Source organism: Hominilimicola fabiformis, assembly GCF_020687385.1.
Classification (GTDB): domain Bacteria; phylum Bacillota; class Clostridia; order UBA1381; family UBA1381; genus Hominilimicola; species Hominilimicola fabiformis.
In genome coordinates this window covers 57,672-104,074 of sequence record NZ_JAJEQM010000012.1, presented here as the reverse complement: position 1 = coordinate 104,074, position 46,403 = coordinate 57,672, and the positions used below count along the sequence as shown (strand labels likewise).

The 46,403-nt window shown below is 39.9% G+C and carries 49 protein-coding genes (1 of these 49 only partly in view); 40 read left to right on the top strand and 9 right to left on the bottom strand.

Features of this window, described 5'->3' with window-relative positions; all coding sequences use genetic code 11:
• From LKE05_RS09535 to LKE05_RS09515, 5 genes are all read right to left on the bottom strand, one after another.
• On the bottom strand, positions 1-389 hold a 389-nt coding region (locus LKE05_RS09535), incomplete at its 3' end, for a transposase (RefSeq protein WP_308456664.1).
• 102 nt (positions 390-491) lie between these two features.
• Complete coding sequence (locus LKE05_RS09530) at positions 492-830, bottom strand: hypothetical protein (RefSeq protein ID WP_308456663.1); 339 nt, start codon at positions 828-830, stop codon at positions 492-494.
• Positions 831-856: 26 nt separating this feature from the next.
• Complete coding sequence (locus LKE05_RS09525; protein WP_308456662.1) at positions 857-1,315, bottom strand: hypothetical protein; 459 nt, start codon at positions 1,313-1,315, stop codon at positions 857-859.
• Positions 1,316-1,351: 36 nt separating this feature from the next.
• Positions 1,352-1,837, bottom strand: coding sequence for a hypothetical protein (locus LKE05_RS09520; RefSeq protein ID WP_308456661.1), 486 nt, complete (start codon positions 1,835-1,837; stop codon positions 1,352-1,354).
• A 20-nt stretch (positions 1,838-1,857) separates the two neighbouring features.
• Positions 1,858-2,235 carry a zinc-ribbon domain-containing protein gene (locus LKE05_RS09515; RefSeq protein ID WP_308456660.1) on the bottom strand — a complete coding sequence of 126 codons (378 nt, stop codon included), beginning with the start codon at positions 2,233-2,235 and terminating at the stop codon, positions 1,858-1,860.
• A 143-nt stretch (positions 2,236-2,378) separates the two neighbouring features.
• Here LKE05_RS09515 and LKE05_RS09510 point away from each other — a divergent pair, with 143 nt between their 5' ends.
• The gene (locus LKE05_RS09510; protein ID WP_147514701.1) at positions 2,379-2,645 is read left to right on the top strand and encodes a hypothetical protein; all 267 of its coding nucleotides are present in this window, start codon (positions 2,379-2,381) and stop codon (positions 2,643-2,645) included.
• Between the two features lie 37 nt (positions 2,646-2,682).
• Here LKE05_RS09510 and LKE05_RS09505 read toward each other — a convergent pair whose 3' ends face one another.
• Positions 2,683-3,516 carry a deoxyribonuclease IV gene (locus tag LKE05_RS09505; protein WP_308456659.1) on the bottom strand — a complete coding sequence of 278 codons (834 nt, stop codon included), beginning with the start codon at positions 3,514-3,516 and terminating at the stop codon, positions 2,683-2,685.
• A 93-nt stretch (positions 3,517-3,609) separates the two neighbouring features.
• Between LKE05_RS09505 and LKE05_RS09500 the strand changes: the two genes are divergently transcribed.
• The 5 genes from LKE05_RS09500 (at position 3,610) to trmB (ending at position 10,064) form a co-directional block, all read left to right on the top strand.
• Positions 3,610-5,217 carry an ABC-F family ATP-binding cassette domain-containing protein gene (locus LKE05_RS09500; protein WP_117967742.1) on the top strand — a complete coding sequence of 536 codons (1,608 nt, stop codon included), beginning with the start codon at positions 3,610-3,612 and terminating at the stop codon, positions 5,215-5,217.
• Positions 5,218-5,868: a hypothetical protein gene (locus LKE05_RS09495; RefSeq protein WP_022229320.1), complete on the top strand. Its 651-nt coding sequence runs from the start codon at positions 5,218-5,220 to the stop codon at positions 5,866-5,868.
• Positions 5,865-6,377 (top strand): dihydrofolate reductase, encoded by a 513-nt coding sequence (locus LKE05_RS09490; protein WP_308456658.1) that lies wholly within the window; start codon positions 5,865-5,867, stop codon positions 6,375-6,377. The genes LKE05_RS09495 and LKE05_RS09490 overlap by 4 nt, the downstream gene beginning before the upstream one ends.
• A 121-nt stretch (positions 6,378-6,498) precedes the next feature.
• Positions 6,499-9,258 carry a rhamnogalacturonan lyase family protein gene (locus tag LKE05_RS09485; protein WP_308456657.1) on the top strand — a complete coding sequence of 920 codons (2,760 nt, stop codon included), beginning with the start codon at positions 6,499-6,501 and terminating at the stop codon, positions 9,256-9,258.
• A 137-nt stretch (positions 9,259-9,395) separates the two neighbouring features.
• On the top strand, positions 9,396-10,064 hold the full coding sequence (gene trmB / locus LKE05_RS09480; RefSeq protein ID WP_022230015.1) for a tRNA (guanosine(46)-N7)-methyltransferase TrmB: 669 nt from the start codon (positions 9,396-9,398) through the stop codon (positions 10,062-10,064).
• 41 nt (positions 10,065-10,105) lie between these two features.
• Here the strand turns inward: trmB and LKE05_RS09475 are convergent, their stop codons facing one another.
• Together LKE05_RS09475 and galE are read right to left on the bottom strand one after the other, a co-directional pair.
• A complete protein-coding gene (locus LKE05_RS09475; RefSeq protein WP_308456656.1) occupies positions 10,106-10,813 on the bottom strand; it encodes a DNA alkylation repair protein in 708 nt (235 codons plus the stop codon).
• Between the two features lie 71 nt (positions 10,814-10,884).
• Complete coding sequence (gene galE / locus LKE05_RS09470) at positions 10,885-11,910, bottom strand: UDP-glucose 4-epimerase GalE (RefSeq protein WP_022230013.1); 1,026 nt, start codon at positions 11,908-11,910, stop codon at positions 10,885-10,887.
• A 341-nt stretch (positions 11,911-12,251) separates the two neighbouring features.
• Between galE and LKE05_RS09465 the strand changes: the two genes are divergently transcribed.
• The 27 genes from LKE05_RS09465 (at position 12,252) to LKE05_RS09335 (ending at position 39,227) form a co-directional block, all read left to right on the top strand.
• Positions 12,252-12,746 (top strand): amidase domain-containing protein, encoded by a 495-nt coding sequence (locus tag LKE05_RS09465; protein WP_147514696.1) that lies wholly within the window; start codon positions 12,252-12,254, stop codon positions 12,744-12,746.
• A 96-nt stretch (positions 12,747-12,842) separates the two neighbouring features.
• Entirely contained in the window at positions 12,843-14,558 is a 1,716-nt protein-coding gene (locus tag LKE05_RS09460; protein WP_308456655.1) for an ABC transporter ATP-binding protein, read from the top strand.
• A 15-nt stretch (positions 14,559-14,573) separates the two neighbouring features.
• Positions 14,574-16,295 (top strand): ABC transporter ATP-binding protein, encoded by a 1,722-nt coding sequence (locus tag LKE05_RS09455; protein WP_308456654.1) that lies wholly within the window; start codon positions 14,574-14,576, stop codon positions 16,293-16,295.
• A 57-nt stretch (positions 16,296-16,352) separates the two neighbouring features.
• Complete coding sequence (locus LKE05_RS09450) at positions 16,353-17,480, top strand: patatin-like phospholipase family protein (protein ID WP_308456653.1); 1,128 nt, start codon at positions 16,353-16,355, stop codon at positions 17,478-17,480.
• 95 nt (positions 17,481-17,575) lie between these two features.
• Complete coding sequence (locus LKE05_RS09445) at positions 17,576-18,760, top strand: biotin/lipoyl attachment domain-containing protein (RefSeq protein ID WP_308456652.1); 1,185 nt, start codon at positions 17,576-17,578, stop codon at positions 18,758-18,760.
• 8 nt (positions 18,761-18,768) lie between these two features.
• Complete coding sequence (locus tag LKE05_RS09440; protein ID WP_308456651.1) at positions 18,769-19,476, top strand: YggS family pyridoxal phosphate-dependent enzyme; 708 nt, start codon at positions 18,769-18,771, stop codon at positions 19,474-19,476.
• A 21-nt stretch (positions 19,477-19,497) separates the two neighbouring features.
• The gene (locus LKE05_RS09435) at positions 19,498-19,962 is read left to right on the top strand and encodes a cell division protein SepF (protein WP_308456650.1); all 465 of its coding nucleotides are present in this window, start codon (positions 19,498-19,500) and stop codon (positions 19,960-19,962) included.
• 84 nt (positions 19,963-20,046) lie between these two features.
• A complete protein-coding gene (locus LKE05_RS09430; RefSeq protein WP_022230005.1) occupies positions 20,047-20,799 on the top strand; it encodes a YlmH family RNA-binding protein in 753 nt (250 codons plus the stop codon).
• Positions 20,800-20,813: 14 nt separating this feature from the next.
• Complete coding sequence (locus tag LKE05_RS09425; protein ID WP_022230004.1) at positions 20,814-21,254, top strand: DivIVA domain-containing protein; 441 nt, start codon at positions 20,814-20,816, stop codon at positions 21,252-21,254.
• A gap of 329 nt (positions 21,255-21,583) precedes the next feature.
• Complete coding sequence (gene ileS / locus LKE05_RS09420) at positions 21,584-24,700, top strand: isoleucine--tRNA ligase (RefSeq protein ID WP_308456649.1); 3,117 nt, start codon at positions 21,584-21,586, stop codon at positions 24,698-24,700.
• Between the two features lie 67 nt (positions 24,701-24,767).
• A complete protein-coding gene (cbiD, locus tag LKE05_RS09415) occupies positions 24,768-25,835 on the top strand; it encodes a cobalt-precorrin-5B (C(1))-methyltransferase CbiD (protein ID WP_308456648.1) in 1,068 nt (355 codons plus the stop codon).
• A gap of 1 nt (position 25,836) precedes the next feature.
• The gene (cobM, locus tag LKE05_RS09410) at positions 25,837-26,589 is read left to right on the top strand and encodes a precorrin-4 C(11)-methyltransferase (RefSeq protein WP_022230276.1); all 753 of its coding nucleotides are present in this window, start codon (positions 25,837-25,839) and stop codon (positions 26,587-26,589) included.
• Positions 26,586-27,587, top strand: coding sequence for a cobalt-precorrin 5A hydrolase (locus LKE05_RS09405; protein ID WP_308456647.1), 1,002 nt, complete (start codon positions 26,586-26,588; stop codon positions 27,585-27,587). The genes cobM and LKE05_RS09405 overlap by 4 nt, the downstream gene beginning before the upstream one ends.
• 6 nt (positions 27,588-27,593) lie before the next feature.
• Positions 27,594-28,322, top strand: coding sequence for a precorrin-3B C(17)-methyltransferase (gene cobJ / locus LKE05_RS09400; RefSeq protein ID WP_308456646.1), 729 nt, complete (start codon positions 27,594-27,596; stop codon positions 28,320-28,322).
• Positions 28,315-29,034, top strand: a complete 720-nt coding sequence (gene cobK / locus LKE05_RS09395) for a precorrin-6A reductase (protein ID WP_308456645.1) — start codon at positions 28,315-28,317, stop codon at positions 29,032-29,034. Before cobJ ends, cobK begins: the two co-directional genes overlap by 8 nt.
• A gap of 1 nt (position 29,035) precedes the next feature.
• Positions 29,036-30,190 carry a precorrin-6y C5,15-methyltransferase (decarboxylating) subunit CbiE gene (gene cbiE / locus LKE05_RS09390; protein WP_308456644.1) on the top strand — a complete coding sequence of 385 codons (1,155 nt, stop codon included), beginning with the start codon at positions 29,036-29,038 and terminating at the stop codon, positions 30,188-30,190.
• Positions 30,187-31,527 (top strand): cobyrinic acid a,c-diamide synthase CobB, encoded by a 1,341-nt coding sequence (locus LKE05_RS09385; RefSeq protein WP_308456643.1) that lies wholly within the window; start codon positions 30,187-30,189, stop codon positions 31,525-31,527. The genes cbiE and LKE05_RS09385 overlap by 4 nt, the downstream gene beginning before the upstream one ends.
• Positions 31,506-32,540 carry a nicotinate-nucleotide--dimethylbenzimidazole phosphoribosyltransferase gene (cobT, locus tag LKE05_RS09380; protein WP_308456642.1) on the top strand — a complete coding sequence of 345 codons (1,035 nt, stop codon included), beginning with the start codon at positions 31,506-31,508 and terminating at the stop codon, positions 32,538-32,540. The genes LKE05_RS09385 and cobT overlap by 22 nt, the downstream gene beginning before the upstream one ends.
• A complete protein-coding gene (locus LKE05_RS09375) occupies positions 32,540-33,043 on the top strand; it encodes a bifunctional adenosylcobinamide kinase/adenosylcobinamide-phosphate guanylyltransferase (protein WP_308456641.1) in 504 nt (167 codons plus the stop codon). The genes cobT and LKE05_RS09375 overlap by 1 nt, the downstream gene beginning before the upstream one ends.
• Before the next feature lies 1 nt (position 33,044).
• On the top strand, positions 33,045-33,806 hold the full coding sequence (locus LKE05_RS09370; protein ID WP_308456640.1) for an adenosylcobinamide-GDP ribazoletransferase: 762 nt from the start codon (positions 33,045-33,047) through the stop codon (positions 33,804-33,806).
• A complete protein-coding gene (locus LKE05_RS09365) occupies positions 33,791-34,156 on the top strand; it encodes a bifunctional adenosylcobinamide kinase/adenosylcobinamide-phosphate guanylyltransferase (RefSeq protein WP_308456639.1) in 366 nt (121 codons plus the stop codon). The genes LKE05_RS09370 and LKE05_RS09365 overlap by 16 nt, the downstream gene beginning before the upstream one ends.
• Positions 34,153-34,698 (top strand): histidine phosphatase family protein, encoded by a 546-nt coding sequence (locus LKE05_RS09360; protein WP_308456638.1) that lies wholly within the window; start codon positions 34,153-34,155, stop codon positions 34,696-34,698. Before LKE05_RS09365 ends, LKE05_RS09360 begins: the two co-directional genes overlap by 4 nt.
• Positions 34,670-35,638, top strand: a complete 969-nt coding sequence (cbiB, locus tag LKE05_RS09355; RefSeq protein WP_308456637.1) for an adenosylcobinamide-phosphate synthase CbiB — start codon at positions 34,670-34,672, stop codon at positions 35,636-35,638. Before LKE05_RS09360 ends, cbiB begins: the two co-directional genes overlap by 29 nt.
• A complete protein-coding gene (locus LKE05_RS09350) occupies positions 35,628-36,632 on the top strand; it encodes a pyridoxal phosphate-dependent aminotransferase (protein WP_308456636.1) in 1,005 nt (334 codons plus the stop codon). Before cbiB ends, LKE05_RS09350 begins: the two co-directional genes overlap by 11 nt.
• Complete coding sequence (locus tag LKE05_RS09345; protein WP_308456635.1) at positions 36,625-38,094, top strand: cobyric acid synthase; 1,470 nt, start codon at positions 36,625-36,627, stop codon at positions 38,092-38,094. The genes LKE05_RS09350 and LKE05_RS09345 overlap by 8 nt, the downstream gene beginning before the upstream one ends.
• A gap of 3 nt (positions 38,095-38,097) precedes the next feature.
• The gene (locus tag LKE05_RS09340; protein WP_118445982.1) at positions 38,098-38,601 is read left to right on the top strand and encodes a cob(I)yrinic acid a,c-diamide adenosyltransferase; all 504 of its coding nucleotides are present in this window, start codon (positions 38,098-38,100) and stop codon (positions 38,599-38,601) included.
• Positions 38,601-39,227, top strand: coding sequence for a precorrin-8X methylmutase (locus LKE05_RS09335; RefSeq protein WP_349164369.1), 627 nt, complete (start codon positions 38,601-38,603; stop codon positions 39,225-39,227). Before LKE05_RS09340 ends, LKE05_RS09335 begins: the two co-directional genes overlap by 1 nt.
• Here the strand turns inward: LKE05_RS09335 and LKE05_RS09330 are convergent.
• Positions 39,213-40,154: an L-lactate dehydrogenase gene (locus LKE05_RS09330; protein ID WP_308456634.1), complete on the bottom strand. Its 942-nt coding sequence runs from the start codon at positions 40,152-40,154 to the stop codon at positions 39,213-39,215. The genes LKE05_RS09335 and LKE05_RS09330 overlap by 15 nt on opposite strands.
• 370 nt (positions 40,155-40,524) lie before the next feature.
• Between LKE05_RS09330 and LKE05_RS09325 the strand changes: the two genes are divergently transcribed.
• The 7 genes in view from LKE05_RS09325 to cysD are tightly spaced (at most 25 nt apart) and all read left to right on the top strand, a layout consistent with a single transcriptional unit that may run on beyond the window.
• Positions 40,525-41,556, top strand: coding sequence for a sulfate ABC transporter substrate-binding protein (locus tag LKE05_RS09325; RefSeq protein ID WP_308456633.1), 1,032 nt, complete (start codon positions 40,525-40,527; stop codon positions 41,554-41,556).
• A 13-nt stretch (positions 41,557-41,569) separates the two neighbouring features.
• On the top strand, positions 41,570-42,403 hold the full coding sequence (cysT, locus tag LKE05_RS09320) for a sulfate ABC transporter permease subunit CysT (RefSeq protein ID WP_117967687.1): 834 nt from the start codon (positions 41,570-41,572) through the stop codon (positions 42,401-42,403).
• 1 nt (position 42,404) lies between these two features.
• Positions 42,405-43,220: a sulfate ABC transporter permease subunit CysW gene (cysW, locus tag LKE05_RS09315; protein ID WP_308456632.1), complete on the top strand. Its 816-nt coding sequence runs from the start codon at positions 42,405-42,407 to the stop codon at positions 43,218-43,220.
• A gap of 1 nt (position 43,221) precedes the next feature.
• A complete protein-coding gene (locus LKE05_RS09310) occupies positions 43,222-44,280 on the top strand; it encodes an ABC transporter ATP-binding protein (RefSeq protein ID WP_308456631.1) in 1,059 nt (352 codons plus the stop codon).
• Between the two features lie 16 nt (positions 44,281-44,296).
• Positions 44,297-45,985: an adenylyl-sulfate reductase subunit alpha gene (locus LKE05_RS09305; RefSeq protein WP_308456630.1), complete on the top strand. Its 1,689-nt coding sequence runs from the start codon at positions 44,297-44,299 to the stop codon at positions 45,983-45,985.
• Positions 45,969-46,283 carry a 4Fe-4S dicluster domain-containing protein gene (locus tag LKE05_RS09300; protein WP_022230254.1) on the top strand — a complete coding sequence of 105 codons (315 nt, stop codon included), beginning with the start codon at positions 45,969-45,971 and terminating at the stop codon, positions 46,281-46,283. Before LKE05_RS09305 ends, LKE05_RS09300 begins: the two co-directional genes overlap by 17 nt.
• A 25-nt stretch (positions 46,284-46,308) precedes the next feature.
• Positions 46,309-46,403, top strand: the 5' end (the start) of a protein-coding gene (gene cysD / locus LKE05_RS09295) for a sulfate adenylyltransferase subunit CysD (protein WP_022230253.1). 805 nt of this gene lie beyond the right edge of the window; the window shows 95 of its 900 coding nt (coding positions 1-95); its start codon is at positions 46,309-46,311; its stop codon lies off the right edge, out of view.

The window sequence follows — 46,403 nt, the reverse complement described above, 5'->3', positions numbered from 1 at the left end:
GAAATTTGTCTTGTTGTCATACCTTTTGCCGACATAGCAATGATTTTTTGTTCTATTTCTGATATGTCCTTCTTTCGCTTAGGGACTATCTGCGGTTCAAAATCACCGTCACGGTCTTGTGGAACATCAATAGGGATTTCCCCATAAGAACTACGAAGTTTTTTTTGTTTTACTCCATTTCGATAATCCGGATTGTCACTGCGTTCATATTCATCATAACCTAAATGCTCATCCAGTTCAGCTTCCATCATTTCCTGAATAGTACCGCCTAATAGATCCTTTAATGCCTCTTGAATATCTTCTGCTGTTTTGATGTCATATTCCTGAATCAATCCGGCAATGATATTCTTCTTTCCTTCACTCATTCTTTCTCGTCTACGTCTTGCCATAAAAAAATTCCTCCTATGATTTATTTATATTCTATCATAGAAGGATTCTTTTTTACAGACTTTTTCTCACACTCTCATCAAAATGGGATTTTTTTGTGTTTATTAATCTTTAGGAACTAGTTTTACTTTAAGAGTGCTACTAATTTCGATTGAAGAACCACTTTCTAATTTAGCATTGTGATATTCTTTAATACGACCTTCAATGCCCTCAATATCCATTCCTTCCATTATATCATATGAACCATCAGCGTCGAAAGTAGTAAACACACCTCGTCCATCGGTTACTACAATATCATATTTTCCGATAGGCACATCATCCGGCACGTCATAATGACCGGCGGTAAGTTCATATTTTGAAGAGTTAAATCCAAGATTTAACGAACACGCAGTTGTTGAGAGCAACAACAATAAAGATAAAGTGATTGTTAATATTTTTTTCATATGCAAAATCTCCATTCTGTATAATACTAATTTTTTGGAACTAATTGAACTTTAAGGTTATAATTTATGGTTATAGAATTGCCGTCTTTTAATGATGCGTTCTTACGTTCTTTGATAGCATTTGAATTTTCTTCGGCATTTGAACTCATACGTTCATCTATAAAATTGTCGTTTCCGTCCAGTATAAATTCGCCATCTCCGCTTATAGCTATAATGTCATATTTGCCAGCCGGAATATCGCCCGGAATTTCATAATCGCCGGCGGTAAGTTCATATGTAGAATTATTGTCAGCAGATTGATTTTCTGTTGGGCTTGGTGTTGAATTTTGCGTAGGTTTTGGAGTGTCCTTTTTTTCGGAACTTTCTAACTGTGCTTTGAGTTTTTCGTTTTCTTTTTTTAATGCCTCAAGCTCAGAATTGAATCCGCATGCGGTTGTGGACAATATCAAGGCTGCAGACAATATGATTGTCAGTAATTTTTTCATATTTAAAATCTCCATTCAAAATAAATTTAAAACATATTAATCTTTAGGATTTAATTGAACTCTAAGAGTTCCACTGATTTCGAGTGCTTTTCCGTCAAGTAATTTAGCGTTTTTATATTCTTTAATATAGAATTCATCATCGGCATCAACTCCAAGCCTTTCACATGTTTGGGTATGTCCATCTTCTCTTTTTATTGTGAAATTGCCGCTGCCGCTTATAGCTACAACGTCATATTTACCTGCCGGAATATCGGCAGGGCAATCGTAGTTGCCGGCGGTAAATTCGTAAGCATTGTCGGAGTTTGGCTGAGTATCTGAAGTTTTTTGTTCCTCTGATTTTTCAGTCGGTTTTTCGGTTGGTTTTTCAGTTGGCTTTTCAGTCGGTTTTTCCTCTGTGTCTGATAACTGTGATTTTAATTGTTCGTTTGCTTGCTTTAGTGCCTCAAGTTCGGAATTTGTTCCGCATGCGGTTGTTGACAACAATAAAGCTACTGACAATGCCACTGTTAATATTTTTTTCATAATATAAACACCTCTTTTGATTAAAAACTAAATGCTTTGAACATACTTGAAACAGATGCCAATACTACAAAGTACCACACTATACTTAAAACTATACCAGTACAAAAACCGATTAAAGCCCATTTGCCGTATTCTTTAGCTGATATAGGAGTGTCTTTGCTTTGAACAACAAATAAAATCAGCCCGACAAGTGGGATAAAGAACGACAATACTTTCAATCCTGCTGACGGTGTATCGTCTATTACTTTGGCTCTGTGTTGTGTTGCACCGCAGTTTGGACATATATCAGCCTTTTCACTAATCATAGTGCCGCACTCTCTGCAAAATGATTTGTGGAGCGGTTCAAATTGTTGCTGATTTTCAGATGTTACATTTGTGTTTTCTGTTTGATTTTCCATTGTAATTTCCTCCTACTACATATAGTATTATTTTTATGGTATTAAAAATATATGGTTAAATAGTATTCTTATATGTATTCAATATAAGAATATAGGATTATTTTAGCATAGAATATATAATTATGTCAAGAGGAGGAATTACATTGAGAAAATTTGAACCAATAAAACCCGAAAAAGAAGTTATTTCGCTTAGATTGGATACCAGAATGTTACAGGAAATTAACGATTGGGCTATGGAAATTGATATAAGCCGAAATGAATTTATAAATCAATGTATAGATTTTGCATTGAAAAATATAGATACAGAATTGATAGAACAAGTGGAAAGAAGACATAATGGCAGAGGTGGAATGAGTCGTAGACTCAGAACAGGGTTTGAAGATGATGAAAAAGAAAAAGACGAGGAATGATTGTTTCCTCGTCTTTTCTTGAATTATGTGTGCTTTTTTACATAGTATATGATTTTCTAAGCATTTGAATTTCTTTTTTATAACCGTCAAGTTCATTCGGAGTTTCAAGCAAAATCGGAATACCCTGTAATTTAGGGTGGTTGATAATCTTAACCATAGTATCAAAACCGATACTGCCTTCACCGATTTTTTCGTGTCTGTCTTTATGGCTTGCAAAAGGATTTTTGCTGTCGTTCATATGAATTGCTTTTAATCTGTCAAGACCGATAATTCTGTCGAACTCATCAAGAACACCGTCAAGGTCATTGACAATATCATATCCGCCGTCGTAAATATGGCAAGTATCCATACACACGCCCATTTTATTATCAAGTTTAACACCGTCAAGAATTTCTTTCAATTCTTCAAAACTGCGACCTATTTCAGTACCTTTACCCGCCATTGTTTCAAGCAAAACAGTTGTTGTCATATCGGGTGTAAGTACAGTATTAAGCTGTTTTACAATAAAATCAATTCCGATTTCGACGCCTTGTCCGACGTGACTGCCGGGGTGGAAGTTGTACAGCTGGTTTGGTGTATACTCCATACGTCTTAAATCGTCAGCCATTGTATTTAAGGCAAATTCGCGAGTTTCTTCTTTATTGGAACACGCATTAAGCGTATACGGTGCGTGAGCGAGAATTTGTGAAAAATTATTTTCTTTCATAAATTCGAGAAAACTTTTTACGTCCTGTTCGTCAATAGCTTTCGCTTTACCTCCGCGTGGATTACGCGTGAAAAATTGAAAAGTATTTGCGTCAATGCTCTTTGCCTCTTTACCCATATTCATATAGCCTTTTGCGGCTGACAAGTGACAACCTATATTTAACATTCTGATTTCCTCCTATAATATACTTGCATTAATAACATTATTATAGTATAATTGAAAAATAAAATCAACAATAAAAATTAGGAGAAATATTTAATGATTACAGTAACAAACGTAAGTCTGAATTTCAGCGGACAAAATCTGTTTTCGGACGTTAATTTAAAATTCACACCGGGCAACTGCTACGGCGTAATCGGTGCAAACGGTGCGGGAAAATCGACTTTTCTTAAAATTCTTTCGGGTGAACTTGATTCGACAACCGGTGAAGTGTCTATCGACCCAAATTGTCGTATGTCGGTTTTGAAACAGGACCACTTTGCATATGACGAGTACACTGTACTTGATACGATTATTATGGGTAACAAGCGTCTTTATGATATTATGAAAGAAAAAGACGCGTTGTATGAAAAAGAAGATTTCTCGGACGAGGACGGTATAAAAGCGGCTGAACTGGAGGCGGAATTTGCGGAAATGGACGGTTGGGAGGCTGATTCCAATGCATCAAAGTTAATGCAGGGTCTTGGACTTGACGAAAGTATTATGTATTCGCAGATGGCTGACCTTGGCGGTAACGAAAAGGTTAAAGTCCTTTTGGCACAGGCATTGTTCGGTGACCCTGACATTATCCTTCTTGACGAGCCTACAAACCACCTTGATTTGCAGGCTATTGAATGGCTTGAAGATTTCTTGCTTGATTACGAGGGTACAGTCATAGTTGTATCGCATGACAGATATTTCCTTAATGTTGTGTGTACGCATATCGTTGATATTGACTATTCAAAGGTTAAGATGTATGTCGGTAACTATGAGTTCTGGTACGAGTCAAGTCAGATGATGGAAAGACTTATCAAGCAACAAAATAAAAAAGCTGAAGAAAAAATTAAAGAATTGCAGACTTTTATTCAGCGATTCTCTGCGAACAAGTCGAAATCAAAACAGGCTACAAGCCGTAAGAAAATGCTTGATAAACTTACAGTTGAAGAATTGCCTGCGTCATCAAGACGTTATCCGTTTGTGGGCTTTGATATGGACAGAGAAGCGGGACGCGATTTGCTTACCGTTGACGGACTTTCAAAGACTGTAAACGGTGAAAAACTTCTTAATAATATATCATTCACACTAAATCATGACGATAAGATTGCCATAATAGGTGAAAACGAAATTGCAATCACTGCGCTTATGCAAATACTTGCCGGTGAAGATGAGCCGGACGAGGGTACTGTTAAGTGGGGCGTAAGTACGTCAAGAAGTTATTTTCCTAAAGATAACTCTAAGTATTTTGACGGCTGTGAACTAAATCTTGTGGATTGGCTAAGACAATACAGTGCGGCAGGCTTTGAAACTCAAAACGAATCGTATATAAGAGGATTTTTGGGAAGAATGTTGTTCTCGGGTGATGATGTATTCAAACAGGTAAACGTGCTTTCCGGTGGCGAGAAAGTCAGATGTATGCTTTCAAGAATGATGTTGTACGGATCAAACATACTTATACTTGACCAGCCTACAAACCACCTTGACCTTGAGTCAATCACTGCGGTAAACAACGGCTTGAAAGCGTTCAAGGGAAACGTTATATTTGCGTCACACGACCACGAATTTGTGAATACCGTTGCAAACAGAATTATTGATATTCGTGAGGACGGCACAATCGTGGACAGAATGTGTACATTTGACGAGTATATCGAAATGAAAAGAGGTAACTAAATGAAATTTGAAAATACAGAGGTTTACGGCTTTAAACGTGCGCTTAAAGGTATGAGAAACCCTCTTGAATCATGGCGTAAAAATGATACGGTTGAGGAGAACGGAAAAGTCGTAATCGGTGAAAACGATTTAGATTTGGCGCAAAGACTTATAAAATCAGGCAGTGAACACAGAAAATTTATGCGTCAGATTTTTGTGTCGGTTGATATAACAGGTCCGCTTTATTGGTGGAAAGAATTTGATACGTATAAGGTCGGTACAACCGCGAACAGTACATCGACAATGCACAAACTTGCGTCAACACCTATTACTGCCGAGTGTTTTGAAATTGACGATTACAATTCAGATCTTGATTATGACGGCACAAAACTTGGTGATGTGATAGACAAGCATATAGAATTTTTGGAAAGTATGCGTGTAAAGTATCTTGAAACAAAGGATAAGGCATATTGGAAAGAGCTTATCAGATGGTTGCCGTCAGCATGGCAGCAGACAAGAACCGTTACAATGACATACGAAAATCTTTTGGCGATGTGTTCAAAAGGTCAGAGAAGATTTCACAAATTGACAGAATGGTCAAAGTCATTCATCGATTGGGCGAGAACACTTCCGTATGCACAGGAATTGATATTTCCTGATGAAACAGAATGAAAATAATTGCGGCGGTTGATGAAAAGTGGGGCATTGGCAAAGGTATGAATTTGCTGTTCCGCATATCCGAGGATATGGAATTTTTTAAAGAGAAAACAATGGGTAAGACGGTTGTTATGGGCAGAAAGACGTTGGAGAGCTTCCCTAACGCAAAACCGCTTAAAAATCGAAAAAATGTTGTACTTACAACCGACAAAAATTTCAAGTGCGACGGTACGGAGATTGTTCACGGCATAAAAACGATTGTCGAAAAGTACGGCGGTGACGATACTTTCGTCATAGGCGGCGGTGAGGTTTACAAACAGCTTTTGCCGTATTGCGACAGCGCGTATATAACAAAGGTGTTTTCCGACGGCAATGCCGATGTCTTTATCGATAACCTTGATGAAAATGAAATGTGGGAACTGGGTAATGTGTCCGAAAAATACGTTGAAAACGGCATTTCTTTTGCATTTTACACTTATATAAACAAAAATCCTCAATCGCATTTTGAACAAAAAACACTGTAAATTACACATTGAATTTATGAAAAACACTTTAAAAAGTTTGTGAAATATGATATTATATAGATAATGATTATTATGCTTTAATAGATAGGTAAAGTATATATAAAAGAGGGAGGATAACTAAATGCTTAAAAATTCAAAGAAAAAACTAAGAAAGTTAGGTGCATTTTCTTTGGTTCTTGCTCAGGTTGCGGCAGTGGGAGTAGTTGCTCCTATGACAAGTGCAAGTGCATTTGCCGGCAGTGCAATCACAAGAAACATGGAAAACCTTGATAGAGGTGTCGTTGCAACAAAAACTAACGACGGTGTACTTATTTCATGGAGAAGATTGGCAACAGAGCCTGCTGACACTACATTTACTCTTTACAGAAACCAAGAAAAGATTAACGAAGGTGCGGTTACAAACTTTGTTGACGCATCAGGTACTGTAAACGATAAGTATACAGTAGTTGCAAACGGCCAAATGTCAGACAGCGTAGGCGTATGGGAGAACGGATACCTTGATATTCCTTTGGCTAAAGCTCCTGAAAGTGACGTTTTACAAATGGACAGAAACGGCATATACTACGGTTCATATACACCGGGTGACTCATCATACGGTGACCTTGACGGTGACGGACAATATGAAATCGTAATGCTATGGAGCCCTTCAGACGCTAAGGACGCCGCTACAGGCGGCAGAACCGGTAAGGTTTATATGGATGCTTACAAACTTGACGGTACTCAGCTTTGGAGAATTGACATGGGTTACAATATCCGTGCAGGACAACACGATACTCATCTTAACGTAGCCGATTTTGACGGTGACGGCAGAGCAGAAGTTATGGTAAGAACTGCTGACGGTACTGTTGACGGTCAAGGTAACGTAATCGGTGACGCATCAAAGGGTGAAACATACGAAAACAGCTGGGCTGCTCTAAACGACGGTAAAAACTTGCAAGGCCCGCTTTATGTAACGTGTTTCGACGGTGAAACAGGTAAGGCTCTTGACACAATAGATTATTTCCCGAACAATACTGTAGGCTCAAATGCTGCATCACTAACATTCGGTGATGACTTCGGTAACCGTTCGGAAAGATATAACAGTACAATAGCTTATATTGACGGTCAGTCACCGTCTGCTGTATTTGCAAGAGGTTATTACTTCGGTAAGGGTATCTCAACTCCTAACGGACGTACAGGTGCCGCTGCATACAGCTTTAAGAACGGCAAGCTAAAGATGGAATGGTCATTTGATACAGCCGAATCAAAGAATAACGGCTATATCGGTCAAGGTAACCACCAAATTGAAGCAGGTGACGTTGACGGCGACGGTAAGGACGAAATTCTTTACGGCGCTTTGACATGGGATAACGACGGTTCAATTCTATGGTGTACATATCAAGAACACGGTGATGCTATGCACCTTGGTGACTTCGACCCAACTAAAGAAGGTCTTGAATGGTTAAAAGCTTATGAGGATTACAGTGCAGACAGTGAAGTGTTTGATTTGAAAGGTCCACAACTTTCTCCATACATCACATCTAATACAATATTTAAAAATTCGGCTGCAGCTGCTGCTCAAGGCGCTCCTAATGATCGTCATCAATGGGGTATTTCACTTCAAAACGCTAAGACAGGCGAATTCTATCAAATTCACAACGGTATCAAAGATACAGGTCGTGCTATGATTGCCAATATCGGTTACGGCGATTCTTGGTACGCTATGTGGGGTGCAGGTTCATCAGGTTACTGGGACAGCAACGGTAACGAACTTCCTGATCTAAAGGCTGCTATGAACGGCAGAATTTATTGGACGGGCGACTTACAGGATGAACTTCAAGACCACAACGGTGCAGGTAAAGAAATTACTGTAACAAAGTGGAATGACAATACAAAGACATTCGATAAGATTTTCGAGGGTAAGGGTTCACACTCAATCAACTCAACAAAGGGTAATCCGAACCTACAAGCTGACTTGTTAGGTGACTGGAGAGAAGAAATTGTTTCTTACGCAATCACAGGTCAAGACACAAAGAAAGAAAAGACAACAATCAAGGGTAACTTTGATAAGGATGTTGAAGTTGAATTAGATAAGACTGTATATCAATATTCTCTAAGACTATATGAAACACCATATGCAACAAATTATAACTTCTATACACTTGCACATGATGATATTTACAGAAACTCATCAGCAACAGATACAAACTGTTACAACCAACCGCCACATATCAGCTGGTATATGAACGACCATATTGCTAATTCACAGTACACAACTCAACCGGACGCAAATGTTAAACTTGTTTCAAATTCATACAAGGCAAAGGCATTTGACGAATCTGCTCTACCTGTTGCAGGTTCAACACCATCAACAGATTCACCGTTCGTTGACGTTGTAGGTCACTGGGGTAAGACATACATCGATAAGATGTATAAAGCAGGCGTTATCAACGGTATGGACGATACACACTTCGCTCCTGACGGAACTGTAACAAAGGGTCAGTTTGCAACACTTATCGTAAACGCTCTAAAGATTGATACAGATTCATCATTGGCAAGCGAACACTGGGCAATGCCATTCGTAAAAGCCGCTCAAAACGCTAACCTAATTGCAGAAGATATTCCGTTCACTGTTGAAGATTTCGATAAGGAAATTTCAAGAGAAGAAATGGCATCAATGGTTGCTAAGGCTGCCGCATATAAAAATGTTGAGGCTAAGGCTGCCGATAAGAAATTTACAGACGCATCAGACATCGCAGCATGGGCTGTTGAAGATGTAAACAATGCAGTTGGTTTGGGTATTATCAACGGTATGGATGACGGTTCATTCCAACCAAAGGCTAATGCAACAAGAGCACAGGCTGCTACAATGCTTTCAATGCTTTGGGATTTAATTAAATAAATCATAAAACAATATTAAAATCGGACGCGTATGCGTCCGATTTTTTTGTGATTTTTAAAATATTTGAGAAATATATTGTAAAAAAATTATTGTTATAGTATAATAAATGAGAAATTTGTGTTTGAGGTAAAAATAATATGAGAATGAGAAAAAAGAAAAATTGTGACGCAAGAATGGAACGTTGCAGTGATATTTGGATAAAAGAGCCTGAAAAATATAAGGGGAAATGGGCGGAACGTTTCGGTAACGATAATCCTATTCATATTGAAATCGGTTGCGGTAAGGGTAATTTTATTGTCGGTATGGCGAAAATGTACCCTGATGTGAATTTTATTGCGATTGAAAAGGTTGAGGACGTTATAGTTATGGCTATGGAAAAAACTGTGGCAGCTGAACTTACAAACGTTTTGTTTATGGATATGGATGCGGAAAAAATTGAAGATATATTTGAATTTGGCGAGATAAGACGTATTTATCTTAATTTTTCTGACCCTTGGAAGAAAAACAAACAGGCAAAACGCAGACTTACTCATAAGCGTTTCCTTGACAGATATAAAGCCGTGCTTAAACAGGGCGATTATATTTGGTTTAAAACCGATAATAAGGCTTTGTTTGATTTTTCGCTTAACTCATTTGCGGAGGAAAATTTCAAGCTTGAAAATATCAGCCTTGATTTGCATAATTCAAAGTTTGAAGGCAACGTTATGACTGAATATGAACAACGCTTCTCTGAACAGGGTATGCCGATATACCGTCTTGAGGCGACATATCTCGGTTGGGAAGACAACCGAAAAAAAGAAAGCTAACAGAGAAGATAAAAAATAACAGTATGGCAAGCACCCTACTGTTATTTTTTGAACTGTAAAACAAGTTCTTTATCTTCTTTTGATATTCTTAACGATTCACGAATTTTTCGTACCGCCATATTTTGAGTGATTGCGTTTAAATCGTTGCTTTCAAGAAATTTCATTGTTTTATCTCTGCACTTTGCGGCGGCTGTTGCAACGAGCCAGCCTTGCATCATTTGAACATAGTAGAAATCTGAATTTACCGAGTTGACGTATGACAGAACTTTGTCGATATATTCATCGGTCAAATAAAATTCCATAAGGCAATTAAAACCGAAACGCACAATCCAGGGATTTTCGTTGTAGATAAAATATTCAACGTCATTTAAAAATTCATCTAAATATTTCTTCAATCCCTTAAATGAAACAATGTCGCAAGTTTCCCAACTTGTAATTTGAGCAACGTATTGCTTTATATAGCCGAGCATTTCGTGATAATCGCATTTTATGAGCGACATAACCAAGCCTTTAATCATAATTTCTTCACGGTATGCGTTGTTTTTGCAATTAAGGAATGACGCGTAGTCACCTTTTGAAATAGCTTTAGCCGTTTGACGCAAGATGGGTACACGAATACCGATAGATTGCGTTCCGCCGGGAACAAGCGAGTCACTGAATTTTTTGTATTTTTCGTCAGCCAATGTTTTTAAGTATTCCGCAAATTCGTCATAATCTGATTGCGTCCATATTTCTTTTGTAAGCTCCATTATTTGTCCTTTCTTTGTCTGAAAATAAAAGAGTTGTTTTGGAATAAATCTAAAACAACTCTTAAAATCAATTATTCACCGAAACCGTCAGGGTGAGTTGACTGCCATCGCCAGCTGTCAGCACACATTTCGTCAATACCTCTCTTAGCCTCCCAGCCAAGTTCAGCCTTTGCCTTTGCAGGATCTGCATAACATTCGGCAATATCGCCCGGTCTTCTTGGGTCGATTTGATAAGGAATTTCCTTACCGCAAGCCTTTGAGAATGCCTTAACAATGTCAAGAACGCTGTAACCGTTACCTGTACCAAGGTTGTAGATGTGTACGCCTTCCTTGTCTGAACAATGTTCAATAGCCTTAACGTGACCGATTGCAAGGTCAACAACGTGGATATAGTCACGAACGCCTGTACCGTCAGGAGTAGGGTAATCGTTACCGAATACGTGAACTTTTTCAAGTTTACCTACTGCAACTTGTGCAATGTACGGAAGTAAGTTGTTCGGAATACCCTTAGGGTCTTCACCCATAATACCGCTTTCGTGAGCACCGATTGGGTTGAAGTAACGAAGAAGTGTTACAGATAGCTTTGGATTAGCTTTTTGAGCGTCTGTCATAATTCTTTCGATAAATAGTTTTGTTGTTCCGTAAGGATTTGTTGTAAGAATTTTGTCGCCTTTGTTGTCAGTTTCAACAATAGGAACTCTTTCAGGATCGCCGTAAACAGTAGCTGATGATGAGAATACGATGTTGTTGCAGTCGTATTTTTCCATAGCCTGCATAAGGTGAAGTGTACCTGTGATGTTGTTATCATAATATGTAAGCGGTATTCTTGTAGATTCGCCGACTGCCTTTAGACCGGCAAAGTGAATAACTGCGTCGATTTTATTTTCTGCAAATACCTTTTCTGTTGCCTCTTTGTCAAGCAAGTCTACTTTGTAGAACGGAAAATCCTTTCCTGTAAGTTTTTTTACTGCGTCAAGGCATTTTTCACTTGCGTTGTAAAGATTGTCAAGTACGACAATTTCATAACCTGCATTTAAAAGTTCGACACAAGTGTGGCTGCCTATGTATCCTGCACCGCCTGTTACCAATATTTTCATTAGCGATTCCTCCCTATATTTATTTAATTTTATTATATACCAATATAAAGCATTTTTCAATACTGAAAATATTTTTGTCGGGATTTTATAAAAATATGTGTGACGTCGGGACAGCGTCCCTTACGAACGAAATTTTATTTATTCGGGCGACCAATGGTCGCCCCTACGTAATATTATCGTTTTGCCGCCCCTCAGTCAACTGCGTTGACAGCTCCCTTCAAGGGGAGCCTAAAAAGCCTCTCCTTGAGGAGATGTGGCACGAAGTGACGGAGTGGTGGCATTTATCACCCATTAACAAAACCGCCTATATTCCATATTATATTAATATAAAAAAGAAAGGAATGATATTTATGGAATATAACAGAGCGAATGCGGTTGCATATGCGAAAAAGTGGGCATACGGAAGAAATCCGAAATACTATGATTTTTCTGATTTGGGCGGTGATTGTACAAACTTTGCGTCACAGTGCATATATGCCGGCAGCGGCGTTATGAACTACACGCCGACATACGGTTGGTACTACATTTCTGTAAACAACAGAGCGCCGGCATGGACAGGAGTTGACGAATTATACAGATTTTTAACCACCAACCGCGGTGCAGGACCGAGAGCGATATTAACCGATTTATCACAAATTCAAAACGGCGACATTATTCAGCTGCAATTTACCGACAAAGAAAGATTTGACCATTCTCCGGTTGTGGTTGACGCAGGAAACAGAACACCGCAGTCAATTCTTGTTGCGGCACATTCGTATGATGCGGATTGCAGACCGCTGTCGTCATACCGATATATAAAGATACGTCCGTTACATATTACGAATGTAGGCGAGTGAAAATATTAATATTAATGCACATTTTTCATTGAATATTTTTAGAAAAAGTGATAAAATAAAAAGGATATTGATTTTTCACAAAAGAGGTGTTTTGTATTGAAAAAACTATTTCCGTTTCTGAAACCGTACAGGCTTCAGCTTACAGTCGGACCGTTTTTTAAATTGTCCGAAGCGATGTTGGAGTTGCTAATTCCGACTCTTATGGCTTTGCTGATTGATAACGGAGTTAACATGGGTAACAGAAGTTATATTATTAAAATGGGTATATTAATGCTTGTCATTGCGACATTCGGTGTAATATTTGCGTTTATATGTCAGTACAGTGCGTCTATCGCGTCACAGGGATTCGGTACAGATGTGCGTAATGCGATGTTCAAAAAAATCGGTACACTGTCATTCGCACAGCTTGATAAGTTTGGTACGCCGTCACTTATAAACAGAATTACAGGTGACGTTACTCAACTTCAATCAGCGGTTGCAATGCTTATACGTCTTGTAATCCGTGCGCCGTTTCTGTGCGTCGGCGGACTTGTTATGGCGATTATGATTGACTTAAAGTTGTCGATTATATTTATGATTGTCATACCGCTGTTTATACTCGTACTTTTCCTTGTAATGTTCAAGGCAGTACCGCTTTATAAATCTGTTCAGAAAAAGCTTGACTCGCTTACTTTGGTACTTCGTGAAAATCTTTCCGGTGTGCGTGTAATTCGTGCGTTTGCAGGCGTAAAACGTGAAAAAGAAAGATTTAACGACAGAAATACAGATTACGCAAATACAGCTATAAGAGTCGGTAAAATTGCCGCACTTACCAATCCGCTTACTACTATTATAATGAATCTTGCGGCTATTGCGGTTATTTATTTCGGCGGTATTCGTGTAAACACAGGTCATCTTTCGCAGGGTGAAGTTATCGCGTTTATCAACTACATTACGCAAATTCTAAACGCTATGATAGTCGTTGCAAACCTTGTTGTTTTGTACACAAAGGCATATGCGTCGGCTTTGCGTGTGGGGGAAGTTCTTGAAACAGAGCCGCTTATTGAATACGGCGAAAAGAATACTACTCAAAACGGTGAAAATGCGGTTGAATTTAAAAACGTATCATTGACATATACAGGAAGTAAAGTACCGTCTGTCGATAATATTAATTTGACGATTAAAAAGGGTGAAACAATCGGTATTATCGGCGGTACAGGTTCCGGTAAGAGTACACTTATAAGCCTTATACCGCGTTTTTATGACGCGACAAAGGGTGAAGTGCTTATTGACGGCGTGGATATAAAGAAATACGATGAGGACACGCTTAGAAAGACAGTTGCGGTTGTACAGCAGAGAGCGGCACTTTTCTCAGGTACAATAGCGGACAATCTTCATATGGCAAAGGCAGACGCAACGTTGGAAGAAATGCGTCATGCGGCTGATACGGCGCAGGCAACCGAATTTATCGACAGACTTGAAAAAGGTTTTGATACATTCGTTTCACAAGGCGGTAACAACCTTTCGGGCGGTCAAAAACAGCGTATTACAATCGCACGTGCGTTAATCAAAAATTCGCCTATACTTATTTTGGACGACAGCGCCAGCGCACTTGACTATGCGACAGACGCAAATTTAAGACGTGCTATTAAAGAAAATACCGACAGTCAGACGGTTATAATCGTGTCACAGCGTGTAAATTCGGTGAAAGACGCGGACAGAATTGCGGTTATGGACGACGGTGAAATTGTCGGAATAGGTACACACAAAGAACTTGTTGATACTTGCGATATTTACAGGGAAATTTGTTACTCACAGGAACAGCTTGACTAAGAAAGGGGTAAAACGATGAAAAACAATAAAACACTTTCAAAGCTTAACTCTTATATTGCGGGTAACAGAAAATATCTTATTTTGGTTATAATATCGGCATTGCTTGCAAACATATTTATGCTTGTTGCACCGTATATTTCGGGTAGAGCTATCGACTTTATCAAAGGCGAAAATAACGTAGATTTTCCTATGGTTGCGAAAATTATAGGAATACTTTTTGCGGTTTATGTGCTTAATGCTTTGTTTACATGGGGAATGACAGTGTTTACAAACGCACTTTCAAACCATTCGATTGAAAAAATGCGTAAAGACGCATTTGGCAAAATTTCAAAATTGCCGCTTAAATTTTTTGACGGTCATTCACACGGCGATATTATCAGCCGTCTTACAAACGACATAGACGCAGTTTCCGAAGGCCTTTTGCAGGGAATTACACAGCTGTTTTCGGGTATCGTAACGGTTGTCGGTTCGCTTGTCTTGATGTTCTTGCTTGACTGGAGAATAACACTTTGTGTTATTGTTATTACGATTATTTGTATATTCGTTTCAAAAGCGATTGCGACTAATTCGGGTAAAATGTTCAGATTACAGGCACAGACTATCGGTGAACTTAACGGTTATGTTTCGGAAACGGTCGGCAATTTAAAGGTTGTCAAGGCATTTGGTTATGAGGACAAGAGCAGTGAAGTATTCGGCGAGATAAACGCACGTCTTTACGACTGCGGTCAAAAGGCTCAATTCTACTCATCGCTTGTCAATCCGACTACAAGATATATCAATAACCTTGCGTATATTTCTGTCGGTGTTCTTGGCGGACTTGCCGCACTTGCGGGACATTTGTCGGTAGGTATAATATCAAGTTTCTTGATTTATGCTACACAGTTTGCACGTCCGATTAACGATATGACAAGTATTTTAACTCAACTTCAATCTGCACAGGCAGCGGCGGCAAGAATTTTCGCGCTTGGCGAAATTGAGCCTGAAACACCTGACGAGGACAGACCCGAACTTGAAGTTAAAAACGGTGAAGTTATGTTTAAAGACGTTGATTTCTCATATAATAAGGATAAAGAACTTATCAAAGACTTGAATATTGTTGCAAAACCGGGTCAAAGAGTAGCAATAGTCGGACCTACGGGTGCAGGTAAAACAACTATCGTAAATCTTTTGATGAACTTCTACGGTGTGGATAAGGGTACTATATTCGTTGACGGACAGGCTATTGATTCTGTTCAGCGTGACAGCTTGCGTAAGAATTTCGGTATGGTACTTCAAGATACTTGGTTGTTTGCGGGTACTGTAAAAGAAAATATCGCATACGGTAAAGAGGGTGCGACAGAAGAAGAAATTATAAATGCCGCAAAGGCTGCGTCTGCACACGGCTTTATCAAGCGTTTGCCGAGCGGCTATGATACAATGATTACAGAGGACGGCGGAAATTTGTCGAGCGGTCAAAAACAGCTTTTGACTATTGCGCGTGCGATGTTGTCAGATCCTAAAATACTTATTCTTGACGAGGCAACTTCAAATGTCGATACAATGACGGAGCAGAGAATACAAAAGGCATTCCTAAAGATGATGGAAGGCAGAACAAGCTTTATTATCGCTCACCGTCTTTCAACAATTCGTGAGGCTGATTTAATTCTTGTTATGGACAAGGGCAGAATTATTGAACAGGGTACTCACAATGAATTGCTTGCAAAGAATGGATTTTATACAAAACTATATAACAGCTAATTTATTTGGTGTGCGTGAAAATGCACACCAAATTTTGCATTGGGTAGGAGGTCAAATATGGAATACGGACTTGTCTTAGCCGGCGGCGGTGTCAGAGGGGCATATCAGATTGGTGTATGGAAAGCACTTAAAGAACTGAAAATTAAAGTTTCGGCGGTGTCGGGTGTTTCAATCGGTGCGGTAAACGGTGCGCTTTTCGTGCAAGGCAGTAAAACAAAAGCCGAAAGATTATGGAACAAAATTGCGATTGACGATATTATATCGTTGCCGAAAGAAATGGAGAATGACGAAAATCTTTTTAAAGTCAAAAACTTAATGAAAATCGCAAAAGAAATTTACAGTAACAACGGACTTGATATGTCACCGCTTGAAAATCTGTTAAATGAAATAGTCGACGAGGATAAAATTCGTAATTCCGAAATTGATTTCGGTATAGCGACTTTTTCACTTTCGGAGAAAAGCGAAAATTATTATTTTATCAAAGATATACCTTACGGCAAACTGACCGAATACCTTATGGCGAGTGCGTGCTTTCCGGGATTTAAGGCGAGGACGATCGACGAAAAGAAATTTATAGACGGCGGCGTGTCAAACAATATGCCGATTAATATGCTGCTTGAAAAAGGGATTGACAATATTATTGCGATAGACGTAAAGGGAGTGGGTTTTTACAGAACTTTTAATCTTGCCGGTAAGAATGTGATAAATATTAAATGCTCACGTCCGCAGACGGGGACGTTTGATTTTGACAGGGACGGAATAAGAAAAAGCATACAGGACGGATATTACGACTGTATGAAAGCGTTCGGCAAATTCAGCGGCGTTTTGTACAGTTTTAAAGCAAGAGATTACGCAGCTGCAAGAAGATTATATTCAAAGGAGCTTATTGAGGGTATTGAAATTGCGGCGAATATATTCGGCGTAAATCCGTACAAACTGTATACGATTGATGAACTTGTCGGTGCGGTTATGAATGAATATTTTGAATATGTCCGTCAGCATAACGGCGAAATATCGGGCGGTGTGTTTGAAAAAATAAAAAATGCAGATGAACGGCTGTTTATGACGTGGATTGTTTATGTGCTTGAAAAGGGTAAAAGTGATTTTGTGAAAGAAAAGTTGTCAATACTTGGTGAAAAATATGACGCCGCATCGGCTATTTTATATTTTAAATCACAAAAATGATGTTTGCTATTGTATTTAGTCGAAAAAAATTATATAATATAATTATATTGACAGAAACCACAAAACATTTTTGTGGATTAAGGGGAAAATAACAGATGAAGAAATTCTTTATCACAGTAATCTGTATAGCGATAGCCGCTATGGTCGGATACGGTATTAAATATGCCGTCACACCGATAAACACGCAGAAATTAAGCTATATAACGCAAGAAAATGCTATAAATACAAACGGTTTTATTATACGCGATGAATGGGTTATGTATTCACGCAGTGCAGGAACGGCTTATCATTCCGTTGCGGAGGGTGAGAGAGTCAGCAAAGACAGTACAATCGGTTCTTTGTTTTACGGCGATGTCAGCGATGACAGCATTAAAGAACTTACCGTTGTTGACAATAAGATAAAAAAGACAAAAACAGAAAAGAGTGAAGAATCAATTTCAACGCTCGATTCAAACACTTTGGAGAATAACATATACGAGCGTGAAAATGATATAATTGACGCGGCACAGGATAACGATATTCTTTCTATTGCAAAATACAAAAAGGATATTAACAGCCTAAGACAAAGCAATCAGCTTGCGGAGGACAACACAGAGCAGGAACTTGAAAATCATCGAGAGCAGATTTTAAACAGTATCGGCGTAAACAAAGAGGATATTTATGCACAGATTTCGGGTGTGTTTACAACTTATGTAGACGGATACGAAACGGAGCTTGTTCCGAATGACATAGAAAATTATGATGTTTCATATTTTGAAGGTTTGTCGCAGTCACCGAAGATACAGAAGATTGACAATAAAATCAATGCCGGCGGTGCGGTGTGCAAAATTGTTAATAACCACGTTTGGTATGTTATGATGGATATACCGTCAGATACCATTGAGGGAAGAGAAGTCGGCGATAACGTAAAACTTAGGTTTAACAATATGGCGGACGCAGTTGTTAAGGGCAGTATAAATTCTGTTTCAGCCGAAGAAAACGGCAGAGTTATATTGACGGTCAAATGCCCGACATATCTTGAAAGCGCATTTTCTTACAGACTTGTGGACGTGGACTTGATTTTTGAAAGTTATGAGGGCTACAAAGTGCCGATACAGTCTGTCAGAACTGAAGACGACGGATCTAAGAAGGTCATAGGAATAAAAGAAAACAGAGAGCATGACTGTTATTGCGATGTCTTGTTTACAAATACGGACGCAGGATATGCAATAATCGAATCAACAGACAACGCGGAAAATAAACTTTCACAGATGGAGAGAATTGTTGTCGGTGAAAGATAGGTAAAGGAATGATAAAAGTGAGTATAGCGGAAAATCTTGAAGACGTTGAAAAGAGAATAAGTGCGGCGGCTAAGAGGAGCGGACGCAAACGTGAAGATATAACGCTTGTTGCCGTTACAAAAACTCACCCTGCCGAAATGATGAACGAGGCTATAAAGCTTGGTGTAACGGACATCGGCGAGAATAAGCCGCAGGAGGTAAGGGACAAGTATGACAGCGTTTTGCCTGTAAAGTGGCATCTTATAGGTCATTTACAGACAAACAAGGTTAAATATGTCATTGATAAGGTTTGCCTTATTCATTCGGTTGATTCAATCAAACTTATGGACGAAATCGAACGTCAGGCGGAAAAACATAATCTTGATATGGATATTTTGATACAGGTAAATATCTCCGGCGAAGAAACAAAATCGGGAATATCAAAAGAAGAAGTTGAAGATTTGTTAAAATATGCCGGTAAATTAAAGCACGTAAAAGTTAAAGGCTTGATGACAATAGCACCGAAAACTGACAATTCTGTTACAAACAGATTACATTTTGACAACATGCGACAACTTTTTGTTGACATAAAGCAAAAAAAATATGATAATGTTAATATGGTATACCTATCAATGGGTATGAGTGGGGATTTTGAAACTGCCATTGAATGCGGAGCAAATATGGTTCGTGTCGGCAGTGCCATATTCGGTGCAAGAGATTATTCTCAAAATAAGTAATTTATGAAAGGATACAGACAAATGGGTTTTTTAAACACAGTAAAGCACTTTTTGGGCTTTGAAAGTGAAGATGATTATTATGATGACGACTATTATGATGAGGAAGAAACAGAAGATGAAGAAAACGCACGTGTCAAGAGAAGTTCGCAGCAGTCTGCTCCGAAAAAGACTTTCTCAAAGGTAGTGCCTATCAATCCGACATCATCTTCGAGAATAAAGATAATGAGACCTTCCGATATTAACGATTCGACAAATGTTGCCAATGAAATAAAAGAGGGCAGACTTGTTATTTTTGATGTAGGACAGATTGACAATGAAGAAGCAAGAAGAATTGTTGATTTTATGTCCGGTGCGGCTTACGGCGTAAACGGAAAAGTCAGACGTGTATCAGAGGGTATTTTTGTTGCTGCTCCGAAAAATATTGATATAACAGGCGATACAATGAAAGAACACGTTAAAAACGGTATGGATTGGAACTTTATGTAATCCGATATTCGGATTTGCTTATAATTAAACAAAATACGGCTGGGTGGTATGGGATATTACCACCCTTTTGTATATGAGGTGGATATGAATACAAATCATAAATTACTTATTGCAAGGATAAACGATTTGTTTTCGCTTTGCGATAAGCATTGTGAAATGAAATGTTCCGATTTCCTTGACGGCGGTGAACTTGCCGTGATTGAGGACGAATTTCAAATTCCGTACGGATATAATACGTTGTTTTTCGGCGGTTATGAAAATGCGGAAAGAAAGGTGATTTGCGTATTTCCCGAATGGCAGGAGTCTGAGGAAAGCGAAGTGCCGATTTCCGTTATACGTTTTGATGTGCCGAAGTTTCGTAAACTGACGCACAGGGATTATCTCGGTACGCTTATGTCGCTCGGTATCGACAGAAGTAAAACCGGCGATATTTTGACAGATGATGAGGGCGCATATGTGTTTGTAATGTCGGATATAGCGGAATATGTTGCACGAAACGTGAATAAGATTGCAAATGCGGGTGTTAATACGAAAATCGTTGATATGGCGGACTTTATACCGCCTAAACCGAAAACGACCGAAAAAATGTGCGTATGTGCGTCATTGCGTCTTGACGCGGTAGTTGCGGCGACACTCAATATATCAAGAGGAAATACGGAAAAATTAATAAGTTCGGGATATGTAAAACTGAATCACCGAGAAGTGCTTGACCGTTCAAAGCAAGTCGGTGAGGGTGACTTATTATCCATACGCAATTACGGAAGATTTATTTTAAAGGATATTGGGAACAATACCAGGAAAGGAAGACTTCACATAACTGTGGAGAAGTTCGTGTAAGGAGGGGGAGCATTGTGCTAAGACCTATTGATATTCAAAATAAGGAATTTGAAAAGAAACTCAAGGGCTATAATTGTGATGAGGTTGACGATTTTCTTGACGTTGTAATACAGGATTACGAACTTTTGTGTAAAGAAAATCAGACGCTTAAAGATAAAATCGGACTTTTGACCGAAACTGTGGAGCGTTACAAGCAAATGGAAAACACAATGCAGAAGTCGATTGACATTGCCAAGCAAGCCGCCGAGGACGCAAAGAGAAATGCCGAAACAGAGGCGAATGCAATTATCAGTAAAGCAAAGCTTGACGCGTCTTATCTTGCACGTCAGATTGATGATGAACATATGAAACGCCATCAAGAAATGCTTTCGCTGAAAGGCGAGATTGAACAGTATAAAATGCAGATTAAGTCACTTTGTGCGAATGTTATGAAAATGGTCGATAATATCGACTAAAAACATTGGCAGACAGGAAATTTTTCAATAAAAACTGTTGACTAAAAAAATATTTTGTAATATAATAAAACAATAAAGACGATGACGAAGACAGTATGTCATATTGAAAACACAGAGCGAGCTATGGACGGTGAGAGCATGGCGGTGAGTAAATGTGGCTGAATATCACTTCCGAGTTTCACACCGAAAGGCTTTGCCGAGTAGACTGTGACGGGTTTTCTCCGTAAAAGGAAACGCATATGTTGGTATGACGAGTGGTATAACGAAGCATTTGGCTTTCGTCTTGTTATGCAGGACGAAAGCTTTTTTATTTGAAAGGAATGAATATAATGTACGACAAGGTTTCACCAAATCTGAATTTTGTTGAAAGAGAAAAGAAAACCGAAAAATTCTGGGAAGACAATCACATTTTCCAAAAGAGTATCGATGAAAGAAAAGAAGGAGAGGTTTATACTTTCTATGACGGACCTCCGACTGCAAACGGTAAACCGCATATCGGTCACGTTTTAACGCGTGTTATCAAGGATATGATTCCGCGCTACCGTACAATGAAAGGCTACAAGGTACTTCGTAAAGCCGGTTGGGATACTCACGGACTTCCGGTTGAACTTGAAGTTGAAAAGAAACTTGGTCTTGACGGCAAGGAACAAATCGAAGAATACGGTCTTGAACCGTTCATCAAGCAATGTAAGGAAAGTGTATGGAAGTATAAGGGTATGTGGGAAGATTTCTCCGGTACAGTCGGCTTTTGGGCTGATATGGACGACCCTTATGTAACTTACGACAACAACTTTATCGAGTCTGAATGGTGGGCATTAAAGCAAATTTGGGAAAAGGGACTTTTGTATAAAGGTCACAAAATCGTTCCGTATTGCCCGCGTTGCGGTACTCCGCTTTCTTCACACGAAGTTGCACAGGGATACAAGGACGTTAAAGAACGCAGTGCTACTGCTAAGTTTATCGTAAAGGGTGAGGAAAACACATACTTCCTTGCTTGGACAACAACTCCTTGGACACTTCCGTCAAACGTTGCACTTTGTGTAAACCCTGTTGAAACATATGTAAAAATTAAAGTAGGTGACGAGAAGTTTATTTTGGCAGAGGCACTTGTTGAGACAAACTTCCCTGATACAGAATATGAAGTGGTTGAAAAGTATGTCGGTACTGACCTTGAATACAAGGAATATGAGCCGCTATTCAATTTCGTAACACCTGATAAAAAGGCTTATTATGTAACTTGCGACAGTTATGTAACTCTTACAGACGGTACAGGTATCGTTCATATCGCTCCTGCATTCGGTGAGGACGACGCGAATGTCGGCAGAAAGTACGACTTGCCTTTCGTACAGCTTGTTGACGGTAAGGGTGAAATGACTAAGGAAACACCTTGGGCAGGTACATTCTGTAAAGATGTTGATAAAGAAATTCTTGTAAATCTTGAAGAAAGAGGTCAGCTGTTCAATGCACCTAAGTTTGAACACAGCTATCCGTTCTGTTGGAGATGTGATACACCGCTTATCTACTATGCACGTGATACTTGGTTTATCAAGATGACAGACGTTAAGGATGACCTTATTAAAAATAACAATACAGTTAATTGGATTCCTAAGACAATCGGTGAAGGACGTTTCGGTGCTTGGCTTGAAAACGTACAGGATTGGGGTATAAGCCGTAACCGTTATTGGGGTACTCCGCTTAATATTTGGGAATGTGAATGCGGTCACAGACACGCAATCGGTTCTATCGAAGAACTCAAGTCAATGTCTGATAACTGTCCTGATGAAATCGAACTTCACAGACCGTTTATTGATGCTGTAACTATTAAGTGTCCTGAATGCGGTAAAGAAATGCACAGAGTTCCTGAAGTTATCGACTGTTGGTTTGACTCGGGTGCAATGCCTTTTGCACAGTGGCACTATCCGTTTGAAAATAAGGATATATTTGAAGAAAACTTCCCTGCTGACTTTATCAGTGAGGCGGTTGACCAGACAAGAGGTTGGTTCTATTCACTTCTTGCGGAATCAACTTTGCTATTCAATAAAGCACCGTACAAGAATGTAATCGTTTTGGGACACGTTCAGGATGAAAACGGTCAGAAGATGTCTAAGTCTAAGGGCAATGCGGTTGATCCGTTTGACGCACTTGAAAAGCACGGCGCGGACGCAATTCGCTGGTACTTCTATTCAAACAGTGCTCCATGGCTACCGAATCGTTTCCATGACGGTGCGGTTTCGGAAGGACAACGTAAGTTTATGGGTACACTTTGGAACACATATGCGTTCTTCGTATTGTATGCGAATATTGACGAGTTTGATGCAACAAAGTATACTCTTGAATACGATAAACTTTCGGTAATGGATAAGTGGCTTTTGTCAAAGCTTAATACACTTGTTAAGACAGTTGACGATAACCTTGCAAATTACAAGATTACAGAAACGGCAAGAGTGCTTGATAACTTTGTTGACGAGCTTTCAAACTGGTATGTAAGACGTTCGAGAGCACGTTTCTGGGTTAAGGAAATGACTCAGGATAAGATTAATGCGTACATGACTCTTTATACCGCACTTGTAACGCTTTGTAAGGCGGCTGCACCGATGATTCCGTTTATGACAGAGGATATTTATCAAAATCTTGTAAGAAATATTGATAAGTCCGCTCCGGAAAGTATTCACTTGTGCGACTTCCCTGAATATGACGAAAAACTTATTGATAAAGAACTTGAAAATGATATGGAAGAAGTTCTTGATATAGTTGTGCTTGGTCGTGCGTGCCGTAATACTGCAAATATTAAGAACCGTCAGCCAATCGGTATGATGTACGTTAAAGCACCGGAGGCACTTAGTGATTTCTATATTGACATTATTGAGGACGAACTTAACGTTAAAAAGGTTGAATTTACAGATGACGTTGCCGCATTTACTGCATATAGCTTTAAGCCGCAGTTAAAGACTCTTGGCAGACGTTTCGGTAAGAATATCAACGCAGTAAGAGAAATCCTTGCTAATATTGACGGTAGCAAGGCTATGGCTGAACTTAAGGAAACGGGCTCACTAAAGATTACTGTTGACGGAAACGAAGAATCGCTTGCAGAAGAAGATTTACTTATCGAATCGGCTCATAAGGAAGGTTTTGAATCAAACAGTGATTACGGTATTACTGTTGTGCTTGATACAAACCTTTCTGAAGAACTTATCGAAGAAGGATTTGTTCGTGAAGTGATTTCAAAAATTCAGACAATGAGAAAAGATTCTGATTTTGAAGTTATGGACCACATCAAAGTAAGCTGTGAGGGTAATGATAAGATTGCTAAGATTATCACTGATAATGAAAGCACTATCAAAGACGAAACTCTTGCAGATGAAGTTGATACAAATTCTGCCGACGGTAATACAAAAGAATGGAACATAAACGGTGAAAAGGTAACACTTGGTGTTAAGAAACTCTAATTTGGATTGACAGAAAATCATATACATTATATAATAATGTATATGATTTTTTTGTGGAGAAAAACAGATGAAAAGCAACAGGTTTTTAAAGAAAGGTTACACGACTGGGAGCTGTGCCGCGGCGGCGGCAAAAGCGGCGGTTATGACTGTGTTAAATGACGAAATAGTCATAACAACTCAAATTACACTTCCCAAAGGTGAGAGCATAAGTATTGACATAACCGACACGCAGATTGACGGTGACAGTGTCACTTGCACAGTTAAAAAGTACAGCGGTGACGATCCCGACATAACCAACGGTATACTTGTTTGTGCGACTGTCAGAAAAAATAGTGGCGGTATAAAAATTGACGGCGGTGTGGGCGTAGGTCGCGTGACTCGTAATGGACTTGATCAACCTGTCGGAAATGCCGCGATAAACAGTGTTCCGCGTCAAATGATTAGAAACAGTATAAATGAGATTTGCGGTGATTATGACGGCGGTTTTGATGTGATTATTTCCGTGCCGAACGGCGAAGAAATCGCGAAAAAGACGTTTAATTCAAGACTCGGTATTGAGGGTGGAATTTCGATTTTGGGTACAAGCGGAATTGTTGAGCCTATGAGTGAAAAGGCACTTTTGGACACGATTTTTCTTGAACTCAATACACGAAAAAGTGCCGGCGACAGTATTGCGGTGCTTGTGCCGGGCAATTACGGCGAGGATTTTGCTAAAAAAACTTTTGGTATAAAAAATACCGTTCAGTGCAGTAATTATATTGGTGACGCGATAGATTATGCGTCCGATTTGGGTTTTTCGGATATACTGATAATTTCGCATATGGGTAAACTTGTTAAGCTTGGCAGCGGAATTATGAATACTCATTCAAAATATGCGGACGGCAGAATGGAAACGCTTGCGTTATGTGCGGCTTTGGCCGGTGTGGAGAATTTTGCGGATATTCTCGATTGTGTGACGACCGATGAGGCTTATGAAATTATTAGGGACACTAAAACTATTGATATATTGATGAAAAGAATTGATAAATACCTAAAGCACAGAAGTGATGTCAATATTGGTGCGATAATGTTTTTGAATAAACAGGGAATTATCGGAAAAACTGCTGATGTCGACGGTATTTTGGAAAGGATATAAAATGGTACATTTTGTTGGAGCGGGCAGCGGTGCAGCCGATCTTATAACTATACGCGGAAAAAAACTTTTGGAAAATGCAGATATTATTATTTATGCCGGTTCGCTTGTTAATCCCGAGCTTTTGGAATATGCAAAAGACAGTGCTGAAATTTATAACAGTGCAAAAATGAATCTTGATGAAGTTATTGACGTAATGAAACAGGGGGACACTAAAAACATTGTGCGTTTGCATACGGGTGATCCGTGTGTTTACGGTGCAATTCGTGAACAAATGGATAGGCTTGATAAACTTGGAATTGAATATGATGTTTGCCCCGGTGTAAGCTCGTTTTGCGGTGCGGCGGCGGCTTTGAAGGCGGAATATACGTTGCCTGATGTATCGCAAACCGTCATAATAACGCGTATGGAGGGCAGAACTCCTGTACCTCCGAAAGAAAAAATACATTTGCTTGCGTCACATAATGCGACAATGGTGATATTTTTATCAACAGGTTTATTAAAGGAATTGTCGGCTGAACTTGTAAAAGGCGGTTACAGTGAAAATACACCTGCGGCGATAGTTTACAAGGCTACTTGGAAAGACGAAAAAGTTATGCGTTGCACAGTGGGGACATTAAATAAAACAGCAGAGAAAAACGGTATAAAAAAGACCGCACTTATAACAGTCGGTGATTTTCTCGGCGATGATTATTCACTGTCGAAACTTTACGATAAGACATTTACAACCGAATTCAGAAAGGGCGTGACGGAATGAAAATTGCGTCAATAGCTTTTACGGAAAACGGTGCGAAAATCGTAAAAATGCTCGTGCATGAAATGGACGTAAAGGGCTACGTTTTTGAAAAATATAAGACTGACGGCTTGGAAACATTTAATAATGTTTCGTCACTTGTCAGAGATATTTTCAAGAAATATAATGCGATTGTGTTTGTCGGCGCGTGCGGAATTGCGGTGCGTTCGATAGCTCCGTATGTCAAGGATAAAGCCAAAGATCCGGCTGTTGTGGTGGTTGATGAAAAAGGCAATTTTGCGATACCGATTTTGTCCGGACATATAGGCGGTGCGAATGATTTGGCGGAGAAAATCGCCTCATTGACAAGCGGAGTGGCGGTTATAACTACTGCAACCGATATTAACAAAAAATTCTCTGTTGACACATTTGCGGTAAGAAATAATTTGCATATAGGGGACACTAAACTTATAAAGGAAATATCGTCACGGATTTTGAACGACAAAAAAGTCGGATTGTATACCGATTACGAATTAAAAAACGTTCCAGACTGTTTTGAAGAAAGCAATGAAGTCGGAATTTGCATAAGTGATGACGATAAAAAGCCGTTTAGAACTACGCTTAATTTAATGCCGAAAAATGTTGTACTCGGAATCGGTTGCAGAAAAGGCTGCGAAACTGTCGAAGAAAGTATATTGGCATTTTTGAAAGTGAACGGAGTGTCGGTTTATTCGCTTTTTGCGGTTGCGACGGTGGATATAAAGAAAAATGAAAAGGGCATTGTTGAATTTTGTGAAAAATTCGATATACCGCTTTTGACGTTTTCGGCTGAAACTTTGGCGGCGGTCGAGGGGGAATTTACAGCGTCCGAATTTGTGAAAAAGACTGTCGGAGTCGATAATGTGTGCGAAAGAGCGGTTTGTGCGGTCGGTGCGAAAATAACAGAAAAAAAGACGGCTTTAAACGGTACGGCTTTGGCACTCGGAAGAATAAATACGGAAATTGATTTTTTGAAAGGTTAAGTTTGAATGAAAATTTATGTTGTTGGAATAGGCGCAGGAAGTGCAGACGGAATGACTTTTGAGGCGAGAAATGTGCTTGAAAAAGCCGATGTGATTGTCGGATATACGGTGTATGCCGAGCTTGTGAAAAAGCTGTTTCCTGAAAAAGAATATTTCGTTTCGGCGATGAAACAGGAGGCGGAGCGTTGCAGAAAAGCGGTTGAAATGGCGGCTGACGGCAGAAATGTTGCAGTTGTTTGCAGCGGTGATGCAGGAGTTTACGGTATGGCGTCACTTGTGTATGAAATTGCGGCAAGCTATGAAAATGTTGAAGTGAGCGTTGTGGCAGGAGTGTCGGCAATGCTTAGCGGCGGTGCACTTGTGGGAGCACCGTTGGGACACGATTTTGCCGTTATAAGCCTTAGCGATTTGCTCACCCCCTGGGAGAAAATCGAAAAACGTCTTGAATGTGCGTCGGCGGCTGATTTCGCGATATGTCTGTACAATCCGTCAAGTAAAAAACGTCACGATTATTTAATGCGCGCGTGTGACATAATGCTGAAACACAAAAACGCTGATACGGTGTGTGCTGTTGCAAAAAATATCGGTCGTGACGGTGAGGAATATGCGATTATGAGCCTTGCCGAACTTAGAAATTACAGCGCGGATATGTTTACGACTGTGTTTATCGGTAATTCTATGACGAAAAATATCGGCGGAAAAATGGTTACACCGAGAGGGTATAAAAATGTTTGATGTAGTATTGTTTGGCGGTACGGACGAGGGACACAAAATCGCCGACTTTTTGAGTGAGCAAAAAGTCAGTTACATTGTGTGCGTTGCAACGGAATACGGTGCGGAATTGCTTGATATGAAAAACGTGCGCATCGGAAGAATGACGGCGGAAGAAATGGCTGATTTTTTTGACGAAAACAGTGTTAGATTGGTCATTGACGCAACTCACCCTTACGCCGAATTTGTGACAGAAAACATAAAAAAAGCGTGTAAAGTGAAGTATATAAGGGTTGTGCGTGAGGACGTTCAGGCTGACGGGACGTATTTTGAAAATATCAAAACAGCCGCAGAATACCTTGAAAAAACAACAGGAAACATACTTATAACGACCGGCTCAAAGGAAATTGCAAAGTTTTCGGTTGTTGCGGACAGAGCGTTTGCACGCGTACTGCCGTCGGAGGAATCGCTGGAGCTGTGTAAAAATGCAGGTTTCAAGATGAAAAATATTATTTGTATGCAAGGGCCGTTTTCGAAAGCGTTTAACAGTGCGTTAATTCGTGAGCTTGACATTAAGTATCTCGTCACAAAATGTACGGGAAAAAACGGCGGTTTTACGGAAAAAACAGAGGCGGCAAAGGAAAACGGCGTTGAGTGTATTATAATTAAAAGACCGACCGATGAAAGCGGAATGACGGTTTCGGAGGTTGAAAAAATGATTTTGGAGTGGTTGTAATATGAACATTTTTATAGTCGGTGTCGGAATGGGGGACACTAAATATTTGACAAAAATTGCAGAAGAAAAAATAAAAAATGCTGATATTATAATCGGTGCAAAACGTGTTGCCGAGCCGTATGTCAACGAGAAAAGAGTTTTTTTTGAGTATGAAACGGATAAAATTAAAAAGATTTTAGAAGAAAATAAGTGTGAAAATGCGGTAATACTTTTTTCGGGTGATACGTCATTTTTCAGCGGTGCGAAAAAATTAAAAGAAGAATTTCCTAATGCAGAAATTTTTGCGGGTATAAGCTGCGTATCGTATTTTTGCGCTAAAATCGGTATGGCGTATGACAATATGAACATTGTAAGTATGCACGGCAGAAATTGCAACATTGTGAGTGAAGTCAGAGAGAATGAGAAAACATTTGTGCTTTTGGGTGAAAATCCTTGCGACAAGTTGTGCCGATACGGTTTTGAAAATGCCGAAGTTTATATCGGAGAAAATCTGTCATATGAAAATGAAAAAATACTTCATGGAAAAGCAAGAGATTTTAGGGACACTAAATTAGCTTCGCTCAGTGTGGCGGTAATAATCAATAATGAATATGACAAATGCACAAAAATCGGAATTAACGACAGCGAATTCGTGACGGGCAACGCACCTATGACAAAAAGTGAAGTGAGAGCGGTAAACATATCAAAGCTTGAAATCAAAGATGACGATATATGTTACGATATAGGTGCGGGAACAGGCTCGGTAAGCATTGAAATGGCTCTGCTATGCGGAAAAGGCAAGGTATATGCGATTGAAAAAAAAGCGGAGGCGGCTGAATTGATAAAACAAAATGCACTCAAATTTCATGCCGATAATATTGAAATAATTTGTGCGGACGCACCGAACGGTATGGTCGGATTACTGAAAGCGGACAAGGTTTTTATAGGCGGTTCATCGGGGAATTTGTATGAAATAATAGAAAAGTGCGATTGCAAAAAAGTGGTCGTGAACGCGATAACGCTTGAAACTTTATCGCTTGCACAAGAAAGTTTTGAAAAACTCGGGTATGAATATGAAGTGACGCAAATCTGTGCGTCAAGAGGAAGAAAGGTCGGCGGATACAATATGATGACGGCACAAAATCCCGTTTTCATAATCTGTGGTGAAAAATTATGAGGAGAATTATGATTGCCGGCACAAACAGCGGCTGCGGAAAAACAACTGTGACTTGTGCGGTGCTTCAAGCACTTGTAAACAGAAAAATTAATGTTTCGTCTTTTAAATGCGGTCCGGATTATATTGATCCGATGTTTCACAAAACGGTTATCGGAACAGCAGCGTACAACCTTGACACATACCTTATGAGCAATGATGCTGTGAATTATTTGCTGAATAAAAATAGCGGTGATATTGCGGTTATTGAGGGTGTTATGGGCTTTTATGACGGTTTTTCTTTTACGGAAAAGGGAAGTACGCACGAGCTTTCGGAGATTACCGATACGGATGTTATTCTTGTTGTAAACTGCCGTGGTATGAGCCTGTCCGCAATGGCTTTGGTGAAAGGGTTTAAGGAGTTTAGGAAAAATAATATTAAGGGCGTTATTTTTAATAATCTGTCCGAAAAACTGTACGGTAATTTGTCGGAAGAATGTCGAAAAATCGGCTTAGTTCCTTTAGGTTTTTTGCCGAACATCAAAGATGTGCAGATAAGCAGCAGGCATCTGGGACTGGTCACCGCAGGGGAAATTGATGATATAAAGGACAAGATGAATTTACTTGCCGACTATGCCGAAAAATACATTGATATAGACAAGATTTTAGAAATATCCGAAAACGATAGGGACACTAAATTTACATCACTTGAAATTACAAAAAAATATAACGTAAAAATTGCGGTTGCGTATGACAGAGCGTTTTGTTTTTATTATGAGGATAATCTTAATTTACTCAGTGAAATGGGTGCGGAGATTGTTAAGTTCAGTCCGCTTGAAAATGAGAGCGTACCGCAGTGTGACGGATTGATTTTGGGAGGCGGTTATCCCGAACTGTATGCGGATATTCTTGAGGAAAATACGGGGACACTGAATTCGGTTGAAGAGTGTGTTGAAAGCGGTGTACCGTGTATTGCGGAATGCGGAGGGTTTATGTATCTTCACGAGATTATGGAGGATAGCGATAAAAACGAACACAGTATGGTCGGCATAATCAAAGGGAAGTGCAGAAAAACAGACCGTTTGCAACGCTTCGGATATATGGAAATGACGGCAAACAGAGATAATATTTTATGCAAAAAAGGCGACAAAATCCGTGCGCGGGAGTTTCATTATTTTGACAGTGACTGTAACGGAAACGGTTTTACGGCTGTGAAAAATGACAGACAGTGGGAATGTGTGAATGTTGATAAAAACTTATTTGCAGGTTTTCCACACTTGCACTTTTTTGCAAATATAAATTTTGCCGAAAACTTTATGAAAAGCTGTGAGGAATACAAATGTACAAAATCAGAAAATTAGATGAACAAGCAATAGAAAATGCGGAAAAGAAATGGAACTCAATAGCAAAACCGTTGCACAGTCTTGGTGTATTTGAGGATATTGTAAAAAATATTGCGGGTATTCAAGGAACACAAAACATAGACATAAAAAAGAGATGTGTACTTGTCATGTGTGCCGATAACGGCGTTGTGTGCGAGAGAGTAACTCAGACGGGGCAGGAAGTTACGGCGGTTGTGACGGAGAACTTCGCAAAGGGTGCAACAAGCGTGTGTGCTATGGCAAGAAATATCGGTGCGGACGTTGTACCGATTGACGTGGGAGTGGCGCGTGACGTTGACGGCGTGGTAAACAAAAAAATATCGTACGGCACAAAAAATATGTTACACGAAAAAGCAATGACGTATGAGCAAGCCAAAGAGGCGGTGCAAGTGGGAATTGACTGCGTAAAAGAGCTTAGCGAAAAAGGCTATAAAATCATTGTGACCGGTGAAATGGGAATCGGAAACACGACTACAAGCTCGGCGGTTGCAAGCGTTTTGCTTGACAGAAAAGCAGAGGACGTAACCGGCAGAGGTGCAGGGCTGACAAGCGGTGCATTGGAGAGAAAAATTGAGGTTATAAAAAAGTCGATTGAGCTTCACAAACCTGATAAAAACGATATTTTTGACGTACTTTCAAAGGTCGGCGGTTATGACATTGCCGCTTTGACGGGGGCGTTTATCGGCGGTGCTATGTACGGCGTTGCAATGGTTATTGACGGATTTATTTCGTCGGTGGCGGCACTTTGTGCGGAAAAGTTATGCCCGAAATGCAGTGATTTTATGATTGCGTCACACGTTTCAAAGGAAAGCTGTACGGCTGATATTTTGGAATTACTCGGCAAGAAAGCACCGATAAATGCGGATATGTGCTTGGGCGAGGGGACAGGCGGAATGGTTATGCTTGCCGCACTTGATACCGCACTTTGCGTATATAACGAAATGTCTACTTTTGACGATATTAACGTTGAAAGCTATAAGGAGCTTAAATAATGTTTATACTTGTAACAGGCGGAAGCGGAAGCGGAAAGTCTGAATTTGCCGAAAATATTGCAATGAAATTGGGCGGTAAAATGCTGTACGTTGCAACGATGAAACCATATGATGACGAATGTTTAAAACATATCGAACGTCACAGGAAAATGCGTGACGGCAAAGGCTTTAGAACGGTTGAATGTTATACTGATTTATCCGAAATAACGGAAAGTGCCGATACAATTCTTTTGGAATGTATGTCGAATTTGACCGCAAACGTGATGTTTTCGGATAATAATGAAAATGCTTTTGAAAAAATTATCGGCGGAATTTTGAATTTAAAGAGTGAAAATATTGTTATTGTTACAAATGAAATATCTTCGGACGGCATTGAATATGACGGGGACACTAAAATGTATATCAGCCTTTTAGGCAGAATAAACAGTGCATTGTCAAAACGTGCCGATAAAGTGTATGAGGTCGTTTACGGAATACCGATTGAAATTAAAAGGGGACAGTAAAATGAACATAATTAAATCAATATGCGTAGCATTTTCGATGTATTCAAAAATTCCTATGCCGAGAGTGGAATGGAACGAAAAAAATATGAAATACGCAATGTGCTTTTTTCCGCTTGTCGGTGCAGTAATCGGCGGACTTATGTTACTTGTACGATTTCTATGCGGTAGATTTGGTTTTAACACAAGCGTTTATGCGGTTGTGATGACAGCTTTGCCGGTGCTTGTTTCTGGCGGAATACATACGGACGGATTTATTGACACAGCTGATGCACTTTCATCATACGGTGACAAAGAGAAAAAACTCGAAATTTTAAAAGATCCGCATACGGGTGCATTTGCGATAATCGGTGCGATAATGTATTATCTGTTGTTTTTCGGATTTATGACGGAGATATGGGATATAAAAGCTACTATAGCGGTGAGTGTAGGCTTTGTTTTATCGCGTTCTCTTAGCGGATTGGCAATCGGCATTTTTAAATGTGCAAAAAACAGCGGACTTCTTTATACATTTAAGAGTGCCGCACACAAAAAAACGATTGTGACTGTTATGATTTTGTATATTGCTTTGTGCGTTGCGATGCTTTGTTTTACAGGCGTGTACGGACTTGGTACGATATGCGCGGCGGTGATTTCGTTTTTGTGGTACAGACACGTTGCATACAGTAAATTCGGAGGAATAACAGGCGATATTGCAGGATATTTTGTATGCATATGTGAGGTTTTGTGCGTGATTTTCGGAGGTGTATTATGCGTTTTGTTATAGGCGGCGCGGATTGCGGAAAGCGTGATTTTGTAAGAGAAAATTATGGTATTGATGAAATTTTAATTGCCGATTATGACAGTGTTTTTACTGCGAAGGCAGTTTATGGTTTTCATATTTTTATAAAAAAATTGATGGCTGACGGCAAGGATATTGTTGCGGTTGTTGACGAGATTTCGGAGAAAAATCACGATATAACGATTATTTCAACCGAAATCGGTTACGGCGTTGTTCCTATGGAGAAAGGTGACAGAGAATGGCGCGAAACAGTCGGAAGAACGTGCTGTTATATCGCGAAAAAAGCGGACGAAGTCGTGCGAGTTGTATGCGGAGTGGGGAACAGAATTAAATGAAGATAATACTTATACGTCACGGTATGACGGAGGGAAATTTAAAGCGAAGATATATCGGAACAATGGACGAAGATTTGATAAATACCGACTGTCTGAAAGGCGATTATCCTAAGTGTGAGAGGGTTGTCGCAAGTCCGTTAAAGAGGTGTATTCAAACGGCGGAATATATATATCCGAATGTGGATATTGAAATTTGCGATAAGCTCAAGGAATGTGATTTTGGCGATTTTGAGAATAAATCATACGAGGATTTAAAGGATAATCCCGATTATCAAAAGTGGCTTGACAGCAACGGTGAATTGCCGTTTCCGAACGGCGAGACACACGAAGATTTTAAAAATCGCTGCAAAGAAGGCTTTTTTGAGAGCCTTACGGAGCGTGACACGGCGTTTGTAATTCACGGCGGAAGTATTATGGCGATTATGCAGAAACTTTTTGGCGGTAATTTTTATGATTATCAGGTCAAAAACGGCTGCGGATATGAATTTGAAATGAGAAACGGAGAGATAGTTGATGATTATAGCCCAATCGGCTGCGGTTAGTATAGGTTTTGTGCTTGACGCAATATTCGGCGACCCCGATTTTAAACTGCACCCTATTCGACTTATAGGTTATTTGATTTCGTTTTTGGAAAAGGTTATGAGAAGAATTTTCACGAAAAACGAAAGGTTCGGCGGTGCGGTTATGGCGATATGCGTGCTTATTATATGCGGCGGTGTACCGTTTGCGATTTTGTTTTTTGCGTACAGATTAAATTACTTTTTCGGTATTGCGATTGAAAGCGTTATATGCTATTTTATGCTTGCGGCGAAGTCATTGAAACAAGCAGGTATGAGTGTGTATAAACCGCTCAAAAACGGTGACGTTGACGGCGCACGAAAAAGCGTTTCTATGATTGTCGGACGTGATACGGAAAGTCTTGACGACATTGGGATAACGAAAGCGGCTGTTGAAACCGTTGCGGAAAATACGTCTGACGGAGTTATTGCACCGCTCATATATATGGCAATCGGCGGCGGTGTGTTGGGTTGTATTTACAAGGCGATTAACACAATGGATTCAATGGTCGGTTACAAGAACGACAGGTACATAAATTTCGGCAGATTTGCCGCAAAGCTTGACGATATTGCAAATTATATACCGTCAAGAATTTCGGCATATTTGATGATTTTTGCATCAAAAATTATGGGCTATAATTCACGCAATGCGTACAGAATTTTTAAACGCGATTCACGCAATCACGCAAGTCCGAACTCGGCTCAGACGGAGTCGGTCGTGGCAGGTGCACTTGAAATTCAGCTTGCGGGTGATGCGTACTATTTCGGTAAGCTGTACAAAAAGCCGTTTATAGGCGATGGCATTAAGCCGATTAAATATGATAATATTGCAGATTCGATTAAACTTATGTATATGACGTCCGTAATTTCGGCGGTGCTGTTTGTCGGATTGAAAGTGGCGGTAGGTGTTGTATATGGTATATGAGCATGGCGGTGACATTTACAGAAATAAGGTGCGTCTTGACTTTTCGGTGAATACCAATCCGCTCGGAATGAGTGAAAACGTAAAAAAAGCGATTGCGGAAAATATCGAACAGTTCGGTATTTATCCTGACGCAATGTGTATAAATTTAAGAAATGCCATTGCGGAAAAAGAGCAGGTCGGCGTAGATAATGTGCTTTGCTCAAACGGTGCGGCGGAAATGATTTTTGCGGTCGTTCGTGCGGTTATGCCGAAAAAATCGCTTTTGTTGGCACCTACATTTTCAGAGTACGAGAGGGCATTAAAAAGCGTGGGTTCGCAAATTTGCTATTATTATTTGAAAGAAGAAAATGATTTTGAACTGCAAGATGATTTTATTGATTATCTTGATGATATTGATATGGTTTTCATATGCAATCCGAATAATCCTGTCGGAAAAATTGCAGATAAAAAAAAGGCTCAACATATTGCGGAGGTTTGCGGTGAAAGGGAAATCGTGTGCGTGTTTGACGAGTGCTTTATGGATTTGGCGGACGGATATTCGATGAAAGAAAAAGTACCTGTTATCAAGGCTTTTACGAAAACTTACGCAATGGCAGGATTAAGGCTCGGTTATATGATTGCCGATACTGATTTTGTATGTGACGTGCAAAGACAGCTGCCGATGTGGAATGTGTCGGCGGCGGCACAAATCGGCGGAATTACGGCGATTAATGATAATGATTATCTTGAAAAAGGTAAAAAAATTATAAGAGAAGAACGTGAATTTTTAATAGGCGAGCTTAAAAATTTGGGCTTTAAAGTATTTAATTCGGACGTAAATTTTATTTTATTTAAAGGCAGTGTCGGACTTGACAAGTCACTTTTAAAGCGAGAAATACTGATAAGGAACTGCGGAAATTTTAACGGTCTTGACGAAGGCTTTTACAGAATTGCAGTTAAAAAACACGATGAAAACGCGGAATTTATAAGAGAGTTGGGTGATATATGTGGCTAAAGCGATTATGATACAGGGAACAATGTCCAATGCGGGAAAAAGCATTATTGCGGCGGCATTGTGCAGAATTTTTAAGCAGGACGGCTTTAAGGCTGCACCGTTTAAGTCGCAGAATATGGCGCTCAATTCGTATATCACTGACGAGGGACTTGAAATGGGGCGTGCACAGGTCGTACAGGCAGAGGCGGCAGGCGTAAAGCCGTCTGTTTTGATGAACCCGATTTTACTTAAACCTACCAACGATAAAGGATCACAAGTTATTGTAAACGGTGAAGTTCAGGGCGATATGAATGCGGTGGACTACTTTAAATATAAGAAGAAACTTGTACCCGACATTATGAAAGCGTATAACAAACTGTCGGAAATGTACGATATAATCGTTATTGAGGGGGCGGGAAGTCCTGCGGAAATAAATTTGAAACAGGACGATATTGTCAATATGGGCATGGCGAAAATGGCTGACGCACCTGTTCTGCTTGTCGGTGACATTGACAGGGGCGGTGTTTTTGCACAGCTTTACGGAACTGTTATGTTGCTTGATGATGAGGAAAAGTCGAGAATTAAGGGGACAATTATAAATAAATTTCGCGGTGACGTGGAAATCTTGCGTCCCGGACTTGATATGATTGAAAATCTTACGAATGTACCTGTTGTCGGAGTTGTTCCGTACGGTCATTTTATGATTGACGATGAGGACAGCCTGTCGGAACGTTTTGAAAATAAGACTGTAAATGTGATTGATATTGCGGTTGTACGTTTTCCGCGAATTTCAAACTTTACCGATTTTAACGTGTTTGAATGCATAGACGGTGTGTCGGTAAGGTATGTTAATAATGTGAGTGAAATCGGTAATCCCGATATGATTATACTTCCGGGAAGTAAAAATACTGTTGCCGACCTTTTGTGGATGAGGGAAAACGGTATTGAGGCGGCGGTTAAAAAAAGTAAATGCCCTATTTTCGGTATATGTGGCGGTTATCAAATGCTTGGTGAAAAAATCACCGATACAGACGGCGTGGAAAACGGCGGAAGTGTTCGCGGTATGGGACTTTTGCCGATGAAAACGGAGTTTAAAACCGAAAAGACAAGAACGATAGTAAACGGTGTTTTTGAAAATATGACGGGGACACTAAAAAGCCTTAACGGCACTGAATTTGAGGGATATGAAATTCATATGGGTAAAAGTGAATTTAGTGTCCCTTATATGACGAAGCTGTCAAACGGCAAGCAAGACGGAATTTCACAAGGTGACGTTTACGGAAGTTATGTACACGGCATATTTGATAAGTGTGCCGATAAAATTGTCAAGTGTTTGTGTGACAAAAAGGGTATAGACAGTACAAAAATCAAGAGCATTGATATGGCGGAACTGAAAGAACGTGAATATGACAGGCTTGCCGATATGGTGCGTGAAAGTCTTGATATGGACTTGATATACAAAATTATTAACAAAGAGGTGTAGAAAATGATACACATATATTGCGGTGACGGCAAAGGCAAAACGACCGCTTCAATCGGTCTTGCGGTGCGTTGCGGCGGTTACGGTAAAAAAGTGCTTTTTATGCAGTTCTTAAAAGGCTCGTATACGGGGGAACTTGAAGTTTTGGGTAAGTGTGAGAATATAAAGGTTATGCGCTGTGACAAAAACTACGGCTTTTTCAGAAGTATGTCCGACAGTGACAAAGAAAATATCGTGAAATGCCATAACGAAAATTTACAGTATGCACTTGATAATATGAATGAATTTGATATGATAGTGCTTGACGAAATTTTTGCGTCATATAATTATGATTTGGTTGATAAGGCGAGTGTGAGAAATATTGTTGAAAATTACGGCGGCGAGCTTGTTATGACGGGCAGAAACCCTGATGAATGGTTTTGTGAAAGAGCCGACTATATTTCTGAAATTAAAAAGATAAAGCACCCATATGACAAGGGAATTGTTGCAAGAGAGGGGATAGAATATTAATGGAATTTGAAAACGTATTGCCTTCAGAAATCGAAAAGAGGAGTTTTGAAATCATAGAGAGCGAACTTCCGCACGATATAGAAAAAAAGATTAAACCGATTGTTAAACGTGTTATTCACACAACCGCCGATTTTGATTATCTTGACAATTTGTGTTTTTCGGAAAACGTGGTTGAGATTATAAAGAACGCGATAAAGAACGGTGCGGATATTGTAACCGATACGCAAATGGCACGTTCGGGAATAAACAAAAAACGTCTTGCGTCATACGGCGGAGAGGTGCATTGTTTTATGTCCGACGAGGACGTTGCAAAAGCCGCAAAGGAAAACGGCACTACAAGAGCCGTTGCGAGTATGGAAAAAGCGTCAAAACTTGAAAAAGACGTGATTTTTGCTGTGGGAAATGCACCGACCGCACTTATAGAACTTGACAAACTCATAAAGAACGGTCAAATTAATCCGATTGCGATAATCGGTGTACCTGTCGGCTTTGTGAATGTTGTGCAGGCAAAAGAATTGATTATGACATCGGGTGTGCCGTATATAGTCGCAAGAGGCAGAAAAGGCGGCTCAAATGTGGCCGCCGCAATCTGTAATGCAATTATTTATGATTTAAAAACCGATTGATTTAAGGCTGTCTTTAAGTGTTTTGGCACTGCTTCTAAGGCCCTGAAGTTCAATTTCGTTAAAAGGAACGTCAAGTATGCGTTCAACACCGTAACCCGAAACTTGTGTCGGAACGCTGAGCGAAATATCTTCAATTCCGTATTCGCCGTTTAAGACGCTTGAAATGGTGAGAACAGAATTTTCACCGCCGGAAATACATTCGACAATTCGTGCAACTGCTGTCGCTATTGCGTAGTAGGTTGCACCTTTTTTTTGTATAATTTCGTATGCGGAGTTTTTAACTTCGCTGTACATCGCTTGTAAATCTTCATCTGTACACTTGCCGTAATGCTCAAAAAAACTTTTCATACTCATACCGGCAATGTTTGTAATGCTCCATGCCGCAACTTCACTGTCACCGTGTTCACCGATAATGTATGTGTGGCAGTAACGCGCGTCAATTCCCGTATGTTTGCTGATAAGATATTTCAGTCTTGAAGTGTCAAGAACCGTACCCGAGCCGATAATTTGCTGTTTAGGAAGCCCCGAAAGTTTGTAGGTGACGTATGTCAGAATATCGACAGGGTTTGTGACGGTAAGAAGTATTACGTCTGTCGGCGCGTACTTCATAACATTTTCAACTATACTTTTAAAAATTTCGGTATTTCGTTTTAACAGGTCAATTCGTGTTTCGCCGACTTTTTGGTTTACCCCTGCTGTTATAACGACTATATCGGCGTCGGCACAGTCTTTCCAATCTCCGCTGTAAACGCTTACAGGCTTTAGAAAAGATGTGCCGTGAGCCATATCAAGAGCGTCACCGTCGGCTTTGTCTTTGTTTACGTCAATCAATACAATTTCTCTGAAAAAACCGTCAAGCATTATTGTGTATGCGGTCGTAGAACCCACAAAACCGGCACCAACTACTACTATTTTTCCTCTTAACATAAAAATTTCCGCCTTTCGTTTTGTGTTATTATTTGCAAGTATGATTAATTATATTCGGATAATTTTGCTTTTCTTAATTTATAAGTATTTCGTAGCGGACGATCATCGGTCGTCCGAAATAAAACATATAGGAAAAAAATTTAATTTTTTTACTATATGAAAATGTTGACAAAACGACAATATAGGAGTAAGATAAGGACATTAAAAATCCTATATCCCATAGGAAAAGTATGAATAACGAAGGAGGCAACGATTATGAGAGAAAATTTGAACAGAAAAAGCATGGTATATAGAAAGATGTGTTGCCGAATGTGTATGGCTCAGAGGTGATAAAAAAATAAATTTTATATTATAGCGAGGTAATGAATTTATGAAAAAGAAAATTTTTAGTATATTATTAACATCAATTTTGGCGGTAACGGTACTTGCAGGCTGCGGAAACAGTGCAGACACAAGTACAGAAAAGTCGGTTACGATAACGAACGTATCATACGACCCTACAAGAGAATTATACAGTGCGTACAACAAACTTTTCGCAGAGCATTGGAAAGGGCAAACAGGACAGGACGTTGAAGTTATACAGTCACACGGCGGCAGCGGTAAGCAAGCACTTGAAGTTGCAAACGGAAACGAGGCAGACGTTGTAACGCTTGCGCTTGAATATGACGTAAAGGCAATACAAGACGCAGGACTTATAGAGGACGGCTGGATAAATGAATTTGACAAAGACAGTTCGCCTTACACTTCAACAATCGTATTCCTTGTAAGAAAAGGCAATCCGCAAAATATCAAGGATTGGGGCGACCTTGTTAAAGACGGCGTCGGAGTTATAACACCTAATCCGAAAACTTCAGGCGGTGCAAGATGGAATTACCTTGCGGCTTGGGCATATGCCGATAAACTTTACAACGGTGACGAAACACAGATTGAGGCATTTATAAAGAAGTTATACGAAAACGTGCTTGTACTTGATTCGGGAGCAAGAGGTGCTACAACATCATTTGTTGAAAACAATCAAGGCGATGTACTTATCGCTTGGGAAAATGAGGCGTTCCTATCGGTTCAGGAAAATCCCGATGAATATGAAATCGTAACGCCGAGCATAAGCATTTTGGCTCAGCCGTCTGTTGCGGTGGTTGATGATGTGGTTGACCAAAGAGGTACAAGAAATGTTGCAACGGAATATTTAAGTTATTTATATTCCGATGAGGCACAGAGAATTGCAGGCGACAATTTCTACCGTCCGTCAAACCCTGATATATTAAACGAATATGCAGATACATTTGACCTTAACATAAATCTTGTAACAATACAAGACTTCGGCGGTTGGGACGAAGTACAGAAAAAGCATTTTGATGACGGCGGAGTATTTGACCGCATTTATGAAAAAACAGATAAGTAAAGAAGGAATGTAAATGAAAGCAAAGAAGAAAAGAGTAATACCCGGTTTCGGACTTTCAATGGGCGTGACAATTACAATATTGAGCTTAGTTGTTCTTATACCGTTGGCGGCACTTGTGATTTACACATCAAGAATGCACCTGAGCGATATTATCGAAACAATTACACGTCCGCGTGTTCTTGCAAGTTTTAAGGTAACTTTCCTCACTTCGCTTATCGCATCAATAATAAATTCGATTATGGGCGTCATACTTGCCTGGGTGCTTGTAAGATATGATTTTCCGTTTAAACGTGTTCTTGACGGAATGATTGAACTTCCGTTCGCACTTCCGACAGCTGTTGCCGGTTTGGCTCTTACAAACCTTACAACAGAAGAAGGACTTATAGGAAAATTATTCGCACCGTTCGGTATAAAAATAGCACATACAAGAATCGGAATCGTAGTGGCGCTTATATTTATCGGCATACCGTTCGTTGTAAGAGCGGTACAGCCTGTACTTGAAAAGCTTGATCCGTCATATGAGGAGGCGGCAGGGGCGCTTGGTGCAAACAGAGGAACGATATTTCGTAAAGTAATTTTACCGGAAATAATTCCTCCCGCACTTACAGGCTTTGGCTTGGCACTCGGAAGATGTATAGGAGAATACGGCAGTGTAATTTTTATAGCAGGCAACAAGCCTTATGAAACGGAAATAACACCGCTTATAATTATGTCGGAATTACAGGACTTTGACTATAACAGTGCAACGGCAATAGCACTTGTGATGCTTGCATTCTCATTTGCAATATTGTTCATTGTAAATCTTATTCAGGCGAGAAACACAAAAATATTAAAAGGAGGAAGATAGTATGCAGAAAAATGAAGGCAGTAAGGTTGTTAAATGGATATTAATTGCCGTCAGCGTATTATTCGCATTTGTATTCTTAATTCTTCCGCTTTATACGGTTATATCCGTTGCACTTCGTAACGGTGGAGGCAAATATTTTCAGTACATAACCGATAAAGATACGATAAGCGCGGTAAAACTTACCGCAAAAGCAACTTTGTCGGCACTTGTTGTAAACACATTCTTCGGACTGTTTGCGGCATGGTTCTTGACAATGTTCCGGTTTAAAGGCAAAAAGGTTTTGACAACTCTTATTGATATTCCGGTAACGGTTTCACCCGTTATAGCAGGTTTGATATTCATATTGGTATTCGGCAGACAAAGCGTGCTTTATCCTTATTTACAGCAAGCCGGTATAAAAGTAGTGTTTGCCGTACCGGGAATTATATTGGCAACGATATTTGTAACGTTTCCGTTTATATCAAGAGAAATTATACCGATACTTGAGGAACAGGGCACAGAGGAAGAAGCGGCGGCACTTATGGGTGCAAGCGGATTTACTATTTTCAGAAAAGTAACATTCCCTCATATAAAATGGGCATTGCTTTACGGAGTGGTACTCTGTACGGCAAGAGCGATGGGTGAATTCGGTGCTGTATCAGTCCTTTCGGGACATTTGAGAGGTAAAACGAATACGCTTCCGTTACAGGTTGAAATACTTTTCGGCGACAATAAATATGTACCGGCATTTGCGGTAGCGTCAATACTTGTGATTTTGGCAGTGATTATTTTGATAATCAGAAGTGTTGTTGAATACAAAGGAAAGAAGGCGGAATAGAGTGTACGTTGAATTAAAAAATATAAACAAAAACTTCGGCGATTATAAAGCGTCGGACAATGTCAACTTCGGCGTTGAAAAGGGTAAACTTATCGGTCTTTTAGGTCCGAGCGGCAGCGGTAAGACAACTATTCTGCGAATGATTGCGGGTCTTGAGACTCCGGACAGCGGCGATATTATAATCGACGGTGTGAGAGTAAACGACATTGCGGCAAGCAAGAGAGGGATTGGCTTTGTATTTCAGAATTACGCACTGTTTCGATATATGACGGTGTATGACAATATCGCATTCGGTCTTAGAGTTCAGAAAGCCGATAAAAAGAAGATAGACGAGAGAGTAAGAGAACTTATTAAACTTATAGGTCTTGAGGGGTTGGAAAAACGTTATCCGAGTCAGCTTTCGGGCGGTCAAAGACAGAGAGTGGCATTCGCAAGAGCGCTTGCACCTAATCCACAGCTTTTACTTCTTGACGAACCGTTTGCGGCGATTGACGCAAAGGTAAGAAAAGAGCTTAGAAGCTGGCTTAGAGAAATGATTGAAAAGCTTGGAGTTACAAGTATATTCGTAACCCACGACCAAGATGAGGCAATCGAAGTTGCAGACGAAATTATAATAACAAATAAGGGTAGAATTGAACATACGGGAACACCTATTGAAATTTATCACAATCCGAAAACAGCATTTACGGCATCGTTTTTCGGAGAAACAACATTCGTTGATGATTATTCAAAGTTTCATAATTTTGAGCATATTGAAAATGTCGAAAAAGCAATCGTAAGACCTGAATTTGTTAAAGTGACAAAGAAAAATGAAGTACAGAAATACAAAAGCTCCGCATCTCACGGAGTTGCGAAAAATGTATTGTTCAGAGGCGACAGTATAGAAGTGGTCGTAGACGTGGACGGTACGGAACTTAAAGCCAGACGCGGTCTTGACGAACAGGCGATTGAAGTCGGTGAAGAAGTTGATGTATTCTTGTACAGAATATTTGTTACGGTAGGCGATAAGGCATACTTGCTTGACAATAAATCAATTTCGGAGGATTCATTGGTAATCTGATAAAAGAGGTGTTTATATGACAAATATATTGAAAACCGAAAGATTAAAAACAGATATTTTAATTATAGGCGGCGGTACTGCCGGTTGCTATGCGGCGGTTACTGTCGCAGAACATTCCGATGCTAAGGTGCTTATATGTGAAAAGGCACATATAAAGAGAAGCGGCTGTCTTGCCGCAGGCGTCAACGCACTTAACGCATACATAACAGATGGACGTGTTCCGCAGGATTACGTTGATTATGCAAAAAAGGACGCGGACGGAATTGTCAGAGAAGATTTACTTCTTACAATGTCCGAAAAGCTGAATGAAGTCGTAGACAGACTTGAAAAACTCGGACTTGTTATTTTGAAGGACGAAAACGGAAAGTATGTGACAAGAGGTAACAGAAACCTTAAAATCAACGGTGAAAATATAAAGCCTATTTTGGCAGAGGCGGCATTGCAAAAAGAAAATGTATCGGTACTTAATCGTGTAAATATTATTGATTATGCGGTTGAGGGTAACAGGATAAAGGGTGCATACGGTATAGGTATTGAAAACGATACGTTTTACATAATCGAGGCGAAAGCGGTTATAATCGCAACAGGCGGTGCGGCCGGCCTTTACAAGCCGAATAATCCCGGATTTTCACGTCATAAAATGTGGTATCCGCCGTTTAATACGGGTGCCGGATATGCAATGGGTATAAAAGCCGGTGCGGAAATGACGACATTTGAAATGCGATTTATAGCACTTCGCTGTAAAGATACAATCGCCCCGACAGGTACTTTGGCACAAGGTGCGGGTGCAAAGCAAATAAATTCGCTCGGTGAGGTTTACGAAACAAAATACGGTCTTACAACCTCCGAGAGAGTGTACGGAACGGTGAATGAAAATATTGAGGGCAGAGGTCCTTGCTATCTTCGTACAGAGGGTATATCCCAAGAGGCAAGCGAGGATTTGAAAAAGGCTTATCTGAATATGGCACCGTCACAGACTCTTAAATGGATTGAAAGCGGTAAAAATCCGTCGGAGCAAAATGTTGAGATAGAGGGTACAGAGCCTTATATCGTAGGCGGTCACACCGCAAGCGGTTATTGGGTGGATACAAAGAGAAGGACTACCGTAAAAGGCTTGTATGCCGCAGGTGACGTTGCAGGCGGTTGTCCGCAGAAATACGTTACAGGTGCTTTGGCAGAGGGTGAAATCGCGGCACTTACCGCAATTTCTGAACTTGGCGAAATAAGTGCGATTGACGAAAGTGACATTGAACGTCACCTGTCGGAAGTGACAGATTTCCTTTACGGAAACATTGACGGAACATTCACGACAGAACAGCTTGAAGAGGCAATGCAGACCGTTATGGATTCGTATGCAGGCGGTATCAAGACAAATTATCGCTTTAATGAAAAACAGCTTGACATAGCCGATACGAAAATCCGTCAAATCTATCAGCTTTCAGAAAAACTTCACGCAGAAGATTTTCAGGAGCTTATGTATATATACGAACTTCGTGAAAGACTTGTCGTTGCAAGGAGTGTTATAGCACACCTCAAAGCGAGAAAGGAAACACGCTGGCACAGTTTTGCGGAAAATCTTGATTATCCGAATAAGGATAACGAAAACTTTAATAAATACGTCAATTCACGTCTTAAAGACGGTGAAATAGAAATTATACTTCGTGACCTTGTGGAAGGGGGCAGAACATATGAGCATAATGATTGATAAAAGCAAATGTATAGGTTGCGGAAAATGCTGTATGGTATGTCCGGGAAGTCTTATAAAAAAGGACGGAGATAATAAAGCATTTATAAAGTACCCGAAAGATTGCTGGGGCTGTACTTCCTGTATCAAGGAATGTCCTATGCACGCAATATCGTTTTATCTTGGTGCGGATATAGGCGGTATGGGAAGTAAGGTACATACAGAGGAAAACGGCGATATTTTGAAATGGGTAATTGAAAAATATGACGGCACGGTTTCCGAAATAGACATAGACAGAAAAGAATCAAATAAGTATTAAGGGACACTAAAAGGAGGGACACTAAATGAGTGAATTATCACATCTTGATGAGCTTGAAGCAGAAGCAATATATATTATAAGAGAGGTAGCGGCAGAGTGTGAAAAGCCTGTAATGCTATA

Excerpts from the sequence above, each read along its gene's own strand:
- LKE05_RS09530 (WP_308456663.1), bottom strand. The coding sequence starts at position 830 with ATGAAAAAAATATTAACAATCACTTTATCTTTATTGTTGTTGCTCTCA.
- LKE05_RS09525 (WP_308456662.1), bottom strand. The coding sequence starts at position 1,315 with ATGAAAAAATTACTGACAATCATATTGTCTGCAGCCTTGATATTGTCC.
- LKE05_RS09520 (WP_308456661.1), bottom strand. The coding sequence starts at position 1,837 with ATGAAAAAAATATTAACAGTGGCATTGTCAGTAGCTTTATTGTTGTCA.
- LKE05_RS09515 (WP_308456660.1), bottom strand. The coding sequence starts at position 2,235 with ATGGAAAATCAAACAGAAAACACAAATGTAACATCTGAAAATCAGCAA.
- LKE05_RS09505 (WP_308456659.1), bottom strand. The coding sequence starts at position 3,516 with ATGTTAAATATAGGTTGTCACTTGTCAGCCGCAAAAGGCTATATGAAT.
- LKE05_RS09500 (WP_117967742.1), top strand. The coding sequence starts at position 3,610 with ATGATTACAGTAACAAACGTAAGTCTGAATTTCAGCGGACAAAATCTG.
- LKE05_RS09495 (WP_022229320.1), top strand. The coding sequence starts at position 5,218 with ATGAAATTTGAAAATACAGAGGTTTACGGCTTTAAACGTGCGCTTAAA.
- LKE05_RS09490 (WP_308456658.1), top strand. The coding sequence starts at position 5,865 with ATGAAAATAATTGCGGCGGTTGATGAAAAGTGGGGCATTGGCAAAGGT.
- LKE05_RS09485 (WP_308456657.1), top strand. The coding sequence starts at position 6,499 with ATGCTTAAAAATTCAAAGAAAAAACTAAGAAAGTTAGGTGCATTTTCT.
- trmB (WP_022230015.1), top strand. The coding sequence starts at position 9,396 with ATGAGAATGAGAAAAAAGAAAAATTGTGACGCAAGAATGGAACGTTGC.
- LKE05_RS09475 (WP_308456656.1), bottom strand. The coding sequence starts at position 10,813 with ATGGAGCTTACAAAAGAAATATGGACGCAATCAGATTATGACGAATTT.
- galE (WP_022230013.1), bottom strand. The coding sequence starts at position 11,910 with ATGAAAATATTGGTAACAGGCGGTGCAGGATACATAGGCAGCCACACT.
- LKE05_RS09465 (WP_147514696.1), top strand. The coding sequence starts at position 12,252 with ATGATATTTATGGAATATAACAGAGCGAATGCGGTTGCATATGCGAAA.
- LKE05_RS09455 (WP_308456654.1), top strand. The coding sequence starts at position 14,574 with ATGAAAAACAATAAAACACTTTCAAAGCTTAACTCTTATATTGCGGGT.
- LKE05_RS09450 (WP_308456653.1), top strand. The coding sequence starts at position 16,353 with ATGGAATACGGACTTGTCTTAGCCGGCGGCGGTGTCAGAGGGGCATAT.
- LKE05_RS09445 (WP_308456652.1), top strand. The coding sequence starts at position 17,576 with ATGAAGAAATTCTTTATCACAGTAATCTGTATAGCGATAGCCGCTATG.
- LKE05_RS09440 (WP_308456651.1), top strand. The coding sequence starts at position 18,769 with ATGATAAAAGTGAGTATAGCGGAAAATCTTGAAGACGTTGAAAAGAGA.
- LKE05_RS09435 (WP_308456650.1), top strand. The coding sequence starts at position 19,498 with ATGGGTTTTTTAAACACAGTAAAGCACTTTTTGGGCTTTGAAAGTGAA.
- LKE05_RS09430 (WP_022230005.1), top strand. The coding sequence starts at position 20,047 with ATGAATACAAATCATAAATTACTTATTGCAAGGATAAACGATTTGTTT.
- ileS (WP_308456649.1), top strand. The coding sequence starts at position 21,584 with ATGTACGACAAGGTTTCACCAAATCTGAATTTTGTTGAAAGAGAAAAG.
- cbiD (WP_308456648.1), top strand. The coding sequence starts at position 24,768 with ATGAAAAGCAACAGGTTTTTAAAGAAAGGTTACACGACTGGGAGCTGT.
- cobM (WP_022230276.1), top strand. The coding sequence starts at position 25,837 with ATGGTACATTTTGTTGGAGCGGGCAGCGGTGCAGCCGATCTTATAACT.
- LKE05_RS09405 (WP_308456647.1), top strand. The coding sequence starts at position 26,586 with ATGAAAATTGCGTCAATAGCTTTTACGGAAAACGGTGCGAAAATCGTA.
- cobJ (WP_308456646.1), top strand. The coding sequence starts at position 27,594 with ATGAAAATTTATGTTGTTGGAATAGGCGCAGGAAGTGCAGACGGAATG.
- cobK (WP_308456645.1), top strand. The coding sequence starts at position 28,315 with ATGTTTGATGTAGTATTGTTTGGCGGTACGGACGAGGGACACAAAATC.
- cbiE (WP_308456644.1), top strand. The coding sequence starts at position 29,036 with ATGAACATTTTTATAGTCGGTGTCGGAATGGGGGACACTAAATATTTG.
- LKE05_RS09385 (WP_308456643.1), top strand. The coding sequence starts at position 30,187 with ATGAGGAGAATTATGATTGCCGGCACAAACAGCGGCTGCGGAAAAACA.
- cobT (WP_308456642.1), top strand. The coding sequence starts at position 31,506 with ATGTACAAAATCAGAAAATTAGATGAACAAGCAATAGAAAATGCGGAA.
- LKE05_RS09375 (WP_308456641.1), top strand. The coding sequence starts at position 32,540 with ATGTTTATACTTGTAACAGGCGGAAGCGGAAGCGGAAAGTCTGAATTT.
- LKE05_RS09370 (WP_308456640.1), top strand. The coding sequence starts at position 33,045 with ATGAACATAATTAAATCAATATGCGTAGCATTTTCGATGTATTCAAAA.
- LKE05_RS09365 (WP_308456639.1), top strand. The coding sequence starts at position 33,791 with ATGCGTTTTGTTATAGGCGGCGCGGATTGCGGAAAGCGTGATTTTGTA.
- LKE05_RS09360 (WP_308456638.1), top strand. The coding sequence starts at position 34,153 with ATGAAGATAATACTTATACGTCACGGTATGACGGAGGGAAATTTAAAG.
- cbiB (WP_308456637.1), top strand. The coding sequence starts at position 34,670 with ATGATTATAGCCCAATCGGCTGCGGTTAGTATAGGTTTTGTGCTTGAC.
- LKE05_RS09350 (WP_308456636.1), top strand. The coding sequence starts at position 35,628 with ATGGTATATGAGCATGGCGGTGACATTTACAGAAATAAGGTGCGTCTT.
- LKE05_RS09340 (WP_118445982.1), top strand. The coding sequence starts at position 38,098 with ATGATACACATATATTGCGGTGACGGCAAAGGCAAAACGACCGCTTCA.
- LKE05_RS09335 (WP_349164369.1), top strand. The coding sequence starts at position 38,601 with ATGGAATTTGAAAACGTATTGCCTTCAGAAATCGAAAAGAGGAGTTTT.
- LKE05_RS09330 (WP_308456634.1), bottom strand. The coding sequence starts at position 40,154 with ATGTTAAGAGGAAAAATAGTAGTAGTTGGTGCCGGTTTTGTGGGTTCT.
- LKE05_RS09325 (WP_308456633.1), top strand. The coding sequence starts at position 40,525 with ATGAAAAAGAAAATTTTTAGTATATTATTAACATCAATTTTGGCGGTA.
- cysT (WP_117967687.1), top strand. The coding sequence starts at position 41,570 with ATGAAAGCAAAGAAGAAAAGAGTAATACCCGGTTTCGGACTTTCAATG.
- cysW (WP_308456632.1), top strand. The coding sequence starts at position 42,405 with ATGCAGAAAAATGAAGGCAGTAAGGTTGTTAAATGGATATTAATTGCC.
- LKE05_RS09305 (WP_308456630.1), top strand. The coding sequence starts at position 44,297 with ATGACAAATATATTGAAAACCGAAAGATTAAAAACAGATATTTTAATT.
- LKE05_RS09300 (WP_022230254.1), top strand. The coding sequence starts at position 45,969 with ATGAGCATAATGATTGATAAAAGCAAATGTATAGGTTGCGGAAAATGC.